This is a genomic window from Rhodococcus sp. 05-2254-6 (genome assembly GCF_002258565.1).
GTDB lineage: Bacteria > Actinomycetota > Actinomycetes > Mycobacteriales > Mycobacteriaceae > Rhodococcoides.
This window is the reverse complement of the sequence record NZ_NOZF01000187.1, coordinates 1-42512: the sequence shown is the minus strand read 5'-3', so window position 1 is coordinate 42512 and position 42512 is coordinate 1. Positions and strand designations below refer to the sequence as shown.

General features: G+C 65.4%; 42 protein-coding genes. 16 read left to right on the top strand and 26 right to left on the bottom strand.

The features are described from left to right. The 9 genes from CH256_RS28260 to CH256_RS26290 all read left to right on the top strand — a co-directional run. On the top strand, window positions 1-195 hold a 195-nt coding region (locus CH256_RS28260; RefSeq protein WP_179272238.1), incomplete at its 5' end, for a hypothetical protein. 489 nt (window positions 196-684) lie between these two features. Then, window positions 685-864, top strand: coding sequence for a hypothetical protein (locus CH256_RS26325; protein WP_094671365.1), 180 nt, complete (start codon window positions 685-687; stop codon window positions 862-864). Window positions 865-940: 76 nt separating this feature from the next. Continuing rightward, complete coding sequence (locus CH256_RS26320) at window positions 941-1387, top strand: P27 family phage terminase small subunit (protein WP_094671363.1); 447 nt, start codon at window positions 941-943, stop codon at window positions 1385-1387. Further along, window positions 1387-1692, top strand: coding sequence for a hypothetical protein (locus CH256_RS26315; RefSeq protein WP_094671361.1), 306 nt, complete (start codon window positions 1387-1389; stop codon window positions 1690-1692). The genes CH256_RS26320 and CH256_RS26315 overlap by 1 nt, the downstream gene beginning before the upstream one ends. 122 nt (window positions 1693-1814) lie before the next feature. Further along, the gene (locus CH256_RS26310; RefSeq protein WP_218829164.1) at window positions 1815-2168 is read left to right on the top strand and encodes a hypothetical protein; all 354 of its coding nucleotides are present in this window, start codon (window positions 1815-1817) and stop codon (window positions 2166-2168) included. Then, complete coding sequence (locus CH256_RS26305) at window positions 2165-2416, top strand: hypothetical protein (protein WP_094671357.1); 252 nt, start codon at window positions 2165-2167, stop codon at window positions 2414-2416. The genes CH256_RS26310 and CH256_RS26305 overlap by 4 nt, the downstream gene beginning before the upstream one ends. Before the next feature lie 144 nt (window positions 2417-2560). Next, window positions 2561-7372 carry a hypothetical protein gene (locus CH256_RS26300; RefSeq protein ID WP_094671354.1) on the top strand — a complete coding sequence of 1604 codons (4812 nt, stop codon included), beginning with the start codon at window positions 2561-2563 and terminating at the stop codon, window positions 7370-7372. Window positions 7373-7442: 70 nt separating this feature from the next. Beyond that, window positions 7443-7751 carry a hypothetical protein gene (locus CH256_RS26295; RefSeq protein WP_094671352.1) on the top strand — a complete coding sequence of 103 codons (309 nt, stop codon included), beginning with the start codon at window positions 7443-7445 and terminating at the stop codon, window positions 7749-7751. Then, window positions 7751-8257: a hypothetical protein gene (locus tag CH256_RS26290; RefSeq protein WP_143536682.1), complete on the top strand. Its 507-nt coding sequence runs from the start codon at window positions 7751-7753 to the stop codon at window positions 8255-8257. Before CH256_RS26295 ends, CH256_RS26290 begins: the two co-directional genes overlap by 1 nt. A 131-nt stretch (window positions 8258-8388) precedes the next feature. Here the strand turns inward: CH256_RS26290 and CH256_RS26285 are convergent, their stop codons facing one another. Beyond that, complete coding sequence (locus CH256_RS26285) at window positions 8389-8682, bottom strand: hypothetical protein (RefSeq protein WP_094671348.1); 294 nt, start codon at window positions 8680-8682, stop codon at window positions 8389-8391. Between the two features lie 237 nt (window positions 8683-8919). Here CH256_RS26285 and CH256_RS26280 point away from each other — a divergent pair, with 237 nt between their 5' ends. Then, on the top strand, window positions 8920-9489 hold the full coding sequence (locus CH256_RS26280; protein ID WP_094640417.1) for a type II toxin-antitoxin system PemK/MazF family toxin: 570 nt from the start codon (window positions 8920-8922) through the stop codon (window positions 9487-9489). A gap of 48 nt (window positions 9490-9537) precedes the next feature. Here the strand turns inward: CH256_RS26280 and CH256_RS26275 are convergent, their stop codons facing one another. From CH256_RS26275 to CH256_RS26265, 3 genes are read right to left on the bottom strand one after another with little or no spacing between them, the layout of a single operon-like run. Continuing rightward, on the bottom strand, window positions 9538-10368 hold the full coding sequence (locus CH256_RS26275; protein WP_094671346.1) for a transglutaminase family protein: 831 nt from the start codon (window positions 10366-10368) through the stop codon (window positions 9538-9540). A gap of 8 nt (window positions 10369-10376) precedes the next feature. After that, the gene (locus CH256_RS26270; RefSeq protein WP_068052387.1) at window positions 10377-11351 is read right to left on the bottom strand and encodes an alpha-E domain-containing protein; all 975 of its coding nucleotides are present in this window, start codon (window positions 11349-11351) and stop codon (window positions 10377-10379) included. Then, window positions 11352-12911: a circularly permuted type 2 ATP-grasp protein gene (locus tag CH256_RS26265; protein WP_255183248.1), complete on the bottom strand. Its 1560-nt coding sequence runs from the start codon at window positions 12909-12911 to the stop codon at window positions 11352-11354. A gap of 355 nt (window positions 12912-13266) precedes the next feature. On the opposite strand from CH256_RS26265, the gene rpsT reads away from it, so the two are divergent. Continuing rightward, window positions 13267-13527, top strand: a complete 261-nt coding sequence (rpsT, locus tag CH256_RS26260) for a 30S ribosomal protein S20 (protein ID WP_027497522.1) — start codon at window positions 13267-13269, stop codon at window positions 13525-13527. A 74-nt stretch (window positions 13528-13601) separates the two neighbouring features. Here rpsT and holA read toward each other — a convergent pair whose 3' ends face one another. The 11 genes from holA to CH256_RS26205 all read right to left on the bottom strand — a co-directional run bounded on the left by holA (window position 13602) and on the right by CH256_RS26205 (window position 24250). Then, the gene (gene holA, locus CH256_RS26255) at window positions 13602-14570 is read right to left on the bottom strand and encodes a DNA polymerase III subunit delta (protein ID WP_094640419.1); all 969 of its coding nucleotides are present in this window, start codon (window positions 14568-14570) and stop codon (window positions 13602-13604) included. 56 nt (window positions 14571-14626) lie between these two features. Further along, window positions 14627-16219, bottom strand: a complete 1593-nt coding sequence (locus CH256_RS26250; RefSeq protein ID WP_094671344.1) for a ComEC/Rec2 family competence protein — start codon at window positions 16217-16219, stop codon at window positions 14627-14629. Then, complete coding sequence (locus CH256_RS26245; protein WP_094671342.1) at window positions 16216-17082, bottom strand: helix-hairpin-helix domain-containing protein; 867 nt, start codon at window positions 17080-17082, stop codon at window positions 16216-16218. Before CH256_RS26245 ends, CH256_RS26250 begins: the two co-directional genes overlap by 4 nt. Before the next feature lie 108 nt (window positions 17083-17190). Next, window positions 17191-18039, bottom strand: coding sequence for a DegV family protein (locus CH256_RS26240; RefSeq protein WP_094640205.1), 849 nt, complete (start codon window positions 18037-18039; stop codon window positions 17191-17193). Further along, a complete protein-coding gene (gene octT / locus CH256_RS26235; RefSeq protein ID WP_068052408.1) occupies window positions 18036-18785 on the bottom strand; it encodes a diglucosylglycerate octanoyltransferase in 750 nt (249 codons plus the stop codon). The genes CH256_RS26240 and octT overlap by 4 nt, the downstream gene beginning before the upstream one ends. Beyond that, window positions 18772-19425 (bottom strand): histidine phosphatase family protein, encoded by a 654-nt coding sequence (locus CH256_RS26230; protein ID WP_094671340.1) that lies wholly within the window; start codon window positions 19423-19425, stop codon window positions 18772-18774. Before CH256_RS26230 ends, octT begins: the two co-directional genes overlap by 14 nt. Beyond that, a complete protein-coding gene (gene rsfS / locus CH256_RS26225; protein WP_032394567.1) occupies window positions 19422-19811 on the bottom strand; it encodes a ribosome silencing factor in 390 nt (129 codons plus the stop codon). Before rsfS ends, CH256_RS26230 begins: the two co-directional genes overlap by 4 nt. After that, entirely contained in the window at window positions 19808-20521 is a 714-nt protein-coding gene (nadD, locus tag CH256_RS26220) for a nicotinate-nucleotide adenylyltransferase (protein ID WP_068052425.1), read from the bottom strand. The genes rsfS and nadD overlap by 4 nt, the downstream gene beginning before the upstream one ends. Window positions 20522-20628: 107 nt before the next feature. Further along, on the bottom strand, window positions 20629-22044 hold the full coding sequence (locus CH256_RS26215) for a vWA domain-containing protein (protein ID WP_094671338.1): 1416 nt from the start codon (window positions 22042-22044) through the stop codon (window positions 20629-20631). 1 nt (window position 22045) lies between these two features. After that, entirely contained in the window at window positions 22046-22927 is an 882-nt protein-coding gene (locus CH256_RS26210) for an AAA family ATPase (protein WP_094671336.1), read from the bottom strand. Between the two features lie 45 nt (window positions 22928-22972). Further along, a complete protein-coding gene (locus CH256_RS26205; RefSeq protein WP_094671334.1) occupies window positions 22973-24250 on the bottom strand; it encodes a glutamate-5-semialdehyde dehydrogenase in 1278 nt (425 codons plus the stop codon). Between the two features lie 113 nt (window positions 24251-24363). On the opposite strand from CH256_RS26205, the gene CH256_RS26200 reads away from it, so the two are divergent. Beyond that, on the top strand, window positions 24364-25482 hold the full coding sequence (locus CH256_RS26200; protein ID WP_179272237.1) for an NADH:flavin oxidoreductase/NADH oxidase: 1119 nt from the start codon (window positions 24364-24366) through the stop codon (window positions 25480-25482). Between the two features lie 4 nt (window positions 25483-25486). On the opposite strand, the gene CH256_RS26195 is transcribed toward CH256_RS26200, so the two are convergent. The 9 genes from CH256_RS26195 to CH256_RS26155 form a co-directional block, all read right to left on the bottom strand. After that, on the bottom strand, window positions 25487-26443 hold the full coding sequence (locus CH256_RS26195; RefSeq protein WP_094671332.1) for a D-2-hydroxyacid dehydrogenase: 957 nt from the start codon (window positions 26441-26443) through the stop codon (window positions 25487-25489). Continuing rightward, entirely contained in the window at window positions 26443-27873 is a 1431-nt protein-coding gene (locus tag CH256_RS26190; RefSeq protein ID WP_256989558.1) for an MFS transporter, read from the bottom strand. Before CH256_RS26190 ends, CH256_RS26195 begins: the two co-directional genes overlap by 1 nt. 114 nt (window positions 27874-27987) lie before the next feature. After that, window positions 27988-29184 (bottom strand): M20 family metallopeptidase, encoded by a 1197-nt coding sequence (locus tag CH256_RS26185; RefSeq protein WP_094671330.1) that lies wholly within the window; start codon window positions 29182-29184, stop codon window positions 27988-27990. Then, on the bottom strand, window positions 29181-30506 hold the full coding sequence (locus CH256_RS26180) for an aminotransferase-like domain-containing protein (RefSeq protein ID WP_256989557.1): 1326 nt from the start codon (window positions 30504-30506) through the stop codon (window positions 29181-29183). The genes CH256_RS26185 and CH256_RS26180 overlap by 4 nt, the downstream gene beginning before the upstream one ends. Window positions 30507-30508: 2 nt before the next feature. Next, window positions 30509-31687, bottom strand: a complete 1179-nt coding sequence (locus tag CH256_RS26175) for a M24 family metallopeptidase (RefSeq protein ID WP_179272239.1) — start codon at window positions 31685-31687, stop codon at window positions 30509-30511. Between the two features lie 223 nt (window positions 31688-31910). Continuing rightward, window positions 31911-32624 (bottom strand): GntR family transcriptional regulator, encoded by a 714-nt coding sequence (locus CH256_RS26170; protein WP_230596661.1) that lies wholly within the window; start codon window positions 32622-32624, stop codon window positions 31911-31913. Between the two features lie 15 nt (window positions 32625-32639). After that, a complete protein-coding gene (locus tag CH256_RS26165; RefSeq protein ID WP_094671328.1) occupies window positions 32640-34112 on the bottom strand; it encodes an NAD-dependent succinate-semialdehyde dehydrogenase in 1473 nt (490 codons plus the stop codon). Then, window positions 34109-36964, bottom strand: a complete 2856-nt coding sequence (locus CH256_RS26160; protein WP_094671367.1) for an FAD-binding and (Fe-S)-binding domain-containing protein — start codon at window positions 36962-36964, stop codon at window positions 34109-34111. Before CH256_RS26160 ends, CH256_RS26165 begins: the two co-directional genes overlap by 4 nt. Window positions 36965-37017: 53 nt before the next feature. Then, entirely contained in the window at window positions 37018-38283 is a 1266-nt protein-coding gene (locus CH256_RS26155) for an aspartate aminotransferase family protein (RefSeq protein ID WP_094671326.1), read from the bottom strand. 139 nt (window positions 38284-38422) lie between these two features. Here CH256_RS26155 and CH256_RS26150 point away from each other — a divergent pair, with 139 nt between their 5' ends. From CH256_RS26150 to CH256_RS26140, 3 genes are read left to right on the top strand one after another with little or no spacing between them, the layout of a single operon-like run. Continuing rightward, window positions 38423-39250 (top strand): ribokinase, encoded by an 828-nt coding sequence (locus tag CH256_RS26150; RefSeq protein WP_373454882.1) that lies wholly within the window; start codon window positions 38423-38425, stop codon window positions 39248-39250. Next, window positions 39247-39705 (top strand): helix-turn-helix transcriptional regulator, encoded by a 459-nt coding sequence (locus CH256_RS26145; protein ID WP_094640214.1) that lies wholly within the window; start codon window positions 39247-39249, stop codon window positions 39703-39705. The genes CH256_RS26150 and CH256_RS26145 overlap by 4 nt, the downstream gene beginning before the upstream one ends. Before the next feature lie 9 nt (window positions 39706-39714). Continuing rightward, window positions 39715-40119 carry a VOC family protein gene (locus CH256_RS26140; protein WP_068052456.1) on the top strand — a complete coding sequence of 135 codons (405 nt, stop codon included), beginning with the start codon at window positions 39715-39717 and terminating at the stop codon, window positions 40117-40119. Between the two features lie 22 nt (window positions 40120-40141). On the opposite strand, the gene crcB (CH256_RS26135) is transcribed toward CH256_RS26140, so the two are convergent. Both crcB (CH256_RS26135) and crcB (CH256_RS26130) read right to left on the bottom strand, forming a co-directional pair. Next, the gene (crcB, locus tag CH256_RS26135) at window positions 40142-40516 is read right to left on the bottom strand and encodes a fluoride efflux transporter CrcB (RefSeq protein WP_094671322.1); all 375 of its coding nucleotides are present in this window, start codon (window positions 40514-40516) and stop codon (window positions 40142-40144) included. Next, window positions 40513-40932: a fluoride efflux transporter CrcB gene (gene crcB / locus CH256_RS26130; RefSeq protein WP_082898928.1), complete on the bottom strand. Its 420-nt coding sequence runs from the start codon at window positions 40930-40932 to the stop codon at window positions 40513-40515. Before crcB (CH256_RS26130) ends, crcB (CH256_RS26135) begins: the two co-directional genes overlap by 4 nt. Window positions 40933-41039: 107 nt before the next feature. On the opposite strand from crcB (CH256_RS26130), the gene CH256_RS26125 reads away from it, so the two are divergent. Then, the coding region (locus tag CH256_RS26125; protein WP_143536681.1) for a RecQ family ATP-dependent DNA helicase at window positions 41040-42512 on the top strand (1473 nt) is incomplete at its 3' end.

Below are 42512 nucleotides of genomic sequence, written 5' to 3'. Positions count from 1 at the left end.
ACCATCGACGCAAGCACACGACGCGAGAGTGTGGTCGTCGAGGACTTCCCGACGACCACCGACGCATTCACCGACCTGATCGCGTTCTGCCGCGACGAGCAGTGGACCATCACGCCCACGCTCGACGACGACGGCGTGATCGTCTACCTACTTGCAGGGGACGACATCAGCGAAGGACTCGCGACCATCAGTTGATCGAGGGATGACCTAGCCCGATACCCACGCGGTGTCGGGCTTCGTTGTGCGCGTGGGGCTCGAGCTCTCAGCGTCGCTCTACGCCTCGTGGACACACCGAGCGCACACAAGTCGGCCGACGGTCTGGCGATGGCGCAGCGTCGAGCTCGCGGCCGGTACGACCTTGTCGAGGGGGAGGGGTAGGAGGTCCCTCCCGGGTGTTCACCAGCCAGGCAGCTATGTACTGCACATTTCGTCGGCTGCGGTGCGAAAAGAACCGCATTTTGGCCCCCTCAAACGCCCTGAGCAGGGCTTTTATCGACGAACGCATGTTCGAAAGTCAACGGAATCGAGAGCTCGGAGCGTGTCCGAGTCGACCCCCGCACCCGATTATGACGAAACACGTTGCCGCTTAGTCGATTACGACCTGCTCGTGGAGAACATTAGACATACCCGGTACGGGTATGGAGTAATGATCGTTCCACGTTCACGAGCAGGAAGAGGCACACCATGGCCGGTATTACGCCACAGCACCCCATCGCAACGGCCACCAAGGCCCAGCATGCAGAGATGGCGAAAGTCGCTCTCGCGAAGGTCTACGAGCACGCGCCCTACACCGCGGCAGTCGACGCGGATTTCTGGCTTCAAGTCGCGGGTCTGCACTCGTTCCTGTCCGGTCCAGTGGACTGACAGCCCACCACCACGAATCGTCGGACCGCGCCCCGAACCGCGGCGTCGGCCGCTACCCCTCGGAAGGACGTAGACCATGGACGGGAAGACTCAGCGCGCGTACTTCACCGAAAGAGCCGCAGATCTCGGATTCGAGTTCGACGACGGCGACCTCGCACTACTCGACGAGATCGCGCAGACCGCCGACGACATTGCCGAGCTCGACGACGCGCTGAAACGTGACGGCCGAACGATCACGTCGAAGACAGGCAACGTGAAGACGCATCCGGCCCTGGCGTCAGTCCGACAGCTCAGGTTCGCGCGGAACAAGCTCGCCGCCATGCTCGAACGTCGAATAGAGCAGTTCGAGCAGGAAGTGGCGGCGCAGGACAAGAAGACCGCTGCGATGGCCGGTGGCAACCCCAACCCCCGCGGGTTGCACTACATCGGCAACGGAGCGCCCAATCAAGCGAGGGACAAAGCGGCAGATCGACGCCGCGGACGCGGCCGGATAGCTCGACCGCGAGCGCAGAGGGGCGCGTAATGAGACTCGCAACTGGGCCGTCGTCGGCCAGGGTCCGTCCCGAAGCGCTCACGTTCGCCGACGTACCGACCGAGCTCCGTCCGAGCAACTGGCGTCAATGGCTGCGCAAGGTGACGAAAGCGGATATTCGGGAAGCGCTTGGCAGCGGGATCGAGAAGAGCCGAGCGCGGGAAATGGCCGTCGGCGACCTGCAGGGGGCTGCGTATTGCGCATGGCTGGCCGATCACGACCTGACCACTCCGGCAGGACGCCCTGCCCGCGGGTGGGATTCGACGTCTCTCGCACGATGGGAGGACTCGCTGTGACGCTGCGAGTGCCGGCCCGCTGTCACAACGGGCATCACCTCGAACCTAGAACGACGTACGTGCGTCACACCGGAGCCACGTCGTCACGGTCTGGCCTCACTCCCGTGGGCTGGGAGTGCGTGGTGTGCGTTCGGGTGGCCTGCTGGACCGCGCAATTCCCCGGCCAAGCAGTCCCGGCCGAACTCCTCGAGCCCGAGAACTACAAGCGCCAGATCGAGGCCACAAACAGGGCGCGATTGCCGAAATTCGCTCTCGCCGTTCACTTTCAGTCGGGATGGCAGTTCGCGGATCCCGACTCGACACCGCAGGCGCGAACAGAACGCGAACACGCAGCCGCCGAAGCCGAGCGCCGAAAAATTGCTCGGCAGGAACGAGAGCAGCGAGACGCCGAAGATCGTCGAGCTCGACAGATCCGTCGCGAGCACGCCGACGAAGCTCTACGGTCGATCCGCGCGCTCATGGGTGCCGCGTCGTGATCGTCCTGCGACTGTTCGGCGTCGAAGTCCTCGCCGTCGGCAGTCCCGAACTCGACGACGCGGACATGGACCCGTGCGACACCACCGCGGGCAGTTTCGAGCTCGCGGACCCCGAACTCGCCGAGCGCGACCACGACGTCTACCTCGCGAGCAAGCGACGGCGACCGGCCATCGTGGAGATCGGATCGAGACACCACGGCGGTACACCGGAGCGGTCCCGCGGGTTCGGATTCGTTCCCACCATGTAAGCATCGAGACTCAATGTTGTTGTTGTGCAACATTTCTGAGCGATCGAAGATTAGACAGACCCTTCTCGATCTCCCTACGCTGACGACACAGGCACTCCCCGAGAAACCGGGGGTGCCTTTCGTTTTTCATAGAGAGGGTGACCGGTGGCTGGTCGTACGTACATCGCGGGCGAGGCCGCGGTCAAGCTCACGCCCAACAGTGGCGGCTTCCATCAGACGGCCCGCCGTGAGCTCGCAGCGGACAAGCTCAGCACTGGCGTCAGTCTCGTCGCCGACGCGAAAGGTTTCCGGACCGACGCGCGCGAGAAGCTGGCGCGAGGACCGAAGCTCACCCACAAGGTGCAGCTCGTTGCCGACGCGACCGGCTTTCGGCAGACAGCGCAGGCCAAGCTCGACACCGCGCGGCTCACCGTCAAGGTCCAGCCGAAGTTCGACACGGCGACGCCGGAACTGCAGAAGCTCAAGACGCACCTCGCCTCGATCAAACTGACCGTCAAGGTCAAGGTCGAGATCGACGACAACGGGTACCGACAGAAGCTCGCACTGCTCACCCGCGACACCACACAGCGAGTCCGCGTCGACATCGACAGCCGCGACGTCGACAACCTGCGTGACGCGCTCAGTGGCGTCGGCACGACGGTCAACAACACCACCAACAACATCACGAACATGGGCCGCAGTGGTATGCGCGCGCTACGTCCCCTGCTCTACGGATTCCTGGCGCTCGCGGCCGTCTCGTTGATCCCCCTGATCGGCCAGCTCACGCAGGCACTGGGGGTGATTGCGCTCATCCCTGCCATGGCGACATCGGCCGTTGCTGCGATCGGCGCGCTCGCCATCGGATTCAGCGGCATCGGCACAGCGTTCACGGCCAAGGCTCCCAAGGCAACCGACACGGCCGGCCAACAGAACCGGCAGGCAGCAGCGCTGCGGAGCATGGCCTCTGCCGAGCGCGGTCTCGCCAGCGCACAGCGCCAAGGCCTCGCGGCGCAGAAGCGACTCAACGACGAGCGCAAGAACGCGGTTCGCCGACTTCGCGACATGAACGACGAGCTCGACTCGGCCGTGCTGAACGAAGAAGATGCACGTATTGCGATCATCGACGCGCAGAACGACCTCAATCAGGCCTATATGGATGGCGACGCGCTCAGCATCCGCAAAGGTCAGAACGCGGTCCGGCAGGCCGAAGAAGGCCTCGATCAGATCATCAAGAAGAACCAGGACTTGCGCTCGGACGTCGAGGCCGCGAACAAGGCCGGCGTCGAAGGCGACGAGCAGGTCGTAGCGGCCAAGGAAGGCGTGCTCGACGCCAACGAGGCGATCCTGTCTGCGCAAGAGTCGATGATGGCGGCGCAGGAAAGCCTCAACGAGTCGACCCAACGCGGCGTCGACGCCGTCAACGAGCTCGAGGAAGCTCTGGCGAACCTCTCCCCCTCTGCGCGTCTGTTCGTCGAGACCGTCCGCGGTCTGAGCGACGAGTGGAAAGAGCTGCGTCTGCAGGTGCAGGAATCTTTGTTCTCCGGCTTGGCCGGCGAGGTCCAGTCGCTCGCCGACATGTACCTGCCGAGCCTGAAAGAGCAGCTGTCCGGCATCACGACAGAGATCAACGGCGGTCTCAAGTACGCGCTCGACTCGCTCATGTCCGACGGTGCTCGCGAGAACATCGACAAGATCATGGAAATGACGCGGATCTCGATTGGTCCGCTCATCCAGGGTTTCACCGATCTCGCGGCCGGCATCGGCAATATCGCTACCGTCGGCTCGGAGTTCCTCCCCGGCATCGCCGATAGCTTCGCCGACTCGATGGCGCGGTTCAAGGAATGGTCCGGCTCCGAAGAGGGCCAGAACGAGATCCGCAACTACATCGCCGAGAGCATCCGGACGTTCGACAAGGTCTGGGAGTTCGTCAAAGAGTTCTCGCGCGTGATGAAAGGCTTGTTCTCCACCTCCGACGAGGTCGGCGAGGACATGCTCGAGTCGATGACGTCCTCGCTGCGCGAGTTCGCGGACTGGATGAAAACCGCCGAGGGCGAGGCCCGGATGGGGCAGTTCTGGAAAGAAGTTCAGGACACGATCACCAGCATCTTCAACATGATCGGTCTGGCAATCAAGCTGGCCGACAAGCTCGCTGCGCTCATGGACCCGAACCCAGAGTCCGACGCAGGGACGGTGTCGAATGCTTTCGGCCCGAGTAGCACGTGGAAAGAGCGAGCCAGCGGTTTCAGCCGACTGTTCGTCCGCGGCACCGGGTCCGACATCGAAGGTGAGACCGGCACCGGAACTCGGCTCGGTCGAATTGGGGCGATGGTGCCGGGCTTAGGCCCGATCGTCGGGCGCGGGACAGCATGGGCCGGAGACAAGATCGACCCGTTCATCAGCGGGGGACTCGGCAGCTTGAAAGATTGGTTTTTCGGGAGCGACAGCGACACGCCGGACAACGTCTACGGCACCAACGGACCATCGAAAGTCGGCGTCGGGCAGGGACCGCGCGGTGCTCGCGACTACGGCGCGCTCGCCGACCAGCTCGAGGCACCGAAGGATCTGTCCGGGTGGGACCGGTTCAAGGAGAAGATCTCTGGACTCAAAGACACCGTGCTCGGCGAGAACGGTCTCACCGGTTGGCTGACGACGGTCGGCGGCGTGTTCTCCGGTCTCGGCGACACCATTGGCGGCGTCGGCGACTCGATCGGCGAGAAGATCACCGACGTCAAAGAGTGGATCGGCGATCTCCGCACCAATGCCGGCGAGTGGCTGGGCAACATCGGCGACTTCTTCGGCGGTCTCGGCTCCCGGGTCGGGACCGTGCTCACCGATATCATTGACAGCAAGTTCCCGTGGCTCAACACCGCGCTGGACACTATGCGCGGATGGTGGGACTCGGTCACCTCCGGCATCGGCTCGACGTGGGCCACGCTCAAGGAAAAAGCTGCCGAGCCGATCAACTGGATCATCGAGAACATCATCAACGGTGCTCTCAAGAGCGCGTGGAACGCTGTCGCCAAGGTCATTCCCGGTCTCAAGGAATGGGACGGCGTCGACGCAATCGCGACGGCGAGCCCGAGCACGAGCGGTGGACAGCGAGCCTCGCGCAGCCCTGGCGTCCAAGAGTTCTGGACCGGTGGCGTGGCCGGAGTCATGCCGGGATACACCCCCGGCCGCGACCCGTTCACCATCGGCGTGTCCGGTGGCGAGGCGATCATGCGTCCCGAGTTCACCCGGGCCGTCGGCCCCGAGTGGGTCGACGACATGAACGTCGCCGCACGACGCGGCGGCATGGCGGCTGTGCAGGAGCGCATGGCGAACTACGCGTTCGGCGGCGTCGTCGACTCGTCGATGTGGGCAGCGGTCTCGGCCGCGTTCCCGAACGCGACGCTGAACTCGGCGTACCGTCCCGGCCACAGCGGCTACCACGGAAGCGGCGGCGCAATCGACATCGGTGGACCGATGCAGTCGGTCGCCGACTGGATCTTCCAGAAGTTCCCGAGCTCAGCGCAGCTCATCTGGGGACCGGGACCGCTCATCGCTGCCGGCAACACCGACCAGGGCTACGCGCAGAACTACTTCCGCGACGACCTGGCCGGCCACTTCGACCATGTTCACTGGGCATCGGACGTCCCGGTGTCCTCCGACGGCCAGATGGTCTCGGACGAACGAGGTGGACTGCTCAGCAACATCGGCGGCGCGATCTTCGGCGCGGTGAGCTCGGCACGCTCCCTGGCGGCGAGCGGGCTGAACAAGGCTCTCAGCGGTATCGAGAACTCGATCCCCGACTTCGGCGGCTCGATGATCGGCTCGATCCCGAAGGACTTCTTCGGAGCGATGAAGACCTCGATGCTCTCCGCGATAAGCGGCTCGAGCGGCGGCGGTGCAGGGCCGGACGCACCGTGGCTGCCGTCGGCCGGTGCCGAGCAGTGGCGACAAATGATGATCGACGCCTACAAGAACCAGGGCTACGATCCGTCGCCGGCCAAGATCGACGCATGGGTACGCCAGATCGACACCGAGTCGAGCGGCAACCCGAACATCGCGCAGCAGATCGTCGACGTCAACGGCACCGGTGAGGCAGCCGGCGTCGGTCTCGGCCAGATGATCCCGACGACTTGGCAGGCCTACCGCGACCCGGCACTGCCGGACAACCGTCGCGACCCGTGGGCCATGACGAACGCCATGGTCCGCTACGGCGAGCAGAAGTACGGCGACCAGTTGCTGTCGATGATCGGCCAGGGCCACGGCTACGACCAGGGTGGCCTCGCGAACGCGATGGGTCTGCTCCCCAAGCTCACCGTCGAGCCGGAGCGGGTTCTCTCCCCCGCGCAGACCGCGTCGTTCGAGAAGCTGATCCCGCTGCTCGAGTTCGTCATCCCGAACCTCAAGCCGCAGCCACACAACGATCCGATCCCGGTCACCATCGCCGACACCGGCACGCTCAACGGGCAGCCGCTGCAGGGTGCCACCGTCGGACCGAACGGCGAGTACATCCCGTCGCCGACCGGCGCCGGAACTCGCGGCCTGTACGACGTCGGGCCGAGGGCCACCGGCTACGAGAAGCCTGTTGCGTTCTCGACGACGCCTGCCGGAAAGACAGCGATGTCGCTGGCCGGCACGTTCGGTTTCGGCGGTCAAGCGTCGTACTTGCAGAGCAAGGAAGAACCGCTTATGCAGCTCGCCGGTGGGATCACCGGTGCCATGGCAGCCGCAGCCGGTGGACCGCAGGCCTTCGCAGCGCACGCGGCGCAAACCAGCGCGGCGGCAATGGCGAACATCGGCAAGAACTTCGCCGAGTACGCACCGTCGGCCGCTGGCGGTATCGCCGAGTCGGCGCTGTCGGCCATCGCCGGACCGCTCATCGGCACCGTCAACACCGGCATGAGCAAGAACGAAGTGACCACAGTGATCGGCGACGCAACGAACCGCGCAATGCGCCGGACGAAAATGGGAAGGAACAGGACGCGATGACGGGGCGCGACACGCCCACACCGTCTCGTGTCGCGCCGAAGCTGTCGTCAGATCCCCATAGGGTCTGGGGATGGCAATCAAAGTGACCCTTGACCCCAACTTCACCGTTGGCGACCTGTACGCGTTCGTGGACCTTCTCAGAGCCGCGAACATCGACTCCGAGGTCGTCGTCGGTCAGGTGAACATCGCTAATGACGACGAGATCCTCGACCACTACGAGATCGAGCTACCCGCGGCAACCGCGGCATCGACCCCGCGGATGCCCGACGCACCGTGGCACCTGTACCGCGAGGCACTGGACGACATCATTGCGGGCGATGGAAACGCGCAGCGGCACCTCGAAGATCTCGCCAAGCTCCGCGACGCCCTGCCCGACTGATGGCTGTCGATCCTGTATGGGCAGGCGTGGTCGGCACCGCTGTAGGTGCCGTCGCCGGTAGCGCATCGTCTCTCCTCGCGCCTCTCATCAACTGGAAGACCGAGAAAAAGCGGCTAGAGGTCGAGGTCAAGAACGCGAAGGAACTCGCGGATCACCAGCACAAGCTCGACGTCGAAAGACTGAACCAAGAGGCCGCGGCGGCTGCAATTGCCGCCAAACGCGATCTTGTGGCGAGCTGGCGGCAGGGAGTGGCGGATGCGCTACGCGATTTCTTGGATGCGACAGAGAAAGCGGACGACAGGAACTCACGAGGCTTGGGTTGGGAGTTGAAACCTGCTCCCGTTGTCGGCACACCGTGGTTCGAGACACTGCGCCCCTACCTCGACGATAAGCAGGCAGAGGTTTACAACTCCTTCATTCTGCCGAGCGAAGTCATCGTGACCGAAATGCTGGCCAAACGGTTGTCGGCCGAAGTGACACGTATCGCGAGGGACTGGAAAGTCTGACCCTGCACGCAGAACGGCCCCGCCTCAACCGGGAGATCAAGGGCGGGGCCGTTCCTCAAACATCGCGTCGCTGCAGCCGCGCTGTTGGTTGCATCGTGCCCGACGTCGCGGGCATTCGAGAAAACTTCGGACTAGCCGAACACCACCGTCGACAAACCGCCCATCGCGAACGGATCCGCGGGTTCGGGGTCCGCAGGGGGCATGGCGCTGCCGAACTTCTCGTCGAGCTGTCGGTCGAGTTCGGCGGTTCGTTCGAGGTGTTCGGCGTACCCGGTGCGGATCGCGAAAGTCAGTAGGTCGAACTCCTCGCGGCTCATGTTGACCGCGAGCGTCGACGTGAACTCGATCGACACGTCGAAGTCGTCGAACGTGACGACCGGCTCGAAGTTGGGTGCGTTCTCGGTGGTGGTGGTGTGTGCGAACATGCCTAGCCCTCTCCTGCGTGGGGATTGTCCTCAGATTCAGGAGTGTCTTATCGTCAACCTTGCATCGGCGAAGCTGGGCACTCGTATCCTTCGGCTGGCGTGTTCGGAATGAGCGAACGGGTTTCCCTATCGTCCCACGCCGAGAACGGTGCGCCGTCCCCGGCTGTCCGACTCGGGTGTTCTCGTCCCCGAGGTTCGGGCGATGAGCAGCAGAGTCTGCATCGCTACACTCGCCGCATGGCTGGCAACTGGAGCAGATTCGGCAAGGAACTGAGCAAGATCGCGATGCGCGAGGGCCCCCGACTGCTGCGTCAATTACAGAAGTCCGGAGCCCTGCAGAAGGGCAAGGACGCGATCAGCGGGACGGCCACACGCACGTCTGCTCCGACTCCTCGTCCGGGCCGGCCGGTGGCGTCGCAGACCAGGCCCACGGCGCAACGCGCCCGCACCATCGAGTACTCCCCCGACCTGGACGGCAAGGCCGACCCCGGCGAAATCGTCTGGACCTGGGTCACCTACGAGGAGGACGCCAGCCAGGGCAAGGACCGCCCGGTGTTGGTCATCGGCCGTGAGGGCAACGATCTGCTCGGCCTGATGTTGTCGAGTCAGAGCAGCCGCGACGGAGACCGTGACTGGCAGTCGATCGGGTCCGGGCCGTGGGACGCCGAAGGCCGACCGAGCTGGATTCGTCTGGATCGAGTACTCGACGTGCCCGAGGACGGCATCCGACGCGAGGGTGCGATTCTGAGCAAGCCCCAATTCGATTCCGTGGCAAACAGATTGCGCCGCGACTTCGGCTGGAACTGATGTGTGCGCGTTGTGCGCCCATGAAAGGGCGCACAACGCGCATCTGGCTCACGCCAACCGGGTGATCTCCACGACCACGTCGAGGGCCGTCGAACCGCCGCCGGAGAAGATGCCCTTGAGCGGCGGCACGTCGGCGTAGTCGCGGCCGAGTCCGACCGACACGTGCTGCTCGTTGACGGCGATGGCGTTGGTCGGGTCGTAGCCCCACCACGCACCGGTCCAGGCCTCGATCCACGCGTGGCTCTGACCCTCCACCGTCGCACCGATCGCGGCCTGTTTCTTGGGATGCAGGTAACCCGAGACGTACCGGCTGGGGATACCGATGCTGCGCAGCATCAGCAGCGTCAGGTGGGCGTAGTCCTGACAGACGCCCTTCTTTTCCGACCACGCTTCCACGGCCGAGGTGTGCACGCCGGTGGTTCCCGGCACGTAGGACATCTCCTGGTTGACCCAGTTGGAGATCTCCACCACCGATTCCTGTGGCGGTAGGCCCTTCGACAGCTTCTTCGCCACCGATGCGAGTTGCCTGTTCTTCGGCACGTATTCGGTGTTGTCGAGGACCTCGTTGAAGCGGTCGATGACCGGCTCGCTCGCGAGTTCCTCCCAGGAGGCGTTCTCGTCCGGGTAGACGAAGGGATCGGTCTCGACCACCGACGATCCGGTGACCTCCAGCTCGGTGTGCGGTGCGTGCAGATCGAACGCCGTCACCGCTGTGCCCCAGTAGTCGGTGTAGCGGTAGGAACGCGTCACCGGGTTGGTCTCGACTCGGTTCAGAATCACGTTCTGCCGATTGTCACTTCGCGGCGTCAACCGAGCCTCGTTGTACGACGACGTCACCGGTGCGTCGTACTGATAGCCCGTGGTGTGCACGACACGCATACGCCAGCTCACAGTTCACCTTCCAATTGATCTTCGAATGTTCCGGAGCCGGCATCGGTCCACGCGACCCACGGGGCGGCGTGGAAATACTGCTTGGAGATCGCATCACCGAGTTCACGGCAGGTTTCCTGCAGCGAGAGCAAGCGCTCCTGCAGATCGTCGAGAATTTCACCGGGACGGAGGAATTCGAGTTCGCTACGAGCGCGACCGAGTAGGCGCTGAGCCTCGGCGCGCGCACCGACTCGACTGTTGGGCTGATGGTCGAGCTGATCGAGCGAACGTTCCGCCTCGTTGAGTGCGTAGAACACCGATCGCGGAAAGAGCCTGTCCAACAACATGAATTCGAGAACTCGCTGCGCGTCGAGTGCGCCGCGGTAGGTGCGCAGGTAGGTGTCGTGTGCACCGGCGGAGCGAAGCACGGTGACCCACGCCGGCGACGACGGCCGGTCACCGGCTCGCGAGAGCAACAACCGAACGATCATGTCGATGCGCTCGACCGAGCGACCGAGCAGGAGGAAGCGATAGCCGTCGTCGTGACTGAGGGTGGAGTCCGCGAGACCGGCGAACATCGCGGCACGCTCCTCGATGTAGCTGAAGAACTCGGCCGGGCCGGTGCGCTTGGACGCCTTGATGCGCTCGTTCAGCCCGTTGTACGTGGTGTTCAAGCATTCCCACATCTCACTGGACGTCACTTCACGCGCGCCACGGGCGTTCTCACGGGCACTCGACAGCGAGTCCACGATCGAACCCAATCCGTCGCGGCTGAAGGCGACGACCTCGGTCAGAGACCACACGTCGAGCGAGACATCGGGCTCGTGCTTGAACCCGAGTACTCGCAACAACACTCGCGAAGTGTGGTCGGGATCGACCGTGGCGTCTTCGAGTAGCTGGTGGACGGTGACATCGAGAATGCGTGCAGTGTCGTCCGCTCTCTCCACGTACCGTCCGATCCAGTAGAGCGACTCTGCGTTGCGCGCGAGCATTTACTGTCCACCGCCGTTCGAGTCCGAGTTCGTTGCCTGCTGTTGTTGCTGCTGTTGCTGTTGCTGCTGATTCATCTGCTGGTCCATCGTCAGCTCCGGACCCTGTTCGGCCATCGGTGACTCCGGCGGAACGCTGACGATCTCCTCGCCGGCAAGTTCCTGCTCCTCCTGAGAGGTTCGGGTGGCGAGCACCCAGGTGTCCTTGCTGCCACCGCCCTGGCTGGAGTTGACCACCAGGGATCCCTCCGGCAGCGCGACCCGGGTCAGGCCGCCCGGCAACACCCAGACGTCGTCGCCGTCGTTGACGGCGAACGGCCGCAGGTCGACGTGGCGGGGTACCAATCGATCACCGATCTTGGTCGGCACCGTCGAGAGCTGCACGACGGGTTGGGCGATCCAACCACGCGGATCTGCGCGAACCTTCTTGCTGATGGTGGCGAGTTCCTTCGGCGAGGCGTCGGGTCCGAAGACGATGCCGTAGCCGCCCGAACCTTCCACCGGCTTGATGACCAGTTCGTCGATGCGGTCGAGAACTTCCTCGCACTCGTCGTCGAGCCAGCACCGGAACGTGTCGACGTTGGCCAGCAACGGCTTCTCGCCCATGTAGTAGTCGATGATCGTCGGAACATAGGTGTAGACGAGCTTGTCGTCGCCGACGCCGTTTCCGACGGCACTCGAGATGACGACGTTGCCTGCGCGGGCGGCGTTGACCAGACCTGCCACTCCGAGCACCGAGTCGGGCCGGAACTGCATGGGGTCGAGGTAGTCGTCGTCGATACGCCGGTAGATGACGTCGACCTGACGCTCGCCCTCGGTGGTGCGCATGTAGACGATGTTGTCTCGGCAGAACAGGTCTCGTCCTTCGACGAGCTCGACGCCCATCAGTCGTGCGAGCAGCGAGTGCTCGAAGTACGCCGAGTTGGCCACGCCGGGAGTGAGAACCACCACGGTCGGATCGGCCTCGTTGAGGGCGGCCGATGCGCGCAGTGCTCGCAGCAGGTGCGAGGCGTAATCGCCGACGGCGCGGACGCGATGGCTGGCGAACAGGTCGGGGAACACCCGGGCCATCGTGCGCCGGTTCTCCATGACGTAGGACACGCCAGACGGCGACCGCAAGTTGTCCTCGAGCACTCGGAAGGTGCCCTGGGCGTCACGAACCAGGTCGATGCCGGCGACGTGGATGCGCACACCGTTGGGCGGTGTGATGCCGACCGCTTCGCGGTGGAAGTGCTCGCAGGAGGTCACCAGCCGCTTCGGTACCACGCCGTCGCGCAGGATTTCCTGGTCGCCGTAGATGTCGGCCAGGAACATCTCGAGGGCTTTGACGCGCTGCTTGATGCCGCGCTCGAGTCGTGACCATTCACCTGCGGCGATGACGCGGGGAACCTGGTCGAGCGGGAACGGGCGTTCCTGGCCCGACAGGGAGAACGTGATGCCCTGGTCGATGAAGGCGCGTCCCAGCGCGTCGGATCTCGCGTCCAGGTCCACTGCGTTCGCCGGGGCGAGTGCAGTATGGATGCCCTTGTACGGAGTTCGGGTGCGCCCGTCCGCGTCGAACATCTCGTCGAAGGCGAGACTGTACTTACCGACGTCGGAGTATCCCCCGAACACCCCGTCGAGCTCGGGTTCGACGCGATCCGCTGTCTTGGTTCTGGTCGCTTTGGCCTTGGTGGCGGCATGCGTTGCCGATCGCGGACTCATTCTGGCCATGTTGCTACAGAGACAGGAGTTAGGCGCGGTAGAAGCGTTAATTTCTTGAAACGCATCGTCACCCCACTCCGGATTGGGTTCTGGCCGACCGTACTGGTATTCTCGATCTTCGGCGCAGGGCTCCAAAGCTCAGCAGCAGACTTCGGGCATTCCATCATGGATCGCCCTGACCGGAATACCGACGAAGACGACAAGGATTTTACGCGTGGCCAATATCAAGTCCCAGAAGAAGCGGATTCTCACCAACGAGCGTGCACGCCTGCGCAACCAGTCGGTGAAGTCCTCGCTTCGTACCGTCATCCGCTCGTTCCGCGAGGCACAGGCTGCGGGCGACAAGGACAAGGCTTCCGAGATTCTTCTCGATGCAGGCCGCAAGCTCGACAAGGCCGCCAGCAAGGGCGTCATCCACAAGAACCAGGCCGCCAACAAGAAGTCGGCACTGGCTCTCGCAGTCAACAAGCTCTGATCCATCACTGAGCTCGATCGAGCCCGCCGCATCCGACCAGGATGCAGCGGGCTTTTTCGTGCTCTCTGCCGACGCTACCCACCCAGTGATGCGACCTCGGCCACCGCTTTCTCCACCGCGTAGTCCGCGTCCGCTGCTTGACCTTTGACGTCTGCATTGAGCTGCGCCACCACGCGCAGCGCCTGGGCGATGGATCGACCGTTCCAGCCGCGCGCCTGACCCTGCGCCTTCTTGATCTTCCACGGCGGCATCCCCAGCTCCCCTGCCATTCGGAACGGGTCGCCGCGACCCGCCGAACCCACCAGCGCAATGGTGCGGACGGCATCGGCCAACGCGTCGGCGAGCAGCACGTGCGCCACGCCCCGGTGCATCGCCCAGCGCAGAGCCTCCAGAGCGCCGGCTCGGTCACCGATCACCGCTTTGTCCGCGACGTCGAATCCGGAGACCTCGGCCTTGCCGGAGTAGTACCGACGCACCGCGGCGAGGTCGACCTTGCCCCCGGTATCGGAGACCAACTGCGAACAGGCCGAAGCCAATTCGCGAAGTTCGTTGCCGACGGACTCGACCACCGCCTCGATCACGTCGCCGCTCACCCGGACATCGGCGGTACGGAACTCTCCGCGCACGAAGTCGATGCGTTCGGCGGGCTTGGTGAGCTTGGCGCACTCGTGCACCTGTGCGCCGCATTTCTGCAGCGCTCCGACCATCGCCTTGGCCCGGCCGCCGCCGGAGTGCATGACCACCACCACAGCACCCTCGGGCGGATCGGTAGCCGCGTCGAGTACCAGCGCTGCGGCGTCCTTGCCTGCCTCGGCGGCGGCCTCGAGCACGAGAACACGGTCCTCGGCGAACAGTGAGGGACTGAGCAGTTCGGCGAGCTCCGGAGCGCTGGCATCGCCGGTGCGCAACCGCGTCACCGGCAGGTCCTCCCCCGGTATCGCAGCACTCGCACGCACCTGAGCCACGATCGCGGCCACCGCGCGATCCATCAGAAGTTCCTCGTCGCCGAGAACCAGATGCAGAGGAGCCACACTCGAAGTCACGACCATGATCGTGCCATGCGCGGCCGACACACTCGGCATCCGCTTCGTCCGAGCACTCACCACAGAACGTGTGCCGTCCACATCGCGAGTGCCGCTATCGCCACCGCCGCGGCCAGCCAACGAAACACGGTGAAACGCAACGCCGTCAGCACCGCGACCGTCGAGAACGCCGCCAGTGCTGCACCCTCGACGCCGTCGGGGACGACGATGCCCGCGCCCGGCACCGACGCGGCCCGCTCCGCCACCGTGATCAACCACCACAGCGGAGCGGACGCCAGCTGCGCGACCAGTTCCGCCAGCGAGCCGCTGACGGCAGCGATCACCGCTGTGACGATCCCCACCACCGTGATCGGAGCGACGACAGGTGCCACCAACACATTCGCCGCCACTCCCACCACGCTGAACGTTCCGGCCATGGCCGCAACCACCGGTGCCGTCACCGCGTGCGCCGCCGCGGCTACGGCCACCATCTCCGCTGCCGCTCTGGGCCAGCCGCGCGCCCGAAGCCAATCGACCCAGATCGGCGCGACGAGCACGAGCCCTGCGGTGGCGAACACCGACAGCACGAATCCGACATCCACCGCCAATCTCGGCCACCACGCGAGCAAACCCAACACGGCTCCGCACAGCGCCGGTACCGCCTGCCGTCGTCTGCCGGTGACGAGGGCCAGCAGGCCGATCGACCCCATGATTGCGGCACGCAACACACTCGGCGACGGCCTGGCCACGATCACGAACGCAACGAGCACGACGAACGCCACCGCGACCGTCGCACGGGGCCCGATTCCGATACCCCGCAACACCAACAGAACCGCGCCGATCACGATGGAAAAATTTGCGCCGGACACAGCCGTCAAATGCGTCAGGCCTGCCGCCCGGAAGTTCTCGGCCACCGTCTCGTCCAGCCGCGAGACGTCTCCGACCACGAGCCCGGGTAACAGACCTGCACGATCCGGTGGCATCGAATTCTGCGCTACCGCTGCCAGATTCGACCGGAACGTGCCCGCGGTAGCGGAGATCGCCCCGGGCTCGGTCACTGTGACGGGCGCACCCGACGTGCGGATGACGGCCACACTCATGTCCGGTCTGATCGGCACGCCGAGCCGGCCCCGCACGGTGACCTCCTGGCCCGGCAGCAGTGCCGACCAACTCGACTCCGGGGCGATGATCGACACCCGCCCACCGACGTACAGAGCCTCACCGCCGACGTCCACGCGAGTCATCTCGGCGTTCACCATCACCATCGAGGGCCCCGCCGACAACAGCCGGCGTGGGTCCTCCTCCAACCGCACCGACGCGGTGACCCACGCTCGGTTCTCCGCCGCCGCAGCGACAGGATGTTCGGCCAACGAACTCATCTGAAGCCAGATCGCTCCCCCGAAGCACAGCGCCAGCCCGATCACCGCGGCCGCACCGAACCGACTCGAACCAGGCAAGGCGCGCCGAATCGACAACCGGTGCAGGGATACTGCGACGAGCAGCACCACCGCAACCGCCGACGCGGTAGCAGCGAGAGCAGCACCCGGGCCTCCGAGAATTCCGATCGCGGTGATCGACCAGCACACCGCAGCGGCCGGGACCAGTCGCACATCGAATGGCTGACGATCCTCGGTCTGCTCCGCACCGGTCGACGCGGTATCGGTGTTCATCCGACGTGCACCAGGTCTCGGATCTTCGCCAGTCGGCCGGGCCCGATCCCGTCCACCTCGGACAGCTGATCCACGGTTGCGAAGCGGCCGTTGGTCTCTCGCCAACCGACGATCGAAGTCGCGGTGACCGGCCCGACCCCGGGCAACGCGTCCAGCTCTGCGACGGTCGCGGCATTGAGGTCCACCGTCCCGCCGGGCGTGGAACCTCCGCCACCGACCGGTGCGCCGCTACTACCGTCTGCCGGTGTGCCGATCCCGGAAGTCGTACTGCTGACCGGTGGAGGGGCATCCGGCGGCACTGCTCCGACGACGATCTGATCACCGTCGGCGACTCGCGCGGCCATGTTCAGCGCCAGCAGGTCGGCACCCTCCACTGAGCCGCCTGCCGCAGCCAGCGCGTCGGCGACTCGCGAACCCGGTTGCAGCCGAACCAATCCGGGGCTCGTCACGAGCCCGACGACGCTCACCACGAGTTCGGCGTCGGCGCTCGGCTCTGGATCGACAACGTCGTCGGCATCAGCCGTGCCGGGCGCGACCACGGCAAGCGGCGGCGCAGGTGCCGGAGTCGGTGCGTCTCGAAGCACCGCGAATCCCGCCACCAGCACGACGAACACCCCGGCCGCCGCCATCGCCACTGCCCCCGGTTTCCCGGGGTCGACGCGGGCGGATCGCCATCGCGACGGCAGCAAGGCCGACCACGGGGTGCCTGATCGTTCCGCTTGCGGCAGCAGCCAATCCGGGTCGGTGGATCCGGCGTCGGGTCGCGGCTCCTCGGGCGCGACGCGATCGCGGTCGGAATCGTGTTGTCTGCGCACGGAGTTCAATCGCGCCACCGTGTGTGCCCGATCGTCGTTGCCGCCCATGCTCGACGACGCTAGTGCCCGCGATCGGTTCACTCCCCGGTGATTACAGGTCGCCGATTGCCCTGTGTACAACCCGGAGGCTGTGGATGAACCGAGGGCCGGGCCCGGTTATCGGCGTCCCGGAGCCACGACGACACCGACCGCGCCGGGGCCGACGTGAGCACCGAGAACGGCACCGAAGGGGTAGACGTCGATGCTGGTCGAGTGCGGAATTCGGGAGGCCAGCATCGCGGCTACGTCCTCGGCTCGCTCCGGGCACTGCATGTGGTGCACCGCGAGCGCAACCCCCGATTCGTCACCGACCTCGGTCGCGGCAGCGACGGCGGCGTCGACCAGCTTGTTCAATGCCTTGGACGAGGTCCGCGCCTTCTCCTTCAACACGAGTTTGCCGTCGCTGATGTGCAGTACCGGCTTCATGGCCAGCGCAGTGCCCAGCAACGCCGCGGCGGCACCGATTCTGCCTCCACGTCGCAGGTGGTCCAGTCGATCGACGACGATGAAGCATCGCGAGGTCGTCGACGCGGCGACGGCGTCGCGGTACACCTCGTCCAGTTCTGCTCCCCCGGCGGCAGTGGCTGCCGCAGCAAGCACCGCGAAGCCCAGTCCCATGCCCGCCGAGGCGGAATCGACGACTCGGACGGCCGAGCCCACGTGATCTGCGGCCTGGCGTGCTGCCTCCCACGTGCTCGACAGTCCCCGGGAGATGTGCAGGGCCACCACACCGGCACCTCGACTGCGTTCGAGAGCCGCGGCATAGATCTCGGTCAGCTCGCCCGGGGAAGCCCCCGCTGTGGTCACGGGCTTGCCCGAGGTGGACTGCTCGGGAATGTCGTCGACGCCTTCGCGATGGTCGATTCCGTCGACCAGCACGTGCAGTGGCACCAACGCGATGCCGCGTTCGGCGGCGAGTGTGGCCGGCAGACAGGACGAGGAGTCGGTGACGACGGCGACGGTCATGGCGATCCGGTCACCGATCCGGCGGCGACGGGTCGCAGCACCTCCAGCATCGCCTCGGCGACCGCGACATGAGCGTCCCACCCCCAGTGGATGCCGTCGGGGTTCGCGTTCTCGGACTCGATGTTCGGTCGGACGGCGTCGGCGAGGTCGACCATGGGGACGTTGTTGTCCACGCTCCATGCGCGCAGGGCGCGTACGGCGGGTTCGCGACCCGAGTGCACCTTGCCGTAAGCATCGCAGCGGTGCACCGACGGATAGGTACCGATGACCGGAAGTTCGGGGCGCACGTACGCCAGTGCCGCGCGGGTCTGTTCCAGATACTCGACGCTGAGCCGCGGCGGCAGCGCCACGGGCCAACCGAGATGCGACAGAACAGGTTGCACCGCTTGGTATCCCGCGCGAACCACGCGCCGAAGGGCAGGCGGTCGGACGTATCTGATCTGTTCCCGGAGCGCAGTCGGCAACGGCGACGGGAGTGAATCCATGCCGCCGATTCCGAGTACGACGGCACCGGCACGGGGAATGGCTGCCCACACCCGCGGATCCTGGGTCAGAGCCCACCACGCGTCCCGACTCGTCCAGCCGATGCGCGCAACCAACTCGACCGTCCAACCGAGTTCCGCTGCAACGAGATTGGGCCAGAGCCGCGGATCGTCGACGGGCAGTCCGCCCTCGGGTCCGTAGTAGCTCAGCGAGTCCGCGAGCACGAGCAGCGCGGGCTGCGCCGCCGTGTCAGAGGACGTCACTGGCCACTCGCGCCGAGGCGTTCCACACGTCCAGTCGCCAGGACGGATTCTCCCCGGGCCCGTGCGCACCGAGTTGCACCCAGCTGGTGTTCGCGAGGCCACCGAGCACCGGCCAGCGATCGGTCGGCAGATCGAGCAGCGCGGCGGTCAGTGCAGCGATCAGACCTCCGTGCGCGACGAGGACGAGCGGTCGCTCGCTGCCGTCGGCACCCCACTCGGGCACGCCTGCTGTGAGTTCACGAACCAGCGGCATGCTGCGTCGCGCGACGTCGATGCGGCTCTCCCCACCGGGCGGGGCGACGGTGGCGTCGGCGCGCCAGGCCGGTCGCGCACCGGGGGCGATGTCGTCGACCTCGGTGTGGGTGAGTCCCTGCCACTGACCGAGGTGAGTTTCGCGCAGACGCTCGTCCACCGAGACCGCGACACCGGCTGCATCTCCGAGCGCGTTCGCGGTGTCGAGAGCTCGCCGCAGATCCGAGGAGACGATCTTGATCGGCTCACGCGTCGCGAGCTCGGCGGCGGCCGTCTTCGCCTGGCTGCGGCCGAGTTCGGACAGATCGGTGTCGAGCTGACCCTGCATGCGGTCGGTGGCATTGTATTCCGTCTGACCGTGCCGAATCAGGATGAGCCGTCTGATCATTGCTCCGATTCCGGAGCCGGATGCTGTCCGAGACCGGGAACCTCGATCGTCGGGCAGTCCTTCCACAACCGCTCGAGCGCGTAGAAGTTGCGCTCTTCGTTGTGCTGGACGTGCACGACGATGTCGGAGTAGTCCAGCAGTGCCCAACGGCCCTCCCTGGTGCCCTCGCGACGGACCGGCTTGTGTCCGGCCTCACGGAGCTGATCCTCGATGTTCTCCACGATCGCGTTGACCTGACGCTCGTTCGGTGCCGAGGCGATGACGAAGCAATCGGTGATGTAGAGCTGATCGGAGACGTCGAGAATCACCACGTCGCCGGCCAGTTTGTCGTCGGCTGCGAGCGCGGCGATACGCGCCATTTCGGCGGCTTCGGCTGTTGCAGTCACTTCGGTGTACTCCCACTCGTATGGCTCGGGTTCGCGGTCATTGCGCTGGTGACCGACCCTGCCGGTTGCTTCTTCTGGGGCGCTGGTTCCGACATGGTGACGGATCCGTCGAGACGCTGAGCGCCTCGTGGTCTGTAGAGATTCCTCTTCGAGATGTATTGCACGACGCCGTCCGGTACCAGGTACCAGACGGGCCGATTCTCACCGGCTCGAAGTCGACAGTCCGTCGACGATATCGCGAGTGCAGGGATTTCCATCAATGTGAGAGTGTCCGCGGGCAACGACCGAAGGTGATTGGCGAGATGTTCGACGCCGAGCTCGAACCCGGGACGCGAGACACCGACGAACTTGGCGAGCTCGAACAACTCCTCCCAGTTCTGCCACGTGAGTATCGACTCGAGCGCATCCGCACCGGTGATGAAGTACAGCTCGGCGTTGGGATGCTGCGACCGCAGATCGCGCAGGGTGTCGACGGTGTAGGTCGACTTCTCCCGATCGACGTCCACCCGACTGACCGAGAAACGCGGATTGGACGCGGTCGCGATGACCGTCATCAGGTAGCGATCCTCTGCCGGGCTGACCGTCTTGCCTTCCTTCTGCCACGGGTTTCCGGTGGGGACGAAGATGACCTCGTCCAGACGGAACTTGTTCGCCACTTCGCTGGCCGCGACGAGGTGCCCGTGGTGAATCGGGTCGAAGGTGCCGCCCATCACGCCCAAACGGCGGACGGACTGCCTACCGGTGTCGTCGCCGGGGTCGAATTCGCGCTGCACAACCGCCGATTCTACGGCCGGGGTGCCGCCTGCCGTCACACGCCTCACACCGGCAGCAAACGCGAGACCACGGTGGCGAGCTGCTGAGCCGATCGGCACTCGTGCATCGCGATTACGTCTGAGTACACCTTGGCAGCCGAATCGCCGGAACCCCACTGCGATTTCGGTTCGGGATTGAGCCAGTACGCATGCTTGGCCACCGACACGATGTGCGCCAACGCCGGCAGCTTCGGTTCGCGGTAATTGGTGCGGGCGTCCCCGAGAATCAGCACCGAGCTGCGACTGGTGACCGCGTGCGCGTACTTCTCGTCGAATGTCGTCAGTGCATGGCCGTAGTCCGAGTGGCCGTCGTACGTCACCAGATCGGACTCGCGAACGATGCGACTCATGGCGGCTCCGAGGTCGGCTCCGGAATCGAAGAATCGCGTCACCTCGTCGGTGGAGTCGATGAACGCGAAGATGCGCACGCGCGAGAACTGCTCTCGCAGTGCATGCACCAACAGCAGAGTGAAATTACTGAATCCTGCCACCGAGCCCGAGACATCGCACAACACAACCAGTTCGGGGCGCGCTCGCCGCGGCTTGCGCTCGACCAGGTCGATCGGAATACCGCCGGTGGACATCGACTTGCGCAGCGTACGCCGCAGATCGATCGAGCCGTGCCTGCTTCGGCTGCGCCGCACCGCAAGTCGCGATGCCAACAACCGGGCGAGAGGGGTGACGTTGCGTCGCAGCGCCGCCATCTCCGTGTCCGAGGCCCGCAGGAAATCGACTTCCTCCGCGAGCTTGGGTACCCCGTAGCTCGCCACTCGCTCACGGCCCAGCTTTTCTGCCGAGCGACGCCTCGTCTCGCTCTCGATCATCTTGCGTAGGTCTGCGATGCGTTGCGCTGCAGTGCGTTTGGCAACCTCGGACTCGTAGTCGTCGGTGGGGCGATCGGGTGCGTCGTCGCTGCGCCCGAGCAATCCGTCGAGAATCTTGCGCAGCAACGTTTCCGGCGCAACGTCGCGTAGCGCCTGATATGCCGAGAACGACGGCCCGTTCGAGGACTTGTACTGTCCGAGTTCCTCGACCATCTGCGCCGCCAGCATCTGGGTCAGCTCGGCGGCCTCGGCCGAATCGTCCGAGAGCAGATCGACCAACAGCTCGCGGAGGGCATCGATGTCGACGTCGCCGGCAACGGTGCGGGGCAGCGCGGTATCGATCTGCCCCGAGTCCCTGGTGCCCGATGCCACCGGAAACCACAGGTCGAACAGGGCGTCGAACACTCCGCGATGCGTCGGACGGCGCAGCAGTGCACAGGCCAGACCCTCGCGCACGGCCTCCCGATCGAGCAGATCGAGAACCGACAGGACGCGTCCGGCATCGACCGTCTCCGACGGCCCGACCGAAATTCCACGCCGACGCAGTGCGTCGACGAAACCGACGAAGTAACCGGGAATTCCGTGTGGGGCCTGCATGTCAGTTGAGCCGGAGTTCGGCTGCCGCGCGAACCTGGTCCGACTGATGCTTGAGCACCACACCGAGTGTGGAGCGAACCGCATCGTCGTCGAGGGTGTCCATACCGAGCGCCAACAGTGTGCGTCCCCAGTCGATGGTCTCGGCCACCGAGGGCAACTTCTTGAGCTGCATCGCGCGCAGAACCCGCACGGTCTTGATCATCTGCTCGGCGATCGCCTCGGGTAGGTCGGGAACCCTGCTGGCCAGAATCCGACGCTCGAGGTCGCTGTCCGGGAAGTCCAGGTGCAGGAACAGGCACCGACGCTTGAGGGCCTCGGACAGTTCACGAGTGGCGTTCGAGGTGAGCACCACGAACGGCGTTCGCTCGGCCACGATCGTGCCGAGTTCGGGAATGGTGATCGCGAAGTCGCTCAGTACCTCGAGCAGCAGTCCTTCGATCTCGACGTCGGCCTTGTCGGTCTCGTCGATGAGCAGAACCGTGGGATCGGTCCGGCGAATGGCCTGCAGAAGCGGGCGTGCAAGCAGGAACTCCTCGGAGAACACGTCCAGCTTGGTCGAGTCCCAGTCGGCAGCGGTACCGGATTGGATGCGCAGAATCTGCTTGGCGTGGTTCCACTCGTACAGCGCGCGAGCCTCGTCGACACCCTCGTAGCACTGCAGCCGCACCAGTTCGGCCCCGGTCGTCTGCGCGACGGCACGGGCCAGCTCGGTCTTGCCGACTCCCGCCGGACCTTCGATCAGCAGCGGTTTGCCGAGGCGATCGGCGAGAAACACCGAGGTTGCGGTGGCCTTGTCGGCCAGATAGCCCGTCTCGGCCAGGCGCCTCTGGACGTCGTCCACGCTGGCGAACAGCGGGGGTGTCGTCGGTAGGGCACGATCCATGTCACAGCTCCTGATGATCGGGTCTGGCCGTTACTTCGAGGGTTGTCAGTCTCGGACGTGTCCGTCGCCCCACACGGTCCACTTGGTCGAGGTCAATTCGGGCAATCCCATGGGTCCACGCGCGTGCAGCTTCTGCGTCGAGATGCCGATCTCGGCCCCGAAGCCGAACTGCTCGCCGTCGGTGAACGCCGTGGAGGCGTTGACCATCACTGCCGCCGCGTCGACCCGCTGGGTGAACTCGCGCGCGGCACCGATGTCGGCGGCGACGATCGCCTCGGTGTGGCCGGTGCCGTATCGGTCGATGTGGTCGATCGCCTCGTCGATACCGCCCACCACCTTCAGCGCGATGTCGAGTGAGAGGTACTCCTGCGACCAGTCCTCGTCGTGCGCGGGCACGAGCCCGGGCAGATCCCCGTGCACCGTGACGCTGTGCATCTGGAAGGCCTGGAGCAAGCGCGGAACCATGGTCTCGGCGATCGCGGCATCGACCAATACTGTCTCGGCGGCGTTGCAGACGCTGACTCGCCGGGTCTTGGCGTTGAGCACGATCTTCTCGGCCGTCTCCGGATCGGCAGAGGCGTGGATGTACACGTGGCAGTTTCCGACGCCGGTCTCGATGGTCGGAACCGTGGCGTCGCGCACGACCGCTGCGATCAGGCCGGCTCCACCACGCGGAATCACCACGTCGACCAAACCGCGAGCCTGAATGAGGTGGATCACCGTGGCACGATCGGCGCTTCCCAGAAGTTGCACCGCTGCCTCGGGTAGACCGTGATCGCGCAACGCTCCCTGCAGTGCCTCGACCAACGCCGCATTGGACTGCGCCGCCGACGACGAACCGCGGAGCAGCACCGCGTTGCCGGATTTGAACGCGAGGCCGAACGCGTCGACGGTGACGTTGGGACGGGCTTCGTAGACCATCCCCACCACACCGAGCGGAACTCTCAGCTGACGAATCTCCAGCCCGTTGGGCAGCGTCGAACCGCGGATGACCTCACCGATCGGATCGGGCAACCCGGCCACCTGACGCAGTCCCGCCGCGATGCCGTCGATGCGCGACGCGGTCAGCCGCAGCCGGTCGAGCAGACCCTCGTCGGTACCGGCCGCTCGCGCGTTCTCGATGTCGACTGCGTTCGCGGCGAGTACCGACTGCGAGGCTGCGACGACGGCATCTGCCGCGGCGTGCAGCACCGCGTCCTTCTCTGCGGTCGTCAGCAGCGCGAGCGCCCGCGATGCGGAGCGCGCTCGGCGTGCTGCGGCGTGAACGTTCTCTCGCTCGTCGGCAGTGCTGGTCACCGGTTCGGCCGAGACGGAAGCTGTCATGAACTACACACTAATAGGGGCCGGGAATGAAGCTGCATCGCCGCGTCGTTGCAGCACAGCGTGAAGATCGTCGACCGACCGTCGGCGCTGCCCGAAGACCGGAGGAACCCCTCGTGAGTGTGCTGTTCGAGCCTCTGACCCTGCGCAACGTCACCTTCCCGAACCGGGTGTGGATGGCACCGATGTGCCAGTACTCGGCCGACGAGGCGGGTGACATCGTCGGTGTCGCGGGCGACTGGCACCGCACCCACCTGGTGAGCCGGGCGATCGGCGGTGCCGGTCTGATCATCACCGAAGCCGCCGCCGTGAGCCCCGAGGGGCGCATCAGCCCGTCGGACCTGGGCATCTGGAACGACACCCAGGCCGATGCATTGGCAAAAATCGTCGCCGAGATCTCGTCCTTCGGAACCGTCCCGGGCATTCAGCTGGCACACGCGGGGCGCAAGGCGTCGACCGCTGCGCCCTGGGTGGGTGGCAAGTCCCTGCCCGCCGAGGACCCCCGAAGTTGGGAAACCGTCGGCCCCAGCGAGGTTGCGTTCGGTGACTACGCGAGCCCGCGGGAGGCGACGACCGAGGACATCGCGAAGATCGTCGACGACTTCCGGACCGCCGCCCAGCGTGCGCTGAGAGCAGGATTCCAGGTGGCCGAAGTGCACGGCGCGCACGGATACCTGCTGCACCAGTTCCTCTCTCCTGCCAGCAACACCCGTACCGACTCGTACGGCGGAGATTTCGCGGGCCGCACGCGTCTGCTGATCGAGGTCGTCGACGCCGTGCGTGAGGTGTGGCCGGAAGAGCTGCCGCTGTTTGTTCGCCTGTCGGCGACGGACTGGCTCGACGAGCCCGAGAACAGTGAGCATTCAGCCGAATTGGAGGCCCCGAGCTGGACGTCGGATCAGACTGTCGCGTTGTCGCAGATACTCACCGAGCACGGGGTGGATCTGGTCGACACCTCCACCGGAGGCAACGTGCACGCCAAGATTCCGGTCGGTCCCGGCTACCAGGTTCCGTTCGCCCGACGAATCCAGAACGAGACCACGATGCCCGCAGCCGCAGTCGGCATGATCACCGAACCCAAGCAGGCCGAGGACATCGTCTCGCTGGGCGAGGCAACGGCTGTACTGCTCGCACGCGAACTACTGCGTGATCCGTACTGGCCGCGGCGCGCCGCCCGCAAACTCGGCGTCGAGATGCTCCCGGCCGTGGCACCGCAGTACGAGCGGGCCTACTGAGGGCTCACACCACGAACCCGAGCTTCTTGTCCACGACGTTGCGCAGCGGTTCGCCTCGAAAATGCCGAAGTGCGTTGTCAACGAACAACTCCGCGAGCCGCTGCTTCCACCCCGAGGCATCCCCGCTCATGTGCGGGGTGACGATGACGTTCTCGGCCGTCCACAACGGGTGGTCGGCCGAGAGCGGCTCGGTGTCGAACACATCGAGTGCGGCCCCCGCGATGTGCCCGGTGGCAAGGTGTGCCAGCAGTGCATCGGTATCGAGCAACTCCCCACGGCCGACGTTGATCACCCGGGATCCGGGCGTCATCGCGGCCAACACCGCGTCGTCGACAAGTCCCCTCGTCTGTTCGGTGAGTGGCGCGACGAGCACCAGATAGTCGGCTCGGGCTGCCACGGAACCCAAATCGTCGCTGGCGTACACGGTTCCGAAATCGCGATCACCCTCTCGCTGTGTTCGCCCCACGCCCGAGACCGACATCCCCACTGCAGTGAGCAGGGTGGCGATGGCCCGACCGATCGCTCCTGTTCCCACGATCATCGCGTGGGCACCGTCGATTCGTTCGGTCTCGCGATGCTGCCAGACCTTCGATTGCTGCAGTGCGCGAGAACGTTCGGAGTCCTTGGCGAACGCGAGGATCTGCGCCAGCACGAACTCCGCGATCGGTCGATCGAACACGCCCCGCGAATTGGTCACGATCACATCGGAATCGACCAACTCGTCGAACATCAACGAGTCGACGCCTGCCGCGGCGATGTGTATCCATTTCAGCGAGCCGCAGCGGGGCCACGCGGATCGGACTGCGGGAGAGAAGAAGTCCCACAGCAGCAGCGCGTCGGCCCCGTCGACCGCATCACCGAGGGTGTCGCCGGTGGCGTACCGGACGTCGGCGACCTCCTCGACGGAGTCGAGACCGTCGGGAAGGTCGCCGGCGTGCAGAACGACGAGAACAGGTGCCACTACTTCTTCTTGTATCCGACGAGTTCGACGCCGGACGCGGCCACCTCGTCGTCGTTGTCACCGGGGCACTGGGTTCCGCGCAACGAGCGGCCGGCGGTTTCCGGCATCAGCAGAATCGGCACGAAGGCGATGGCAGCCGCGATCATCATGTACCAACCCGGAACCAGGTTCGATCCGGTTCGGTCGATCAGGAACGTCAGGATCAGCGGAGCCGTACCGCCGAAGAGCGCCGTCGAGACGTTGTACCCGATAGCGAACGCCCCGTAACGCACCTGAGTCGGGAACAGTGCGGGCAGGGTCGACGACACGCAGGAGCACATGATCACCAGCAACACTCCGAGACCGAGCAGGCCGACGCTCTGGCCGATCAGTCCGGTGTTGATGATCAGCAGGAACAGCGGAACGCTGAATACGAAGTACCCGATGCAGGCCGCCAGCAGCAACGGCTTTCGGCCGACTCGGTCGGACAGCGCACCGATGGGGTTGATGATCGCCATCATGATGATCATGATCGCCACGAGGGTGAAGTTGGACTGAGTCGTGCTGTGCCCCAACGTGTCGCTGAGATACGAGGGCAAGAACGTCAGCACCGTGTAGTAAGCGATGTTGAGCAGCAGCACGAATCCCATCAGGATCAGGATCCGCTGCCAGTACGTCATCGTGGTCTTGAGCGACGCCATGGCCCCACCTGCGCCTTCCTCGACCGTACCGCCGTCTTCCTTGGCCTCGGCGAACACGGGAGAATCCTCGAGCCGGGTCCGCAACCACAGTGCGACGATGCCGAGCGGCAGAGTCACCAGGAACGGGATTCGCCAGCCCCACGCCTCCATCGTCTCGTCGCCGAGCGCGACGTTGAGCAGGGTGCACAGGGTGGCACCGCCCACGGTTCCTGCGAGAGTGCCGAATTCGAGGAACGATCCGAAGAATCCGCGGCGCTTGTCCGGCGCGTATTCGGCCATGAACACAGCTGCGCCGCCGTATTCACCACCGGTGGAGAAGCCCTGCACCAAACGGCAGACGAGCAGCAGAAGCGGTGCGGCGATGCCGATGGTGTCGAACGTCGGCAGCACGCCGATGGTCGCCGTGGCCAACGTCATCATCGAGACGGTCAGAACCAAGACCTTCTGGCGGCCGATGCGGTCTCCGAGTGGGCCGAGCACGATGCCGCCGATGGGGCGAATGATGAACGACGCGGCCAGCACGGCGAACGTGGAGAGCAGGCTTGCTCCCCCGTCCTCGGACGGGAAGAAGTTGGCGGCGATGTACACGGCCAGGTAGCCGTACACCGCGTAGTCGAACCACTCGACGGCGTTACCGAGCGCGGATCCGCCGATGGCGCGATGGAGAACCTTGGTCTCGTCCGGGCTCAGAGTGTCGGTGCTCGGGGGATGTCCGGTCGGCGATGCTGCCGACCCTGATTTTTCGGTCACGGTCGAAATACCTCTCGCTTTTGTGGTCAAAGTGGAGCGTCGGTGTGGTACTTCGCAGCGTTCGACATTACGACGATGCGGAACATACGGTTCGGCCCACCCCCTCATGCAACGCTAAAGCGCTGGTAGCGCAGCAATTCTGGTGGCGATCAACGCGTACGCCCTTGCGCTGTCGGTCAATTGCTGCACGGCGACGGACTCGTCCGGCCGATGTGCTTGGCTTTCGATCTCCCCCGGACCGAGCACGACGGTCTTGATACCCATCTGCTGTGCCACGAAACCACCATCGCACGATGCGGTCCAGATGTCAGTCGAACGTGCAGATCCGGTGTCGAGGACCGATTGCACTGCGGTGGTGACCAATCCATCGTTCACGCTGGTCAGAAAGCCCGGCATCTCCATCGCGATTTCGATGCGAACGTCGATGTCGCCGCCGGTCACCCCGGCCGATTCGATGCGCGATCGCAGGTCGCCGACGACACCGGCAGCGCTCTCTCCCGGTACCAGACGGCGGTCGACGGTGAGCACGCAGCGATCGGCGACCATCGATGTGCCGGTGCCTCCCGTTATCGTCCCCACGTTCCACGTGGCCGGACCCAGATCGGTGTCGGGGTTGGCATCCAGCTCGGCCTGGGAGCCCTCGATGATCCCGATGATGCGCGCTGCCGCGGAAATTGCGTTGGCCCCGTTGCGCGGCTGCCCCGCATGCGCGGAACGGCCACGCACCTCGATCTCCAGGTTCGCCGCCCCTCGACATCCGACGATGGTGACCAGGTCCGTCGGCTCTGCCACCACGCAGCAGCTGTAGTTCCGGTGCGGAAGCGCGGCGACGAATGCTCGGATACCGAGACCGGTGTCCTCCTCGTCGACCAGACACGCCAAGGTCATCGGATACTCGTCCGCGAGACCGGCGCGATGCACTGCGGTCATCGCCGCGACCACCGCTGCCAGGCCGCCTTTCATGTCGCAGGCCCCGCGGCCGACAATTCGGCCGTCTCGAACGACCGCGGAGAACGGATCGGTGGTCCAGCCCGTACCCGCCGGAACCACGTCCGAGTGGCCGACGAACAGCACTCCCGGCCGCTCGTCGGATCCGATGGACACGATGACGTTGGGTCGCCCCGGAGCCACCTCGACGGTCCGAACGTCGAATCCCAGTGCGCGACAGTGCTCGGCGAGCACCTTCGCAGTCTTCTCCTCGGTATCGCCGGGGTTCTCGCCACCGGCATCGATCAATGCCGCAGTCAGAGAGACGATCTCGTGCTCGTCGATCGAACGGAGAAGAGCGCCTTCGGAAGTCGAAACGGTCATCGGGTGGGATCGGAGGCGAGCAGGTGCTTCGACTTGTCCACCGCTGCCGCCAGCCGTCTGATTCCCTCGTCGATGCGTTCGGGCGTCGACGAGGCGAAGCACAGCCGCAGCGAATCGTGGAATTTCCCACCCACCGACAACGCCGGCCCGGGTATGTAGGCCACACCCTCTGCCAGTGCGGTCTCGAACAGGTCCTGCGTCGAGAAGTCGACGTCGTTGCCGCGCAACGTCGCCCAGAGAAAGAACCCACCCTCGGGATCCGTCGTGGACATCGACTCGCCGAAGTACTTGTCGATGCTGTTCTGCATCGCGACCTTGCGGGGCAGGTACACCGAGGCCAACGATCGAAGATGCTCGTCGAGCAGGCCGCGCCGGATGTACTCGGCCACCATCCGCTGACCGGGCAGGTTGGTGCACGTGTCCATGGCCTGCTTGGCGTTGACGATCAACTGCCGTGCCTCCGGGGCGGCGTCCACCCACCCCACGCGCAGGCCTGGGGCGATCATCTTGGAGAAGGTCCGCACCGAGAAGATCAACGGGTCGTTGGGACTGAGCGTGCCGAAACTGGGAATCGGATCACCCGAGAAGCGGAGCAGGCCGTACGGATCGTCGTCGAGAATCACCGATCCCCACCGGTGCGCCAGCTCGATGAGGAGCTCACGCCGCTCGAGCGACAGGGTGACGCCGGACGGGTTCTGGAAGTTGGGGATCACGTAGATCATCTTCGGCACCCGACCCGCGCGCTCGACGAGCTCGGGCAACGCCTCGACGATGAGGCCGTCACTGTCCATCGGGGCCTCGAGAATGTCGCCTCCGTAGCTGAGCACGGTGGCGGTTCCGTTGGTGTACGTGGGACTTTCGACGATCACCAGGTCGCCCGGATCGACGAACAGCTTGCACGCGATGTCGAGCCCCTGCATTCCGCCGGAGGTGATCACCACACGCTCCTCGGACGTGGGTTCGCCGACGGAATCGAGGTACGAGAGCAACGCGTCGAGCAAGCCGGGATCGCCTTCGGTGGCACCGTAGTCGAACGCGTCGGCAGTCAGTACGCTGCCGGCGATCTCGGTGAACGCAGCGGCCGGAACGGTCTCGGCTGCAGGAGATCCCATGGCGAATCTGACGATGTCGTGCTTCTGTGCGGCGAGGAGCGATGTCGAGGAATCGATCACCGATCCCACCAGTTTGTCGGTCCGCAGGGCCCAGGGAATGGCAGGAGTGGAGCCTGCGGAACGACCGGTTGGGGCAGGAGTGGAGCCTGCGGAACGACCCTTCGTGGCAGGAGTGGAGCCTGCGGAACGACCCTTCGTTGATGCGGTCATGCTCACTCCTTCGTCAGTAGTTCTCGGGGGTATGCGGTGAAGGTTTCGAGGCCGGTTTCGGTGACGCGAACGGCCTCGGATACCTCGTATCCGTAGTCGTCCATCCACATTCCGCCGATGATGTGGAAGGTCATGTTTTCTGCGAGCACCGTGTCGTCGTCGGTGCGTAGGCTCACGGTGCGCTCACCCCAGTCGGGTGCGTAGGCGATGCCGATCGAGTAGCCGATGCGCGACGGTTTGTGCAGTCCGTGCTTGGCCAGGCTCGTGTTCCATACCTGTGCCAGTTCGGTCGCGGTGACGCCTGCCTGCACGGTCGCGAGCACGTCGTTCAATGCTTCTCCGGTGGACTTGGCGAGGTAATCCATACGCGGACTGGGCTTTCCGAGCACGATCGTGCGCGCCATGGGGATGTGGTAGCGCCGAAACACTCCGGCCAGTTCGACGACGGTGGTCTCGCCCCGCACGAAGGGTTGATGCGACCAGGTCAGATGTGGGGTGTCGGCTCCGGCACCGGTGGGCAGCATCGGGACGATGGCCGGATGGTCGCCGCCGAACTCCTCGGTGCCGCGTACTTGTGCGTTCATGATGGCCGCGGCCGCGTCGCACTGCCGTTCACCGACCGAGATCGATTGGTATGCAGCGAACATCGCCGATTCGCAGACTTTCGCAGCGCCGCGCATCAGGGCGATCTCCGCGGGCGATTTGACCACGCGCACCCAGTTGATGAGCTCGTAGGAGTCGGTGAAGCGATATTCGGGCAGCGACTTCACCAGTGCCTCGAAAGCCTTGGGACTGAAGTAGTACGAGTCCATCTCCAGCCCCACCTGGCCGTGCTCGAAGTTGTTCACCAACCCCAGTTCGCGCAGTTTCGCGGCAACCCAGACGAACGGGTGCGTGTCCTTGCGCTGCACGAACGTTTCGGGATAGCCGAACGTCCGATCCTGCGGCAGCCACGACGTGCGGAACGCGCCGTTGGCGTCCATCTCGCGGGCGAAGAAGTACATCTCTCCCTCGAGGGGCACGTACAGCATCTGCGGGGTGTAGAACGAGAGCGCGTTGTATCCGAGCAGGTAGTAGAGGTTCGCTGGATCGGTGACGATGAGCGCGGTGAGGTTCTGCGCTGCCATCCGCTCGCGGACGGCAGCGAGCCGGAAGGCGTACTCCTCGTCGGTGAACGTGATCGGCGTGCTGTTCGGAACATCGGGGTACCGAGCGAGGCCGGGAGCGGCCCGTCCTGTGGTCTCGTCGGGTCCGAGTGCGGTGACGTAGGCGGCGTCGGGTGAGTCGTTCACGGGCACCCCCTTCAATGAGGTCGGTTTAGTAGATTGTTGACAATCAGGCTAGGCGCTGTCGTGAGAGGTTCGCAAGACTTCGGATGTAAATGCTGTGTTGCCGGACCGGCGACTATCCAGGAGTGGCCAGTGCCGAGTGTTCGGCCTGCTCTTCGACCATGGCACGGGTCAGGTCGTGGATGGCGGTGTCCATGTGCTCGTGCACGCCCTTTTCCAGTGCGTCCCAATCCGATCCGAGCAACAGGTCGACGATCAGCTGGTGTTCCTCCACCAACGCCTCCGGCCGGTAGTACGCAGTTTCGAGGTTGGCCATGCAGATACGTGCCTCCGCCGCGAGCGTGGCGTACATGCGCGACATTCGGCTGTTGCGCGTCGCCGCGACCAGTGCGGTGTGAAACGCCAGATCCCGTTCGGCAAGACCTCGCCAATCCGCCCGATCGATGAACGGCTGCATCTGCATCACGATGGCCGAGAGCTCGTCGGCAGCCGACACCAGGCGCGCACGGTCCCCGTGCACCAGAGTCCACGCGGCACCGACCTCGATGGCCGCGCGGGATTCGTAGATCTCGGTGACATCCTCACTGCTCAGCTCGACGACGAACACGCCGCGATTTCGGTAGCTGACGAGCAGCCCCTCCTGATTGAGGCGCTGCAGCGCCTCCCGCACCGGTCCCCGCGAGATCTCGAGTTCCGCGGCGACGTTGGCCTCGTTGATCTGCTCCCCGGGGGCGTAGGACCCGTCGATGATGCGGTCGCGAATCTGGTCGGCAATGACCATCGACGTGTTGCGTGCGTCGATGGGCGTCAATCGTCTCGAACTGGGCATGATCGAAAACCTCTCTCAGCCTCGGGGAATGGCGAAGTATTTGTACTCCAGAAACTCGTCTATTCCGACTTTTCCGCCCTCACGGCCGAGTCCGGACTGTTTGACGCCACCGAACGGCGCAGCCGGATTGGACACCAGACCCGTGTTGAGGCCGACCATTCCCACCTCGAGGCGCTCCCCCATCCGCAGAGCCCGGTCGATGTCCTGGGTGAAGACATATCCGACGAGTCCCCATTCGGTGTCGTTCGCGAGGGCGATCACCTCGTCCTCGGTGTCGAACGGGACGATTGCGGCCACCGGTCCGAAGATTTCCTGGGACATCAGATCCGACGCCGCATCGACATCGGTGAGGACCGTCGGCGGGTAGAAGTAGCCGGGTCCGTTCGGAGCCGCTCCCCCGACGATCGCACGTGCGCCACGCCCGAGGGCGTCGTCGACGAGTGTCTGCACCTTGGCGCGGCCCGCCTCGTCGATCAGCGGACCCACCTCGGTTCCGTGCGCACTACCGGCCCCCACCGACAGCGCACCCATGCGCTCGGCGAGCTTGTCCGCGAACTGCGCTGTGACACTGCGATGTACGAAGAACCGGTTGGCGGCGGTGCACGCCTCACCCATGTTGCGCATCTTGGCGACCATCGCACCGTCCACGGCGCGGGCGAGGTCGGCGTCGTCCATGACGATGAAGGGTGCGTTGCCGCCGAGCTCCATCGAGGTGCGCATCACCGTCGACGCAGCTTGCTCGAGCAGAATCTTGCCCACCGCAGTCGATCCGGTGAAGCTGATCTTGCGGGCCGCACCGCTGCTCATCCACGAGCCCACGACACCCGACGCGTCGGTGGTGGTCACGACGTTGACCACTCCCGCCGGAACACCCGCGTCGTGCAGGATTTCCGCCAGGGCCAGTGCGGTCAGCGGCGTCTGCTCGGCGGGCTTGAACACCACGGTGCATCCCGCAGCCAACGCCGGTCCGATCTTACGAGTTCCCATGGCCAACGGGAAGTTCCACGGAGTGACGAGAATGCACGGACCCACCGGTGCCCGGGTGACCACGATGCGGTTCTTGCCGTCTCCGGTGAGGGTGTGATCGCCCGAGATGCGCACCGCTTCCTCGGAGAACCAGCGAAAGAACTCGGCACCGTACGCCACCTCACCACGAGCGTCGGCCAGTGGCTTTCCCATTTCCGCGGTGATGATCTCAGCGAGCTCCTCTTGCCGCGCCATGATCAATTCGTATGCTCTGCGCAGGATTTCGCTGCGTGCCCGCGGCGCAGTCGCGGCCCAGTCGGCGGCGGCATCGACCGCTGCGGCCATGGCGTTGTCGGCATCGACGATGCCGCCGTCGGCGACCCTGGCGATGACCTCGCCGCTGGCAGGATCGACGACATCGAAGCGGGCATCGGATGCCGCGGCAGTCCACGCGCCTCCGACGAACAGTTCGGTCGGAGCAGTGATCTCCGGACGCGTGAGGCTGGTCGAGCTGGCGGTCATGGCCGCGGTCCTTTCGTCGAACGTGGATCGAGTACTTGCGCCAGGTGTACGGACGCATCGCTGGTCAGGTCACCGGTGAGTTGCCGCACCTGCATGTGGCAGGAGAATCCGTCGGTCAGAATCGGGTTATCGGGCTCGGCGGCGCGAACCGCCGGGGCGAGGGCCTGCTCGGCCACGGCCATGCTGAGCTCGTAGTGCCGAGACTCGAAGCCGAAGTTTCCTGCGACCCCGCAGCATCCGGTGGCCTCGCGCACCGCCTCGATACCGACGGCGGCCAACGCCGTGCGCTGGGTGGCGTTGCCGAACACCGCGTATTCGTGGCAATGGGTCTGCACCGTCACCGATTCGGGAACCTCGGCCGAGGGCACCCACCCGGCAGCGGCCTGGTCGATCACCGCGCCGGCGAAACTCTGCACCCGCGCCGCGACCCGTCTCGCGGCCGCGGTGGGAACCAGCTCCGGCATGTCCTTGCGGAACGCCGCGGCGCAGCTCGGTTCGGTGACGACGATGGGTCGGTCGGTGCCGTCGTCCAGTGCAGCAACGGCTTTCGTGAGGTGCTTGCGGGCGGCCTTCAGCTGGCCAGTCGAAATCCAGGTCAGGCCACAGCACACGTCGGTCCGGCATTCGGTGCTGCGGCCGGAATCCTCGAGCACGCGCTGCGCTGCGCCCGCGACCTCGGGCCGAAAACCCCGGGTGAACGTGTCGACCACCAACACCACGTCGGCGGCGCGGCCTCCACCGATCCGTATCTCGTCAGCAAGTTCCTTCGCCGACGCGAAGCGCGGCAACGGCCGCTCGGTGGTGAGCCCACCGAGTCGAGCGGCCAGCGCCGCGATGCGCGGGGTGAGCAGACGGTTGAGCAGCGGTGCCGTTCGCTGTGTCACCTTCAGCCAGCGAGGCAACCAGCCCAGCGAATAGTGCGAGAGCGGCCGCAGTCGCCCCGCATAGTGATGATCGAGGAACTCGGACTTGTACGTCGCCATGTCCACGCCGACCGGACAATCGGACGAACAGGCCTTGCAGGACAGACACAGGTCGAGCGATTCGGCTACGTCCTTCGATGCCCATCCGTCGGCTACGGTCGGCGAACTGCGCACCATCTCCTGCAGCACTCGGGCCCGGCCGCGCGTCGAATCCTTCTCGTCGCCGGTCGCCCGGAAACTGGGGCACATGACGCCGCCCGACGTCGTACGACACTTGCCGACACCGACACACGACTGAGTGGCGTGGACGAACGGATCCAGATCTGCCCGCGTTCCGATCTGGTGCAGATCGAAGGTCGTCTTCCATTCCCGCAGCGGGATGCCCTGCAACATGAGGTTGTCCATCATCGGTTCCGGATCGGTGATCGAACCCGGGTTGAGAATCCCGCGGGGATCCCAGATGCGCTTGAACCGCGCGAAGGCGTCGAGCATGCGCGGTGAGTACATCACCGGGAGCAGTTCCGACCGGGCCCTGCCGTCACCGTGCTCGCCCGACAGGCTGCCCCCGTGCTTGACCACCACCCGCGCGGCAGCGCGCAGGAAGTCGTACATCACCCGTCGTCCGGCGTCGGTGCGCTGATCGAACGTGATGCGCACGTGCATGCAGCCCGCACCGAAGTGTCCGTACATCACGCCGGTCAGATCGTGTTCGGCCAGAAGCGAATTCAGGTCGGCGAGGTAGGCGGACAGGTTCTCGGGTGCGACGGCGGCGTCCTCCCAGCCACCCCAGGACTCGACTCCGCTGGCGAGTCGAGTCGCCAGACCTGCGCCGTCCTCACGTACTCGCCACAGCGCTGTTCGATCGGCCGGGTCGGTGACGATGCGGCCTTCCTTCACGCGGCCGAGACGACCGAGCGCCTCGAGCAGACGGGCCGCTTTGTCCTCGACCTCGGCCGCATCGGCCCCGTCGAGGTCGACGTAGAGCCACGCGTTTCCCGCAGGCAGACCGCGGATGGAATCCGGTCCGCGCCGATACTCCATCGTCTGGGCGATGTTGTCGTCGATGCCCTCCACCGCGGCAGGCGAGAACTCGAGAATGGCCGTCACGTCGGCGGCAGCAGCCACCACGTTCTCGTATCCGAGGCAGAGCAACAACGCCGCCGGAGGCACGGGAACGACGGCGACGGTGACCGAAACGATCACCGCGCACGTGCCCTCGCTCCCGACGAGTGCACGAGCAACGTCGAATCCGTTCTCGGGCAGTAGATGCGAGAGGTGAAATCCGGACACCTGTCGCGGTATGCGGCCCAACTCGACCCTGAAGAGCGCGAGGTTGTCGGCCGCGAGCGACTGCAACTCGCGCGAGATACGTTCGGCTGCATCGGTTGCCGCCGCATCCTCCGAATGCACTGCCTCCACACCGCTACGGGTCACTCGAAGTAGGTGCCCGTCGGCGGTGACCACGTCCATGGCCACCGTGTGGTCGGCTGTTCGTCCGTAGCGCACCGAGTGATTGCCGCACGCGTCGTTGCCGACTGCCCCGCCCACCGTCGCGCGTGTCTTGCTGGACGGGTCGGGTGCGAAGGTGAACGCCCCCGAGGTACGCGCCACCAGTTCACGCTGCAACTCCGAGATCACGATTCCCGGCTCCACCACCGCGGTCCGCGCGTCGGTGTCCACCGAGATCACGCGATTCATGTGGCGGGAGAAGTCGATCACGATTCCGCGGCCGATCGCGTTGCCAGCCATGGACGTTCCGCCGCCGCGGCCGATCACTGCGACACCCGCGGCCCCGCACAGCATCATCACGGAGGCAACCTCGTCGGCGCTACGGGGGAAGACCACAGCCGCAGGCGGAATTCGGTAGTTCGAGGCGTCGTAGGAGTACTCGGCGAGCCGTCGAGACGAATCGTCGATCTCGATACCCATCTCCAGCACTCGCTGCACGAGTGCCGGCACCGGGGACCGCACCGGAGCAGACGTCACAGTACGTTCTTCAGCGTGCGCGACAACGCGTCCAGGCCCTGCCGCATCTCGTCGTCGCTCACGATCAGCGCCGGGATGATCCGGACCACGTTGCCGAGCGCGCCGCAGGTCAGCAGCAACAACCCCTCGTCGATCGCACCCTGCTGCACGCGCAGGGCGGCCGCAGCATCGGGATTGCCTGCGCTGTCGACGAATTCGAGTGCCTGCATCAGGCCGAGTCCACGTGCATCACCGATGGCGGAGTGCTCGGACTTCAGTGCCAACAGGCCGTCGAGCAGAACTCGGCCCTGCGCGGCAGCGTTGTCGACCAGACCTTCCTCACGCACGACGTCGAGCGTGGCGACACCCGCGGCAGCGGCGACGGCATTGCCGCCGTACGTGCCGCCCTGCGACCCGGGCCACGCCTTGCCCATCAACTCCGTCGACGCCGCGATGGCCGAGATCGGGAATCCACTGGCCAGACCTTTCGCGGTGATGACGATGTCGGGCGTGATGGTCGAATGTTGGTGGCCCCAGAACTTTCCGGTGCGCCCGACTCCTGCTTGGACCTCGTCGACGATGAGGACGATCCCGTGGGTGTCCGCCCGTTCGCGAAGTCCCTCGAGAAACTCGGGAGGCGTGGGCAGGTAACCGCCGTCACCGAGTACCGGTTCGATGATGAACGCAGCGGTGTCTGCGGGGCTGGACATCGTCATCAGCAGGTAGTCGAGTTCCTTGAGCGCAAAGGCGACCGCGGTGTCCATGTCCCAGCCGTACCGGAAGGCGTAGGGGAACGGTGCTATGTGCACTCCGCCCATGATCGGTGAGAATCCGGAACGGAACTTGGTGCCCGCGGTGGTCAACGACGCGGCCGCTACCGTGCGTCCGTGGAACCCCCCGTGAAAGGCGATGATGTTGGGCCGTCCGGTTGCCATGCGCGCCAACCGAATCGATGCCTCGACGGCCTCGGACCCGGAGTTCGCGTAGAACACGCTGTCCAGCCCCGCGGGCAACACCTCGCCGAGCTTGTCGGTCAGCGCCAGAAGCGGCTGATGCATGACGGTCGTGTACTGCGCGTGGATGATCTTGCCCACCTGCTCGCGCGCGGCCTCGACCACGCGGGGATGGCAGTGCCCGGTACTGGTGACGCCGATACCGGTGGTGAAGTCGATGTACTTGCGCCCGTCCGTGCCAATGATCCAGCTGCCCTTTCCGTGATCGACGACGATCGGGGTCGCCTGCTTGAGTGCCGGGCTGAGGTGGGTGCGAGTCGACGCTGTCATGCGTGCCATCGTCACTCACCGAATTCAGATTGTCAACAATCTGCAATTGGCAGTTCGGGGTCAGGGCCGACTGCCGGAGCGATACAGTTCGTCGGTGTCCGCTTCGAACCCCCGCATCGTCGTTCTCGGCAGCATCAACATGGATCTGATCACCCGGACCCCCTCCCTGCCCGACCCCGGCGAAACAGTGCTGGGCACATCGTTCACCACCTCACCGGGCGGCAAAGGCTCCAACCAGGCCATCGCCGCCGCCAAGGCCGGCGTTCCGGTGTCGTTCATCGGAGCGGTCGGAGACGACGAATTCGGTGAGACACTGCGCCGAACACTGTCCAGCGCGGGCGTGGACGACCGAGCGCTGCGTACGGCACCGGGTTCGAGCGGAATTGCCGCCATTTCCGTCGATGATTACGCCGAGAACAGCATCGTCGTCGTCCCCGGGGCGAACGAACACGTTCGGGACCTCACCGACAACGACCTCGCCGTCATCTCCGACGCCGCTATCCTGTTGTGTCAGTTGGAAATTCCGCTCGATACCGTGGTGACTGCATTCGAGTACGCCCGCTCTCGCGGCGTGGTGACGATACTGAACCCGTCACCGGTTCAGGATCTACCCGACGCCCTGGTGGCGGCCACCGACGTGCTCGTGGTCAACGAAGCCGAGGAAGCCCGTCTCGGAAACCGAGTGAACGAAGTGGCGCACGTGATCACCACACTCGGTGCCAGAGGCGCTCGATACCGCGGCTCGGAATCGTTCGAGGTCGCCGCTCCGCGCGTCGACGCCGTCGATACCACCGGGGCCGGGGACGCATTTGCCGGAGCACTGGCCGCGTCCTGGTTCGACGGCCCACGTAAGGCCGTCCAATGGGCCTGCGCTGCGGGATCTTTCGCCGCGACTAGACCGGGTGCGAGTACGTCCTCCGGTACTCGCGAGGACATCGACGCACTCCGAGATACGGCCGCAGGATGAATGCCCCCGACCTCGAGGAGCTCCAACTTCTACGTCGCGCGCGAGACCGGATGGATCGCGAATTCGCCGAGCCACTCGACGTCCCCACGCTGGCCCGCACGGCACTGATGTCCACCGCGCACTTCGGTCGCCGCTTCCGCGAGGCCTACGGCGAGACGCCCTACGCACATCTGATGACTCGACGGATCGAACGCGCCAAGGCCTTGCTGCGCCGCGGCGATGTGACCGTGACCGAGGCGTGCTTCGCGGTGGGCTGTACCAGTCTCGGATCGTTCAGTTCGCGGTTCACCGAGATCGTCGGCGAGACGCCGAGCGCATACCGCGCCCGCGACCACCGCGACAGCCGGGCGGTGCCGACGTGCACGGCCATGATTCTGGGTCGGCCGATGCGCGGCACCGTGGCTGCCACCAAATCGAGCAGAATCGAAGAAGCATCGAGGGTCGGGGCGTCCTAGCATTTCCCCATGTCACTTTCACTGAGCCACGTACACGTCTATACCGACGACCCCGATGCCTCGTTGGCGTTCTATCGCGACGCTCTGGGACTCGAGGTCAAGAGCGAGGTCGCCAACGACGGCTACCGCTGGATCACTCTGTCCACCGACGACCAACCCGAGATCGAGATCGTACTGTCGCAGCCCCACGCGGGCCGGTCGCAGGAACTCGGCGATCAGATCGCGGCCCTGCTCGCCAAGGGCGAGCTTCCGGGCCTGCTGTTTCGTGCCGACGACCTCGACGCGGCCTTCGAGAGAATTCGCGCGGCGGGCACCGCCGAGATTCTGCAGGAGCCGACGAGTCAGCCGTGGGGTGCGCGCGACGCGGCATTCCGTGACCCCGCCGGCAACATGGTGCGCGTCAGCCAGGCATGAATTCGTCCTCGCGTCGACCGTCCTACATCGACGACGCGAGCGCCAGGCCGCCTGCGCACGCGAGCACGGACGCGAGCACGGTGACTGTCACGTTGACGGCGGCATCGCGTCGACGCCCCTGCTGTAGCAACCGCACCGTCTCGACACTCGCCGTGCTGAACGTGGTGTACCCGCCGCAGAACCCGGTACCGATGACGGCTTGAACGTCGGTGGAGCCGGCTCGGAACATCACCCATCCGGCCAGCACACCCAGCAGAAACGATCCGGACACGTTGATGCCGACCGTCGCCCAGGGAAAGCTCGTCCGCGCCGCGAGAGAAGACTTCACTTCAGCGTCGACGACGAAGCGAAAGACTGCCCCCAACCCGCCGCCCGCCGCGATCCACAGCGCGATCATCGAATCACCCTGCCTGCCAACACGATTCCAGCCCAGGCTGCAAGTATTCCGAGAATCACGCTGACCACTGCGTACGCCAATGCCAGCCCGGTGAACCCACCTCGAATCCCGTCCACCGTCTCGAGGGCGAAGGTGCTGTACGTGGTGAACGCACCGCAGAAACCGGTACCGAGCAGCAGCCGTAACCTGCGCCGAACTCCTGCGTCGGGCCCGCCGCGAACCAGCGACTCGAGCAGAAGTCCGAGCACGAACGCACCGGCGATGTTGATCCCGAAGGTGGCCGTCGGCCATTGCGACGCCGAATGCGGAAGCTGCTCCTCGATCACGTAGCGGACAGCCGTGCCCGCCGCACCGCCGACGAACACCACGGCCAGTGCCCAGAGGTGACGGTGAACGGGGCCCTGGTCGGCCGGCATCGAATCGGAATCGGGATCGATCACCGCTGGTCCTCTCGGGCTGCACGGTCCGACCGTTTCCGACCGGCCCGCGTTGGATGTCGGTTGCTTGCTGCACGATGGAGCCTATGACAACGACCACGGAGCCCACGACCGGGAACTTGCGCGCGAGCGCAGAAGAGTTGTTGCGCGAACTCGCCGGCCCGGCTGCGGTGCTGCGGGAAGACCAGTGGACGGCCATCGAGGCCCTCGTCGTGCACCGGCGGCGGGCGCTGGTGGTGCAGCGGACCGGTTGGGGCAAGTCGGCGGTCTACTTCATCGCGGCGAAACTGCTTCGCGCACAGGGCCTCGGTCCGACGGTGATCGTCTCTCCACTGTTGGCGTTGATGCGCAACCAGGTTGCCTCCGCCGAGCGGGCGGGCGTCCGTGCTGCCACCATCAACTCCGGCAACATGACCGAGTGGGACGAGATCCATCAGCAGGTCGCCTCGGGCGAGCTCGACGTGCTGCTGGTCAGTCCGGAGCGATTGAACAACCCGGATTTCCGCGATCAGGTGCTGCCGTCCCTGGCAGGTGATGCGGGCCTGGTCGTGGTCGACGAAGCACATTGCGTCTCCGACTGGGGCCACGATTTCCGGCCCGACTATCGACGTATCAGAACCCTGATCGCCGAGTTGCGCGACGGCATCCCCGTGCTCGCGACCACAGCAACGGCGAACGACCGCGTGGTGGACGACGTAGCGGCACAGCTGGGTGTCGGCGGCGGCGACACGCTCGTACTGCGCGGCGGGCTCGCACGCGACTCTCTGCGCATGGCCGTGGTGAAGATCGACAACGCCACCGAACGGGCGGCGTGGCTCGCCGATCACCTGAAAACGCTGCCGGGTTCGGGAATCATCTACACGCTGACGGTCTCGGCCGCGAAGGACCTCGCAGCGCTGCTCACCGATCAGGGCCACGTGGTGGCGTCCTACACCGGTCAGACGGATCCGACCGAGCGCGAATCGCTCGAAGGTGACCTGCTGGCCAACCGAGTCAAGGCCCTCGTCGCCACCTCCGCATTGGGGATGGGCTTCGACAAGCCCGATCTCGGCTTCGTCGTGCACATGGGGGCACCGTCGTCTCCGATCTCGTATTACCAGCAGGTAGGCCGAGCCGGTCGCGCCACCGAGCGCGCCGATGTGGTGCTGCTGCCCGGTCACGAGGATCGCCAGATCTGGAGCTACTTCGCCTCCGTCGCATTCCCCCGCGAGCATCTGGTGCGGCAGGTCATCGATGCCCTGAACACCGACAAGGCCCAGTCGACGCAGGCGCTGGAGCCCTTGGTCGAGCTCAATCGCAGCAGGCTGGAGATGGTGCTGAAGGTTCTCGACGTCGACGGCGCGGTCAGACGCGTTCGTGGCGGTTGGATGGCCACCGGGGAGCAGTGGACGTACGACGCGGGACGTTACGAGCGTCTCGAACAGGCCAGGGACCGCGAACAGCAGGCCATGATCGACTACCAGGGCACCGACGGCTGCCGGATGGAGTTCCTGCGGAGGCAACTCGACGACCCGGATCTGGGCGCACCCGGTAGCGAGTCCGACAGGTGCGGACGGTGC

Excerpts from the sequence above, each read along its gene's own strand:
- CH256_RS26180 (WP_256989557.1), bottom strand. The coding sequence starts at position 30,506 with ATGACCGCATCAACGAAGGGTCGTTCCGCAGGCTCCACTCCTGCCACG.
- CH256_RS26230 (WP_094671340.1), bottom strand. The coding sequence starts at position 19,425 with ATGATCAGACGGCTCATCCTGATTCGGCACGGTCAGACGGAATACAAT.
- CH256_RS26325 (WP_094671365.1), top strand. The coding sequence starts at position 685 with ATGGCCGGTATTACGCCACAGCACCCCATCGCAACGGCCACCAAGGCC.
- CH256_RS26150 (WP_373454882.1), top strand. The coding sequence starts at position 38,423 with ATGGATCTGATCACCCGGACCCCCTCCCTGCCCGACCCCGGCGAAACA.
- CH256_RS26285 (WP_094671348.1), bottom strand. The coding sequence starts at position 8,682 with ATGTTCGCACACACCACCACCACCGAGAACGCACCCAACTTCGAGCCG.
- CH256_RS26160 (WP_094671367.1), bottom strand. The coding sequence starts at position 36,964 with ATGGGTATCGAGATCGACGATTCGTCTCGACGGCTCGCCGAGTACTCC.
- crcB (WP_082898928.1), bottom strand. The coding sequence starts at position 40,932 with ATGCCGGCCGACCAGGGCCCCGTTCACCGTCACCTCTGGGCACTGGCC.
- CH256_RS26140 (WP_068052456.1), top strand. The coding sequence starts at position 39,715 with ATGTCACTTTCACTGAGCCACGTACACGTCTATACCGACGACCCCGAT.
- CH256_RS26215 (WP_094671338.1), bottom strand. The coding sequence starts at position 22,044 with ATGCAGGCCCCACACGGAATTCCCGGTTACTTCGTCGGTTTCGTCGAC.
- CH256_RS26295 (WP_094671352.1), top strand. The coding sequence starts at position 7,443 with ATGGCAATCAAAGTGACCCTTGACCCCAACTTCACCGTTGGCGACCTG.
- CH256_RS26165 (WP_094671328.1), bottom strand. The coding sequence starts at position 34,112 with ATGACCGCCAGCTCGACCAGCCTCACGCGTCCGGAGATCACTGCTCCG.
- CH256_RS26245 (WP_094671342.1), bottom strand. The coding sequence starts at position 17,082 with ATGGGCGGCAACGACGATCGGGCACACACGGTGGCGCGATTGAACTCC.
- CH256_RS26315 (WP_094671361.1), top strand. The coding sequence starts at position 1,387 with ATGAGACTCGCAACTGGGCCGTCGTCGGCCAGGGTCCGTCCCGAAGCG.
- nadD (WP_068052425.1), bottom strand. The coding sequence starts at position 20,521 with ATGGGCGGCACCTTCGACCCGATTCACCACGGGCACCTCGTCGCGGCC.
- CH256_RS26270 (WP_068052387.1), bottom strand. The coding sequence starts at position 11,351 with ATGCTCGCGCGCAACGCAGAGTCGCTCTACTGGATCGGACGGTACGTG.
- CH256_RS26240 (WP_094640205.1), bottom strand. The coding sequence starts at position 18,039 with ATGACCGTCGCCGTCGTCACCGACTCCTCGTCCTGTCTGCCGGCCACA.
- CH256_RS26185 (WP_094671330.1), bottom strand. The coding sequence starts at position 29,184 with ATGACCGTTTCGACTTCCGAAGGCGCTCTTCTCCGTTCGATCGACGAG.
- CH256_RS26145 (WP_094640214.1), top strand. The coding sequence starts at position 39,247 with ATGAATGCCCCCGACCTCGAGGAGCTCCAACTTCTACGTCGCGCGCGA.
- CH256_RS26280 (WP_094640417.1), top strand. The coding sequence starts at position 8,920 with ATGGCTGGCAACTGGAGCAGATTCGGCAAGGAACTGAGCAAGATCGCG.
- CH256_RS26290 (WP_143536682.1), top strand. The coding sequence starts at position 7,751 with ATGGCTGTCGATCCTGTATGGGCAGGCGTGGTCGGCACCGCTGTAGGT.
- CH256_RS26320 (WP_094671363.1), top strand. The coding sequence starts at position 941 with ATGGACGGGAAGACTCAGCGCGCGTACTTCACCGAAAGAGCCGCAGAT.
- CH256_RS26210 (WP_094671336.1), bottom strand. The coding sequence starts at position 22,927 with ATGGATCGTGCCCTACCGACGACACCCCCGCTGTTCGCCAGCGTGGAC.
- CH256_RS26275 (WP_094671346.1), bottom strand. The coding sequence starts at position 10,368 with ATGCGTGTCGTGCACACCACGGGCTATCAGTACGACGCACCGGTGACG.
- crcB (WP_094671322.1), bottom strand. The coding sequence starts at position 40,516 with ATGATCGCGCTGTGGATCGCGGCGGGCGGCGGGTTGGGGGCAGTCTTT.
- CH256_RS26265 (WP_255183248.1), bottom strand. The coding sequence starts at position 12,911 with ATGTTCGACGCGGACGGGCGCACCCGAACTCCGTACAAGGGCATCCAT.
- CH256_RS26170 (WP_230596661.1), bottom strand. The coding sequence starts at position 32,624 with ATGCCCAGTTCGAGACGATTGACGCCCATCGACGCACGCAACACGTCG.
- CH256_RS26155 (WP_094671326.1), bottom strand. The coding sequence starts at position 38,283 with ATGACAGCGTCGACTCGCACCCACCTCAGCCCGGCACTCAAGCAGGCG.
- CH256_RS26205 (WP_094671334.1), bottom strand. The coding sequence starts at position 24,250 with ATGACAGCTTCCGTCTCGGCCGAACCGGTGACCAGCACTGCCGACGAG.
- CH256_RS26250 (WP_094671344.1), bottom strand. The coding sequence starts at position 16,219 with ATGAACACCGATACCGCGTCGACCGGTGCGGAGCAGACCGAGGATCGT.